This is a genomic window from Streptomyces sp. bgisy100, assembly GCF_057709105.1.
In genome coordinates this window covers 1-57,671 of sequence record NZ_JBYITE010000044.1, presented here as the reverse complement: position 1 = coordinate 57,671, position 57,671 = coordinate 1, and the positions used below count along the sequence as shown (strand labels likewise).

Here is a 57,671-nt window from a genome sequence, read left to right as displayed (position 1 = left end):
CGTACGCCGGACGGTACATCCGGGCCGTCGGCACCTTCGGCGCGCTCGACGTGATGGGCATGGCCACCGTCGTCGCCCACGGCGTGGTGCTCGCCCTCGCTCTGGGGCTGGCCCCGCCCGCCGGGAGTCCCCGCTGGGTGCGGCCCGCCGCGCTCGGCACCTCGGCACTCCTGCTGGTCCCGCTCGCCTTCTCGTTCAGCCGCGGGGCCTGGATCGCCACCGCGCTGGCCTGCACCGCCGTCCTCCTCCTCGCCGGACTGCGCACCGCCCTGGGCTCCATGGCCGTCCTGGTCGCCGCCGCCGTCGTCCTGGTCGGCGGGGCCGGCGTCGGTTCCGCACTCATCGGCGAACGGCTCACCAGCATCACCGAGGTCGCCGAGACCCCCGACCGGTCGGTCACCGACCGGTACGCGATGTGGTCCGCCGCCGTCTCCATGTGGCGCGACGCGCCCGTGACCGGTGTGGGGCTCAAGGGGTACCCGGCGCACCGCGACGCCCACGCGTCCATCGGCCTCTCCTCCAGCAGCGACACCGCGTCCGCCGGCGCGAAGTTCCAGCGGGAGCCGCTGCTCACCCCGCACAACATGTATCTGCTCGTCCTCAGCGAGCAGGGCCTCGTCGGGCTGACGGCCGTCGTCGGCAGCTGGACCGCCGTCCTCGTCCTCGGCGTACGGCGGCTGCGCCGCGGCCGGGGCGCCCTGCGCACCGGAAAGCCCGCCGACTGCGGTCTGGCCGCCGCCGGTCTGCTCGTATACCAGCTCGCCGACTTCCTGTACGCGGACATCGGCGGCCCGGAGACCGTCATCACCGCCCTGATGTACGGACTGGCCGCCTGGTGGGCCCTGGGCAGCGAGGCCCGGGTGGAGGGCCCGCCGGTCGGCAGCGTGCCGGCACCGGCCTCGGCGGCGGTCGCTATGGTCCCGGGCGGGACGGGCCACCCATGAGCGACGCGGTGACGGTGCCGCAGCACACGGCCGGCACACCGGCCGGGACCGGGGCGCCCGCCGGTGCCCCGGCGCCCCGGCCGGGCGAGCGGTTCGTCGCCCGGGCCGCGGCCGTCACCGCCGTCCTCACCGCCGCCGGGGCGCTGTTCGGGCTGGTCCGGGACCAGTTGATCGCCCATCTCTTCGGCGCGAACGGCGAGACCGACGCGTTCCTCGTCGCCTGGACCGTGCCCGAGATCGCCGCGACCCTGCTCATCGAGGACGCCATGGCGCTGGTGATGATCCCGGCCTTCAGCCTGGCGCTCTCCCGGCGCGCCGCGGGCTCCGCGGACGCGGGCCCGGATCCCGTCGGCGGGCTCGTCGCCGCGACCGCCCCCCGGCTGTTCCTGACGCTCGCCGGATCCTCCGTGGCGCTCGCCGCCGCGGCACCCTGGCTGGTCCGGCTGCTCGCGCCCGGACTCGCCGACCCCGGCACCGCCGTGGACTGCACCCGGTTCACCGCCGTCACCGTCCTCTGCTTCGGCATCGCCGGATACTTCAGCGCCGCCCTCCGCGCCCACCGGCGGTTCGTGCCCCCGGCAGCCATCTACGTGGCCTACAACGCCGGGATCATCGCCACCGTGCTGGCCCTGCACCGCACGGGCGGGGTCCGGGCCGCCGCCGCGGGGGTCGCCCTCGGCGGCGTTCTGATGGTCCTGGTGCAACTGCCGTCGATTCTGCGGCAGTTGCCCGCCCGGACCGGCCGGCATCTCCGCCGCGCCCCGGAGCGCCCGGGAGACCGCTCTCCGGTACCGGCGGCCGTGCCCGGCGCCCTGGCACGCGTCCGCACCGTCGTCCTGCCCGGCCTGCGGCGTCCGGCCGGCCCGCTCGCCGCGCCGGCCGGACCGTCCGGGGGCACCCCTGCGCCGTCCGGTGGCCCGCACCGGACGCCGCGGGTCCGTACGCCACGGGTCCGCACGGCGCCCCTGTGCGGCCCCGTCCTCGCGCCGGTCGCCCTCTTCGCCCTCACCCGGCAGGCGCAGGTCCTGGTGGAACGCCATCTCGCCTCCTCGCTGCCGGCCGGAGCCATCTCGCACCTGAACTACGCGCAGAAGGTGGCGCAGGTCCCCATGGTCCTCTCGCTGATGGTCTGCACGGTGACGTTCCCGCTCGTCGCCCGGGCCATGGCCGACGGCCAGGCCGACCGCGCCCGCCGCCGCGTCGAGCGGGACCTGACCCTCGCCGGTCTGGTGGTGCTGCTCGGCGCCGCGTACGTCGCCGCCTGCGCCCCCCAGCTGATCCAGCTCCTCTTCCAGCGGGGCGCCTTCGACAGCCACGACACCGCGGCGACGGCCTCCGTGATGCGCGTCTACGCCCTCGGGCTGCTCGGCCACAGCCTCACCGGCGCGCTGATCCGGCCTTATTTCTCCGCCGCCCGGCCCACCTGGCACCCGGCCGCGTCGATGGCCGCGGGACTGCTGATCACCATCACCGGTGCCCGGGCCGCCGTCCCGTACTGCGGAGTGCGGGGCATCGCCGCCGCCAACGCGCTGGGCATCCTCGTCACCGCGCTGCTGCTGCTCCGCGGCCTCGGCCGGCAGGGCATCGCCGTCGACGTCCGCCGGGTGACGACGGGACTGGGCCGGCTCGCGCTCGCCGCCGCCGTCGCCACGGCCGCCGGCTGGGCCGCGGCATCCGCGTGCGGCACCGCCCCGGTCGCCGCGGCGGCCGGCGGCCTCGTCGTCCCCACCGCGTTCGCCGCCACGGCCCTCTGCCTCCGCGCACCGGAAATCCGGCTGCTGCTCTCCTCCGTCGACCGAAGGCGCCGCCATGCCCGCTGAACCCTGGCTGCTGATGTACCACTCCGTCACCCGCTGCACGGAGGACCCCTACCGGGTCACCGTCGCCCCCGACCGGCTGCGCCGCCAGCTGCGGTGGCTGAAGAACCGCGGGCTGCGCGGCGTGGGCATCGCCGAACTGCTCCGGGAGCGCGCCGCGGGCCGCGGATCCCGGCTGGTCGGCCTCACCTTCGACGACGGCTACGCCGACTTCACCGAGAACGCCGTCCCGCTGCTCCGCGAACACGGCTTCACCGCCACGGTCTTCGTGCTCCCCGGCCGCCTCGGCGGCGACAACGCCTGGGACCCGCTCGGCCCCCGCAAGCCGCTGCTCACCGAGGAGGGCGTCCGGAACGCCGCGATCGCCGGCATGGAGATCGGCTCCCACGGCTTGCGCCACGTGAGCCTCCCCGACGCCGATGAGGCCACCCTCCTCGCGGAGACCGCCCACAGCCGCAAACTGCTCCGCGAGATCACCGACCGCCCCGTCGAGGGCTACTGCTACGCCTACGGCGACGTCGACGCCCGGGCCGTCGGCGCCGTGCGCGGCGCGGGCTACAGCTACGCCTGCGCCATCGACCCCGGCCCGCTCACCGGCCCGTACGCCCTGCCGCGCATCCACATCGGCAACGACGACACCGCGCTGCGGCTCACCGTCAAGCGGCTGCTGCACCCCTTCCGCCGCCGGGCGATGCCCGACGCGCCGCGCGCCGGAGTCGCGCGATGAGAGTGCTGCACATCATCACCGGTCTCGGCGCGGGCGGCGCGGAACAGCAACTCCGGCTGCTCCTGCGCCACCTGCCGGTCCGGTGCGATGTGCTCACCCTCACCAACCCCGGCGCCGTGGCCCGCGGCATCCGGGCCGACGGCACCCGCGTCACCGATCTGGGCATGCGCGGCAACCGCGACCTGTCCGCGCTGCCCCGGCTCGTCCGCACGGTCCGGGCAGGCCGCTACGACCTGGTCCACACCCACCTCTACCGGGCCTGCGTCTTCGGCCGCACCGCCGCCCGGACCGCCGGGGTACGGGCCGTGGTCGCCACCGAGCACTCCCTCGGCGCGGCCGGCATCGAGGGCCGGCCGCTCACCGCCGCGAACCGCGCCCTCTACCTCGCCACCGAGCGCCTGGGATCGGCCACCGTCGCCGTCTCCGCCACCGTCGCGGCCCGGCTGCGCGCCTGGGGCGTTCCCGGCCACCGCATCCGGGTGGTGCCCAACGGCATCGACGCCGGCCACTTCCGCTTCGACCCCGCGGCCCGCGCCGCCGCCCGCGCCCGGCTCGGCATCCCCGACGACGCCTTCGTGGCCGGGGGAGTGGGCCGGCTCGTCCCCGGAAAGCGGTACGACGTCCTGCTCGACGCCGCCGCGCGCGTGCCCGGCGTCCGGCTGCTGCTGGCGGGCGACGGACCCGAGCGCACCGCCCTGCGGGAACAGGCGCTCCGGCTCGGCATCTCCGCCCGCGTCCGGCTGACCGGCGAGTGCGGCGGCGCGGTGGCCTCCGACGCGGGCCGCGGCACGGACGTTCCCGGACTCCTCGCCGCCATGGACCTGTTCGTCTCCCCCTCCACCGAGGAGACCTTCGGCCTCGCCGTGCTGGAGGCCCTCGCCGCCGGACTGCCCGTCCTCCACGTCACCAGCCCCGCCATCGACGAACTCCCGGCCGACGAGGCTCCCGGCGCCCTCCGGATCGCCCCCGGCGCCGGGCCGCTGGCCGACGCCCTGGCCGCCGCGGCCCGCCGGCATCCGGCCGCCACCCCGCTCCGCCTGCCCGCTCCCGCCGTCCGGCGCTACGACATCGCGCACAGCGCCGAACAACTGGTGGCCGTCTACGACCGCGCCCTGGCCACCGCCGGAGCCGCCCGCCGCCCGCCCGCCGTACCGCACCGCTCCGTTCCCACCCTGTCCCATCCGAAGAGGTGACCGCCGCCATGACCGAAACCGTCCTGACGAAGCCGTCCGAGCCCCGGACCGCCCGCCGCCTGTCCTCCCCGTCCTTCCTGCCCAGGCCGCTGCCCATCTGGGCGCCCGTGCTGCTGCTGGCCCTGCTCGGCGGGCTCCTCGGCGGGGTCTACGGCCTGGTGAAGGCGCCCCGGTTCACCGCCTCCAGCTATGTGGTGGTGGCACCCGGCAAGGCCGCGGACCCGGCGACCGCCCTCGGCTTCGCCCACGCCTACGGCCGGGTCGTCACCGGCGGGGCCGTCCTCGACAACGCCCAGACGGCCGCCGGTGTCCCCGCGGAGACCCTCCGGAAGCGCGTCCGGGCCCTCACCTCGCCCGAAGCCCCGATGATCGAGATCCAGGGCAGTGACTCCCGCGCCGAACAGGCCGCCGTCAACGCCAACGAGGTCGCCCGCGCTCTCACCAGCTACGCGAACGCCTCCGCGTCCAACACCGGAGTGCGGCTCGCGGTCCTCTCCAAAGCGCTCACCCCTGCCGCCCCGACCTCCCCGTCGGCGAAGATCGGCGTCGGCGTCGGCGCCTGCGCCGGTGGCCTGCTGGGCTGCCTGGTGATGCTGGTCCAGCCCGGCACCCGCCGACGGGCCGTGGACCGGCCCGCCGCGGACGGTGCCAGGTGACGGCGCCGACGACCGCCCGCGCCCGGCCCGGTCCGCAGCTTCCCACCGGCCTGTCCGTGACCCTGTGCGGCGACCCCGACCGCTTCGCCCGGCTCGCCCCCGCCTGGGACGGCCTGCACCGGCGCTGCCGCAGCGCCACCCCGTTCCAGACCCACGCCTGGCTGCACTCGTGGTGGCAGTCCTACGGGACGCCGGGACGGCTGCGGCTGCTGCTGGTGCACCGGGACGGCCGGCTGGTCGGCGCCGCCCCGCTGATACTGACCTACCGTCCGATGCCCGCCCTCACCCCCCTGGGCGGCACCCTCTCGGACTTCCTCGATGTGCTGATCGACGACTCCTGCGCGGACGCCGCGGCGCACGCACTGGTCAACGGGCTGAGCCAGGCGGCCCGGGCCGCCGTCGTCGACCTGCGGGAGGCCCGCCCGGGCGCCGCCGCCGAGCGGCTCTTCGAGCTCTGGCCCGGCCCCCGGCGCCGCCGGGAGGACTCGCTGTGCCTGGAGCTCCCGGGCGTTCCCGTCGAGGAACTGCTCCGGCGGATGCCCGCGTCCAGCGCCCGCCGCTCCCGCGCCAAGCTGCGCAAGCTCGCCGGCCTGGACCTCGAGGACCGCCCCGTGCCCGAACACGAGGTGCCCCGCGCGGTCGAGACCATGCTCCGGCTGCACAGCCTGCAGTGGCAGGGGCGCGGGGTGACCCCCGAGCACCTCCGCCCCCGGTTCGCCGCCCATCTGCTGCGAGCGGTCCCCCTGATGGTCGGGGCGGGGCACGCCGTCGTCACCGAGTACCGGCTCGACGGCCACGTGGCCGCGGTGGACGTGACCCTGACGTCGTCCGGCCTCGCCGGCGGCTACCTGTACGGGGCCCACCCCGATCTCCGGGCCGCCAAGGCCGACATCAACACCATGCTGCTGCGCCACGACGCGGACTGCGCCGCCCGGACCGGCCGGGCCCTCAGCCTGCTGCGGGGCGACGAGGCCTACAAGCACCACTGGCGGCCGGAGCGCGTGGTCAACCAGCGCTATCTGCTGGCCCGCCGGGAGCTGGAGCCGATGCTGCGGCTCTACGCGGCACAGGTGGCGGGCCGGACCCGGCTCGCCGAGGAGGTACGGACCAGGGCCCCGGCCCTGCGCGCCTGGCGCACCCGGCTCAACAACTGGCGGGCGGGCGGCGCCGGACCGCGGTGACAGCGGCCCGGCGGCCGGCTCAGGAGCCCCGGCTCAGGAGTCCTGCCAGAACCGGACGCACAGCCGCCGCCGGCCGACGAACGGCGACAGCCACGGCACCGGACCCAGCTGCAGACAGTCCGCCCGTGCCCCCTGCTCCGGGCCGAGAACTCCGGTGAACTGCACCGAACGGAAGACCCGGGAGGCCCGCGGATTCTTCCCGCACCGCCACACCCCGTGCGGACAGTAATCGGTGATCGTGTGGTACTCCGGCGGATGATCCGCGATCCACTTCAGCATTCTGCGCATGTATTCCGGGTTGTCGCCGTTCCGGAAGAGCCCCCACTCCGGATACGAGACCGGTTTGCCGTGCGCCTCCGCGAATTCCACATGGGCACGCAGTCCGAAAGGCTGGTCGACGTGCTCGTCGAAATCGTTCCCGGGCGGCTGGTCGTAGGAATCCATGCCGATGATGTCGACCACGTCGTCGCCCGGATAACAGTGCGTCCAGCCGATGGCGTCCTCCCCCCGGCTCGGCGCGAAATCGAACCGGAACCGCTGCCCCGGCACCGAGCGCATAACCATCACGATGCCCATCCAGTACGCCTTCCAGGCCTCCGGGTTCGGGGCGCAGCGTCCCGTGTAGGTGGTGCCGTTCATCTCCCAGCCCGGCACGATCACCGTGTCCGCCAGGCCCAGTTCGACCAGCCGCGCGGCCAGCGTCCGGTAGTGCTCGTCGAACTCGCCCTGGGCCCCGCGCTCCAGGAGTCCGGCCACCTCGCGGTCCGGCACCCGGGCCTCGTTGCGGTCCAGCATCGGCACGTTCAGCACGAACAGCCGGTCCGGGTCCGCGTTCCGCCAGCGCGCCCACGCCCCCAGCAGCCCCCGGTCACCCTCGATGTCGGTCCAGTGGTTCCCCGGCAGATAGGTGTGCCCGACGCGCAACTCGGTTCCGCCGAGCCACTGCTGCATTCTCGTCATGTCCCGTACGCCCTCGGCTCCGGAGCCGAGGAACGCTCCCCACGGAACCCCCGCCGGCTCCGGCCGCCAGGAGCGCGACCCGCCCCGCAGCGGCCCGGCCGTCGCCATGGCCGCACCCGTGAGGATCACGACCACGGCGAGCACGCCGAGGCACATGGACAAAAGCCGCCGGGACGGGTGGGACATGGCTACTCCTTCCGGCGTGCAACTCGGACGGGCTGCATACCCCCTGACAGTAAATGGGACGTATTTCGCACAGTCTCATTGAATGGATTCTGATAGCCCGTTCGAGAATTCATCGCCCGCACGGCCCATCGACCCGAAGGGGAGCAGTGCACCACGACTCCGCGGCTCACCCGGCTCCGCGCCCGACGTTCGACACCGGTGTGCCGGCACTGCTGCTCCGCCTCGACGACAACCCCTTTCACCACGGAACACTGGGTGCCGTCAGATCGCTCGGCCGGGCGGGAATCGAGGTGCACACCCTCGTCGAGTCGCCCGGCAGCCCGGTCAACCGGTCCCGCTTTCTGCACCGGGCCCACCACTGGCCCGGCGGCGGCCCCTCCCTCGAGCGGCTCTACCCCGCGCTCCGCCGCATCGCCCGGCACATCGGCCGTCCCGCGGTGCTGATCCCCATGGACGACATCAGCGCGATCGCCGCCGACCGGATCGCCCCCCACCTCGACGGCAGCTATCTGATGGTTCATCAATCGACCGGACTCTCCGAGCGGGTGGCCGACAAGGCGCAACTCGCCGAACTGTGCCGGACCGCCGGTATCTGCCACCCGCTCACCGTCGTCCCCGGAAGCGGCCGGGAGGCGGCCGGCTTCGCCCGGGACCTCGGCCTGCCCGTGGTGGCGAAGTGGAGCCGGCCCTGGCTGCTGTCCCGGACGACGGGGCTGCGCAGCACCACGCTCGTCCACACCCCCGACCAGGCCCGCGCGCTCTACGAGCACAGCGCACACGCCGGCAGCCCGCTGCTGCTCCAGCAGCACATTCCCGGCGGCCGCGGCACCGACTGGTTCTTCCACGGCTGTTTCGGCGCGGAGTCCGTCTGCCTGGTCGGCGGCACCGGCCGCAAGGAACTCGCCTGGCCGGTGCGCACCGGACTGACCGCCGTCGGCACCTGGTTCCCCAACCTCGAAGTGGAACGCGCCGCGCTCGGACTCGCCCAGCGGCTGGGCTACCGCGGGATTCTCGACCTCGACTTCCGGCGCGACACCACCACCGGCCGGTACCACCTGCTCGACTTCAACCCCCGCCCCGGCGCGCAGTTCCGGCTCTTCACCGACCGGGCCGGACAGGACGTCGTCCGCGCCCTGCACCTCGATCTCACCGGCCGGCCCGTCACCGCCGCGGAACCCCTCCCCGGCCGGGTCTTCGTGGCGGAGAACTACGCCCTGCTGTCCGGCCTCACGACCGCCGCCACCGCACGGCTGCGGCGCGACACCGTCCGCCGCCCCGGCAGGGGCACCCGGCGCCGGACCGGGGAGACCGCCTGGTTCGCCGCCGACGACCCCGCGCCGTTCGCCGCGATGGCCGCCGGCTGGCTGGGCCGCGGCGGCCGGAAGGGCCTGCGGCGGCTGCGCCCCCGCCCCCGGGCGGCCCTGGCCCCCTGACCCACCGTCCGGCCGAGAGCCCGGCCCCCGTGCCCCCACCGCCCCTGACTCCCCCCGACCCACCGCACGTTCCTCACGACGAGAGAGTGGAAAGCACCCATGTACGACCTGGTAGTCGTCGGCGCGGGCCCCTACGGACTGTCCATCGCCGCCCACGCGGCCGCGGCCGGACTGCGGCTGCGCGTGCTCGGCCGTCCGATGGCCTCGTGGCGGGACCACATGCCGACGGGCATGTTCCTGAAGTCGGAGCCCTGGTCCTCGAACCTGTCCGACCCCACCGGCGACCGCACCCTGTCCGCGTACTGCGCCTCCCGCGGACTGCCCGCCGAGCACGGCAGCCCGATGTCCATCGGCACCTTCACCGACTACGGGATGTGGTTCGCCGAGCAGGCCGTGCCGGAGGTCGAGGAACGGACCGTCACCGCCGTACGGCCGCGCGGGGCGGGCTTCCTCGTCGGCACCCGGGAAGGGGAGACGATCCCGGCCCGCACGGTGGCCATGGCGGTCGGGGTGATGCCGCTGGTCCACGTCCCGCGGACGCTCATGGGACTCCCGCCGGACCTGGCCTCGCACAGCAGCCACCACAACGACCTGTCCCGTTTCAAGGGCAGGCACGTCACCGTGATCGGCGCCGGGCAGGCGGCCCTGGAGACCGCGGCGCTGCTGTCGGAGGAAGGGGCCACCGCGCAGGTCGTCGCCCGCGCCGGCCGGATCGCCTGGAACAGCACACCGCAGCCCCTCCACCGCAGCCTCGCCCGCTCGCTGCGCGACCCGCACTGCGGCCTGGGCACCGGATGGCCCAGCTGGGTCTTCTCCGAAACCCCGTGGGCGGTACGGCGGCTGCCGGCGGCCGCCCGGGTGCGCATCGCGTCCACCGCGCTGGGCCCCGCCGGAGCGTGGTGGCTGCGGGAACGCGTCGAGAGCGGCGTCCCGGTCACCCTCGGGCACCGGCTGCGGACCGCGGCCGCCCGGGGCGACGGCGTCCGGCTCGAATTCACCACCGCGGACGGCTCGCGGCGCACCGTCGAGACCGAGCATGTGATCGCCGCAACCGGCTTCACGACGGATCTCGCCCGGCTGCAGATGCTGGACCCGGGGCTGCGCGCCGGGCTGCGCCGGGTCGCCGGCGGCCGGGGGCCGCAGCTGAACGGCCGCTTCGAGTCCTCGCACCGCGGCCTCTTCTTCGCCGGACTGCTGGCCGCCCCGTCGTTCGGCCCCGCCATGCGCTTCGTCTACGGCGCCGGCTTCACCGCGCCGCACCTGGTCGGCGGCGTGCGACGACGTGTGGGAGGCCCCCAGCGGAGAAGCTGAGCCGCCCCGCTTTGACGGCGCTCCCGGCCCGGACCAACCGTTCCGCCGTCGACCGACCGTCGGCCACGCGGTGACGAACGGCCGACGGCGACAAAAAACCGATGGTGCCGGTCGCAGTGACCGGCACCATCGGTGCGATTCCTCTGGTGTCCGAGGGGGGACTTGAACCCCCACGCCCGATAAAGGGCACTAGCACCTCAAGCTAGCGCGTCTGCCATTCCGCCACCCGGACAAGGTGTCCGCCGGAGGCCCGCGGCCGTTCCGACGTGGAAAACCATAGCAAACATCCGGAGCTGCTCGATCACCCGCCCGAGGGCCTCCGCACCCCGGGCGGCCGACTGTGACGGGCGGATGACGGCGGCCCGGTGGCCTTGGGCTGGGGCGCCCGGCGCGGGAGGATGGCCGTGGACCGAAGCCGCGGAGCGGCGCCCCGCCTGGGGCGCTTCCGTGGCGCGAACACGAGGAGGCAGCGTGAGCGAGTCGAATTCGGCCGCGGCGAGCAGCACCGTCACCGGCGAGGACGAGGTCGTCGACCTCTGCCGGGATCTGATCCGGATCGACACGAGCAACTACGGCGACCACTCGGGTCCCGGTGAGCGCGCCGCCGCCGAGTACGTCGCCGAGAAGCTCGCCGAGGTGGGGCTCGAGCCGAAGATCTTCGAGTCGCACCCGGGCCGGGCCTCGACGGTCGTGCGGATCGAGGGGGAGGACCCGTCCCGGCCCGCTCTGCTGATCCACGGCCACACCGACGTCGTCCCGGCCAACGCCGACGACTGGACCCACCACCCCTTCTCCGGCGAGATCGCCGACGGCTGCGTCTGGGGCCGCGGCGCGGTCGACATGAAGGACATGGACGCCATGACCCTCGCCGTGGTGCGGGAGCGGATGCGCAGCGGCCGCAAACCCCCGCGCGACGTCGTGCTCGCCTTCCTGGCAGACGAGGAGGCCGGCGGCATCTACGGCGCCCGGTACCTGGTCGACCGGCACCCGGAGCTCTTCGAGGGGGTGAGCGAGGCGATCGGCGAGGTCGGCGGCTTCTCCTTCACGGTCAACGAGAACCTCCGCCTCTACCTGGTGGAGACCGCGCAGAAGGGTATGCACTGGATGCGCCTCACCGTGGACGGCACCGCCGGCCACGGTTCGATGGTCAACCGGGACAACGCCATCACGGAGCTGTGCGAGGCCGTCGGACGGCTGGGCCGCCACAAGTTCCCCGTCCGCGTCACCAAGACCGTGCGGTCCTTCCTCGACGAACTGTCCGACGCGCTCGGCACTCCGCTGGACCCGGAGGACATGGAGGCCACCCTGGCCAAGCTCGGCGGGATCGCCAAGCTCATCGGCGCGACGCTGAACAACACCGCCGCGCCCACCATGCTCGGTGCCGGCTACAAGGTCAATGTGATCCCGGGCCAGGCGACCGCCCACGTGGACGGCCGCTTCCTGCCGGGCTTCGAGGACGAGTTCCTCGCGGACCTGGACCGGATCCTCGGCCCGCGGGTGCGGCGCGAGGACGTGCACGCCGACCGGGCGCTGGAGACGACCTTCGACGGAGCGCTGGTCGACGCCATGCAGTCGGCGCTCAAGGCCGAGGACCCGATCGCCCGCGCCGTGCCGTACATGCTGTCCGGCGGGACCGACGCCAAGTCCTTCGACGACCTGGGCATCCGCTGCTTCGGGTTCGCGCCGCTGAAGCTGCCGCCCGAGCTGGACTTCGCGGGCATGTTCCACGGCATCGACGAGCGAGTCCCGGTGGACGGGCTGAAGTTCGGCGTCCGGGTGCTCGACCGCTTCCTGGACCAGAGCTGACCCCCGTTCCGGACCGGAGCTGACGCACGTTCCGGACCGGAGCTGATGCACGTTCCGGACCGGAGCTGATTCCCGGCACGGGCCGGTCCGGCCACCGGCGGAGCCCGCACGCTCCCCGGAGCGTGCGGGGGAGCGCCTCCACGGCTCCGTAATCCGGTGCCCTTGGTCAGAAAGAGTGAACGCACGGAAGGTCCCGTAGCTCGGTTCCCCCCTTCTCGTTACAGGCTGTGCGGTCTCGCTGAGGCCGCATTGCCAACAGGAGGACGAATGATCCAGAAGGTTGCCGCTGCCGCGGCTGCCACTGGCGGTCTGGACCCGTCTTCGGCAACACCTGCATCCGACACTGAGGTTGTTCGCAACCCATGAGGGTGTGACCCCCGTGGGCCCGGAGCGCACGCCATGCACTCCGGGGCGCAGGGGCCTGGCGAGCGGGAATTCGCCCGCAAGCCTTCCGAAGGCAACAGGTAAAGGCAGTAGGGGAGCGAACTCATGCGACAGGTCGCGAGAAAGAGCCTGATCACGGTTGCGGCTGCGAGCGGTGTCCTGGCCGTGACCGGTGGCTACGCCCACGCGGACGCCAACGCGGAGGCCGTGGCGCGTAACTCTCCGGGCATCGTGTCCGGCAACTCGATTCAGGCGCCGGTGCACGCCCCGGTCAACATCTGCGGCAACACCGTCACCGCGATCGGGCTGCTCAACACGGCGACGGGCAACAAGTGCGGCAACGGCTCGGGCAGCAGCGCGAGCGGCACCAACGGTTCGGGCTCCGGTTCCGAGGCCCGCGGCGGTGCCGCCAACTCGCCGGGCCTCGGCTCGGGCAACAACGTCCAGGCGCCGATCAACCTGCCGGTGAACGCCTGCGGCAACACCGCTTCGGTGGGCGGCGCGCTGAACCCGGCCCTCGGCAACGGCTGTGCCAACCAGTCCGGCGGGAACCAGAACACCCCCGACACCCCGGACACGCCGGACACCCCCGACACCCCGGACGCGCCGGACACCCCCGACACCCCGGACACCCCCGGTAACGACGGGGAGTCGGAGGAGCCGAACGAGGTCCAGGGCACGTCGGGCCACCGCAACAAGCCCGCCGCGCAGCACGAGGGGCAGGCGCAGCTCGCCCAGACCGGTGCCGCCGAGACCCTGGGCATCATGCTGCCGGCCAGCGCCGCGATGCTGCTCGGTGGAGCGGTGCTCTACCGGCGCGCCAAGGCGGCGTCGAGGTAAGCAGACGCCGCACGGTGCAGACCGTGCGTCAGGGAGCGGGTTCCGCGGTTGCGGGGCCCGCTCCTCGCGTTGTTCCCGATGCCGGTCGCAGTGCCGGCGTCACTCCGCCTGACCGGGATGGTCCACCGGCCCGGGAAGGGTGGGCAGGGTCCGCCCGGGTGCGGGCCGGTCCTCGGGCGGGGACGTGCCCTCTCCGACGCCCGCTCTGATTCCGGCGGGGAGCCGTGGCGCGCCTTACACCATGGCGCGGCACCGTGGCGCGGTCCCGCAGTGCTTCCGGGATTCCCCTTCCACAGCAATGGCCGTCGTGTGGCATACGGGGCGGCGACGTGCTCCGGGTGAGTGGGGCGAGAGCGGACGGTGGGGCCGGTGAGGCGGGGCCGAGGAGGTGTGCGGGGCAGGTGTGACTCATGGGGCGGCCGAGGGCAGCGCTCGTCGGCGCCGGGCCCGGTCGGCGGGGCCCGGCGCCCGGTGTCACCAGGTTGCGTGGAGCTGGCGAATGATCCGGCGGCGCAGCCGCACCCTGCGGCTGCCGTCGGGGTTCAGCCGCAGGCGGTCCAACTCCCAGTGTCCGTACTCGGCGTGTTCGGTGAGGAGACGTGTGGTGGCTTTACGGGAGACACCCCGCGGCACATACACATCGCGAAATTCATATTCCGGCATCGCATCTATTGTGCGGGCAGTGCCCTGGTACGGATAGCGTCTGCACTATGTCTGATGCTGCCCAGCCCACCGCTGCCGAGGTACGCGCCGCCGCCGAGGCGGTCAAAGCCGCGCTGGACCGCCACCTCGACGCGGTCGAGCGGCGGTCCGGGGAGGACGATCCGGCCGTCTACGCCGCGTTCAACGCGCTGGCGGCGGCGGCTGAGGACTACGACGAGCTGCTGTACGACGCGTACGACGAGGTCACCCCGTTCGAGATCCCCGGGGACGGCACGCTGCCCGTCTACACCGGGCCCGACGAGCCCAGCGCCATCAGCGTGCTGATCCGCCGGGACTACACGGTCGACGAGCCGCACCGGCTGCTCTCCCAGGCACAGCGGGTCGCCGATCTCGACCCGGACGCCGATCCGGCGGCCGACGGGCAGAACGGCGCCGCGGGGCACGCCGGCAGCAGCGTGCACGCGGCCCTGGGCGTGCTCTTCGGCGAGTTCGAACCGGACGAGATCGCTTCCCGGCACAAGGAGTTCGGGCTGGAGGAGGGCGACTCCACCCTCTGGGTCGCCGCCGCGGACGAGGCGGCCGAGCCGGGGGAGTGGCTGAACAGCCCGTTCGACGAGGCGGACCCGGAGCGGGTGGTGTGCCGGTTCGACGTCAGCGCGGTGTTCGACGAGGAGCTGGACGACGAGGAGAGCCGGGAGACGCTCGACTCGGAGCGCTGAACCGGAGCCCCCGCCCGTTCGGCGCCGCTCGGCCCACACCGACGGCGCGTCGCCGATGTCCGCTCGGCGACGCCGATACCGGCTGCGACCTCGGCGGCGGCTGTGCCGCGTCCATGCCCGCCGCGCGGCTCGCCCGCCCGCGCAGGCCGGGGCGGTGCCGTGGCACACCGGGGGACGGGTGCCCGCTCCCGCGACGGAAGGCGGGAGCAGGCGGCCGGAACGGCGCCTCCTACCCGGCGGGCGGTTCCTGGGCGTTCAGCAGGGCCCGCAGCCGGGTCGTGCGCTCCTTCACCGGCACCTCCGACACCGCGCGCGGCAGCGCCTGTTCCGCGCCGTGCACCACCGACAGCTGCTGCTCCGCCCGGCTGAAGGCGGTGTAGACCCAGGACCGGGTCAGCGCCGCGGTGGCGTCACCGGGCAGCACCACGACGACGGCGGGCCAGCGCGTCCCGGCCGCCTGGTGGGCGGTGAGCGCCCAGCCGTGCCGGACGGTGTCGCCGACCAGCTCCCGCGGCACCACGACGGGCTCGCCCGCGCAGTCCAGATGCAGTCCCTCGGCGTCCGCCGACACCACCGTTCCCGGCAGGGTCCGGCCCGGCGCCGGGACGTGGGCGACCCGGTCCCCGGGGTCGAAGCCGCCGAAGCGGCCGGGGCCCGGGTTGAGCCGCTCCTTCAGTGCCGCGTTGAGCGCGCGCGTGCCGGCGGCGCCGCCGTGCCCGGGGGTGATGACCTGGACGTGGTCGGAGGGGATACCGATCGCCCGGGGCACCGAGTCCGCCACCAGCTGGACCGTGCGGTGCACCGCCTCACCGGCATCCCGCACCGGGACGATCACGACCTCCTTGCCGGGCGCCGCCACCTCGCCCAGCTCGCCCACGCCGATGCCCGACACGAGTTCGCCGATGGGCCCCGGGTCGGGCGTACGGGACGCCACCTGGGGACAGGTGCGGGCGGCGAGGAGATCGGCGAAGACCCGTCCGGGGCCGGCCGACCACAGCACGCCCGGGTCGCCGCTCAGCACGAGCCTGGCGCCGTCCGGCAGCGACTCCACCAGCATCGCGGCCGACTCCACGTCCAACTGGGGGGCGTCCAGCACCACGAGCACATCGAGGGCGAAGGCGCCGTCCCGGTCCCGGCCGGGCCCCTCGGCACCCGACAGGAGGCCCGCCACGGTGACGGCCGCCTCCGCGCCGTCGTGGGCGCGCTCCGGCCGGTGGGCCTCCTGACCCGTCCCGCTCCGCTCCGGGGCAGCGGTACCGGCGTCGAGGTCCGCGCGGTCGCCAACGGCGCGATCGAGGAGTGCGGCCAGCCTGCGGCGGCCGTCCTCGCTGTGCGAGGCGGCGAAGGCCCGCAGACCGAGCGCGCGGGCCGCGGTCACCACGGCCGCGGGCTCGGCACGGGCCGCCTCACCGCCGGTGTGGACCGCCAGGCCGCTGCCGGCCACGGCCCGGATGAGCTCGGCGGCGGACGGGGACGCCGCCGCGTCCGCGGCGGCCTGCCAGGCGGCTGCGGAGTCCTCAAGGCCCGCGGAGGGTTCGGCCTCCGGTGATCCGCCGGGAGGCGTGTCCCCGGCGCCGGGTGCGGGCGCCTCCGGCGTCGCGGCCGGATCGTCGACGGGAGCCGGGCCGCCGCGCGGGGCGAAGGTGTTGACCAGCCGGGCGAGACCGTCGGCCAGGCTCTCCTCGGCCAGCGCGTACCGGTCCAGGCCGAGCAGGACCCGCACCGGCGTCTCCTCGCCCTCGCCGTCCCCGCCGTCGCCCCCGGCCGCCGCGTGCGGCCCCGCGGAGCCCGACCGCGGGGCGCCGGGGGAGTCGAGGGCGTCCTGGAAGACCAGCACACCGCCGTCCGCGATCGCGGTGTGCAGGGCTTCCTCCGGGTCCGGAACGGACCGCTGGGCGAGCGCGGAGCTCAGCGCCGAGGGCTCCAGCGCGGTGTGGCCCTCGAGCGCGGCGCGCTCCAGCAGCCAGCCGATGAGCGCCTGGGCCCGGCGCTCGTCGTCCGGCCCGCACTCCCCGCCGAGGAGGGCCCGGGCGAACGCGTCGGCCTGCTCCGGGCGCACCCCCGGTACGGCGAGCAGTTGCCAGGGGTCCGCCCGCAGGGTCTCGGCGGCCCGTTCGCCGAGCGCGCCCGATACCGCCTCGGAGAGCTCCTCGGGCGCTCCGCCGGCCACCAGCACCTCCCGCACTGACGCCGCCCGGGCCATGCGCTCGGCGGGCGGCGGTCCGGTGCGCACCGGACGGGGCGGAGGAGCGGCCCGGCCGCTCTGCGGGGCCTGAGCCCGTGCCGGGGTCGCAGTCGGGGCAGGCGCCGGTGCCGGGTGGGGCTCGCTCCGAGCGGGGCGGGGCGGAGCCGGGCGGTTCTGCTCGGTGAAGAACGAGGCGGCGGACCGCTCGCCGCTCTCCACCGCCCGCACCGCCGCGGCGAGTGCCTCGGCGGCCGGGGTACGCGCGCTGCCGTCCCCGGCGGCCGGGGCGGCGTCCGTTCCGGCGGCGGGCCGGTCCCCGGCGGTGCCCGACGGCGGGGAGGCCGCGGCGGCCGCACGCTTCGACGGCCCGTCGCCCGTGGCCCGTTCGCCTCCCGCGGCGGGCTCCCCGGACGCGCCGTCGGCCGGGGAATCGCCGACGGGGGAATCACCGGCCGCGGAAGCACCCGCTGCGGAGTCACCGGCCGCGGAGTCGCCCACCGCGGAATCGCCCACAGCGGAGTCGCCGTCCGCGTAATCGCCGTCCGGGGCCCCGTCGTCCGGACCGGCCTCCCGCGCACCGCTGTCCGGACGGGGCGCCCGCGCGGTCCCGTCCGGCGCTCCCGAAGTGGCCGGGCCGCCGGGGTCCGGTGCGTCGTCGGGTGTCCGCGCGGCAGCGGTCTCGCCGGCGGGGCGGTCCGTGGTCACAGGGTGCTCCAGTCCTGGTCGGGGTAGTGATGCACGGGAGCGGAGACGTCGTCCAGCGCCCGGCAGATCTCGTCCGGAAGACTAAGCTCCTCCACTGACAGCGCCGCCGTGAGCTGCTGCGCGGTGCGGGCGCCGACGATCGGCGCCGCCACTCCGGGCCTGTCGCGTACCCAGGCGAGAGCCACCTGAAGCGGTGTGGCGGCCAGCCCCTCCGCGGCCGTGGAGACGGCGTCCACGATCCGGCCCGCGGTCTCGTCCAGATACGGGGCCACGAAGGCCGACAGCTGCGGTGAGGCTCCCCGGGAGTCGCTCGGTGTCGCGTTGTTCCGGTACTTCCCGGTGAGGACGCCCCGGCCCAGCGGGGACGACGGCAGCAGCCCCACCCCGAGGTCCAGGGCGGCCGGCAGCACCTCCCGCTCCACACCGCGCTGCAACAGCGAGTACTCCATCTGGGTACTCGCCAGCCGGGTGCGCGTCCCAGGGGCGGCGAGCTGCCAGGTGGCGGCCTTGGCGAGCTGCCAGCCGCAGAAGTTGGAGACCCCCACATAGCGCGCCCGGCCGCTGCTCACCGCGATGTCGAGGGCCTGCAGCGTCTCCTCCAGCGGCGTCCCCGCGTCGAAGGCGTGCACCTGCCACAGGTCGACATGGTCCGTGCCGAGCCGCTCCAGCGAGGCGTCGAGCGCCGCGAGCAGATGGCCGCGCGAGCCGTCGAACCGGCGGTCACGGTCCGGGACGCTGCCCGCCTTGGTCGCGACGACCAGATCGGACCGCGGCACCAGATCCTCCATGAGCCGGCCCAGGAGGTACTCCGCACCGCCGTCCGCGTAGACGTCCGCGGTGTCGACCAGCGTGCCGCCCGCCTCCCAGAAGGCCTTGAGCTGGTCGGCCGCGTCGTACTCGTCGGTGTCCCGCGCCCAGGTGAGGGTGCCGAGCCCGAGCCGCGAGACCCGGAGGCCCGTCCTGCCGAGGTGCCTTAGCTCCATGGGCGTCGAGATTACTGTCCGCGCGCGACCGCACGCGGCTGCCTGTGGACAACCCGGCCCTGACGGATCCGGCCACCGCACGCTAGAGTCCCCCGAACAGCGACGTTACTGATGGGTAAGGAGAGCGGCATGCGGCTCGGGATCAACCTCGGTTACTGGGGTGCCGGAATGGACGCGGACAACCTCGCGGTCGCCCGTGAGGCCGACAAGCTGGGCTATTCCGTCTGCTGGGCGGCGGAGGCCTACGGCTCCGACGCCCCCACCGTGCTCTCCTGGGTCGCGGCCCAGACCGAGCGCATCGACGTCGGCTCGGCCATCTTCCAGATCCCGGCCCGGACCCCCGCCATGACGGCGATGACGGCCGCCACGCTCGACTCCCTCTCCGGCGGCCGCTTCCGCCTCGGCCTGGGCGTGTCCGGCCCGCAGGTGTCCGAGGGCTGGTACGGCGTCAAGTTCGACAAGCCCCTCGCGCGCACCCGGGAGTACGTCGAGATCGTCCGCAAGGCGATGTCCCGCGAGCGGCTGACCCACGAGGGCGAGCACTGGACCCTGCCGCTCCCCGGCGGCCCCGGCAAGCCCATCAAGCTGACGGTGCACCCGGTCCGCGACGAGATCCCGCTCTACATCGCCGCCATCGGCCCGAAGAACCTGGAGCAGACCGGCGAGATCGCCGACGGCGCGCTGGTCATCTTCTTCGCCCCCGAGCACGCCGAGGAGACCACGCTCGGCTCGCTGCGGGCCGGCCGCGAGAAGGCCGGGAAGACCATGGACGGCTTCGACGTGGTGCCCACCGTCCCGCTGGCCCTCGGGGACGACGTCCAGGCCCTCGCCGACCAGTTCCGCCCGTACACCGCGCTGTACGTCGGCGGCATGGGCAGTGCCAAGCAGAACTTCTACAACAAGCTCGCCGGGCGCATGGGCTACGAGAAGGAAGCCGCCGAGATCCAGGAGAAGTACCTCTCCGGCGACAAGCAGGGCGCGGCGGCGGCCGTTCCGCACCAGCTGATCGACTCCACCACGCTGCTCGGCTCGGTGGACCGCATCGCCGAGCGGATGCAGGCGTACGCCGCCGCGGGGGTCACCACGCTCTCCCTCGCCCCGGCGGGCTTCACCCTCGACGAGCGCCTCACCTCGCTGCGCGCCGGCGTCGAGGCCCTGGAGCGCGCGGGTCTCGCCTGACCCCGCGCGCCGGACAGCCGGCGCCGGTGCACGGCACGGGGCGGCGGGGGCCGGGGCGTCAGCCCGGAACCAGCCGCCCCAGCAGCCGCCCGAAGGCGATCAGCCGCGCGATCTGCCCGGGCCCGCCGTCGTCCAGGGACTTGCTGAACCGGAACGCCTCCGGACGGATCCGGGCGGCCGTCACCGGTGCCTCCGGGTCGCTCCCCGGCAGCTGGTTCAGCTCGTGCGGCATGCCCGTCGCCAGGACGAGATGCACGCCCCGGTCGATCCGGCGGCCCGCCGCGTCCCGTCCCACCAGCGTGCGCATCCCCACATGGCGGATCGAGGCGAGCGGCAGCACCTGCACGGACGAGTCCAGCACGGTGCCGCCCGGGTCGGTGCCGTCCGCCAGCTCCTCGCTGTGCCACAGCACGAGCCGCCGTCCGTCGCAGACCGCGGCCTCCTGCCACACCGACGCGCCCGCCTCGGTCAGGTCCACCACCCGCTCCAGGGTGAATCCCCGCACCCGGTGCCGCCCGAGCACCCCGGTGATGGCGTCCAGCGCAACCTCCGCGTGCAGGAAATAGGCGCGCGCGGCGTCGTCCAGACGCTCGTGGGGAGACCAGTCGGAACCCGCCGGCCCCAGCCGACGGGGCGTCGGACGGCTCCGTGCTGCCCTGCTGAACTTGCCCACCCGTCTCACAACCCCCTCCAGGCACAGGCTCGGAAATAACCCTACCCAGGGGCACCGACGGGATCGGCCGAAAGGTTCCGCGGCCGTGGTGGGGGCTCGGGGGTCGACCCCGCCACGGCCGTCCCCCAGCACAACGCGTCCGCCTCCCGCGGGTTACGCCCGTCACGGCCCCGAATGCCCCCGGAATTCCGACGTCGGAGCCCCGGGTGCCCGGACGAACGGGCCCCCGGGAGCGGGACGGACGCCGTCGGCCCGCTCCTCCGTTCGGCGGTGTTTCCCCGTGCCCCTGTTGCCGACCCACTGCGACCGCATTTGACTCTTCCTGGGCGGACGCGCGTACGGAGGTGGCAGTGATGCTCTCGGCCAGAGGTCTGTTCCAGGAGATCTTCGACAACGACGCGTCGTTCCGGCTGTTCTGTTCCATCGCGGCCAGCGGCGAGGCGCAGGGAGGCTGGGAGAACGGCCGGATCGCCGCCCTCGTCCCGGAGTCCCAGCGCGGGCTGAGCCTCAAGATCGTCCGGCACGGCGCCGACGAGGACAAGCACGGCCGGATCTTCAACGCCCTGCTCCGCAAGCGGGGCCTGGACCCGGTCGACGTCCCCGGCGACACCGACTACACCATGCTCCTGGAGGCGCGGGGCATCGGGCTGGCCCACGAGAAGCTGCGCGCCGACCAGCCGCTCTCCGAGCGGGACATCGTCGCCTACCTCGCCCACAGCAGGGTCACCGAACAGCGCGCCTCCGAGCAGATGCAGCTGCTGCGCAAGCACTTCGCCGACCACCCGGACATCGGCAAGGCGGTCCGGATGATCTCCAACGACGAGGACAACCACCTCGCCTACTGCCACGAGGAGCTGCTGCGCCTCGCGGCCGCGGGACACGGCCGGACGATCCAGCGGATCCTCCGGGAGAGCGCGCTTGCCGAGATCAAGGTGTACCGCGACGTCAGCCTCGCCGTGATGGACCACATGGGACGGATCCTGGGCTGGTCCCGGGCCCGGTCCGCCGCGCTCGCGGCCGGCATCCACGCCCTCTACGTCTACGAGCGGCTGGGCGGCTGGCACCGGATGGTCAGCCTTCGGATGCCCGAGCGGCGGGACGCCCTCGGCGGACCGGCGTCGGCCGCCCCCGAATTCGCCTGACCGGCCGCCGCCGGCTGCGCGGCCCCGCCGGAGAGCGGCCCGCGGTGGAGAACGGCCCGCAGCGCTGCCCGCCCGGTCCGGACGCGGTCACCGGCCGGCGGTCACAGCCAGCCCCGCCGCTTGAACGTGCGGTACAGCCACACCACCGCGCCCGCCATCACGGCCAGCACCGCCGGGTAGCCCCAGACCGACTTCAGCTCCGGCATGTACTCGAAGTTCATGCCGTACACCCCGGCGATCATCGTCGGCACCGCGGCCATCGCCGCCCACGCCGAGATCTTCCGCATGTCGTTGTTCTGCCGGACGCCCATCTGCGCCAGATGCGCGCCCAGGATGTCGGAGAGCAGCCGGTCGAACCCCTCCACGTACTCGTTCGCCCGGGTCAGGTGGTCGCTCACATCGCGGAAGAACGGCTGGGAGTGCTCGTGCACGAACGGCACGCCCGCCCCCGCCAGCCGGCTCATGGGCTCGGCGAGCGGCCCGGTGGCCCGGCGGAACTCGACGACCTGCCGCTTGAACGAGTAGATCCGCGCCGCGGTGGGCCTGGTGTCCCGGCCGACCGGGGCGAACACCTCCGACTCCAGCTCCTCCAGGTCCACCTGGAGCTCCGTCGCCACATCCAGATAGTGGTCCACCACGGCGTCGCTCACCGCGTACATCACCGCCGTCGGGCCGTGCTTGAGCAGCTCCGGAGTCTCCTCCAGACGCCGCCGCACCTCGGCGAGCGGGGCGCCCTCCCCGTGCCTGACCGTCACCACGAACGAGTCGCCGACGAAGACCATCAGCTCGCCCGTGGTGACCGTGTCGACCGAGTCGTCGTACAGCACCGGCTTGAGGACCAGGAAGAGGGAGTCGTCGTAGACCTCCAGCTTCGGCCGCTGGTGGGCGGAGAGGGCGTCCTCCACGGCCAGCGGGTGCAGCCCGAACTCGCTGGTCACGAGGTCGAACTCCTTCTCCGTCGGCTCGTGCAGCCCGATCCACAGGAAGGCGTTCCCGGTGGCGCGGGCCTCGTCGAGCGCGTCGGAGAAGTCGGCGGGGCCCTCGGTGCGGCGCCCGTCGCGGTAGATGGCACAGTCCACGATCACGTCGGCCATTCTCCCCTCTGCGGCTGCGGGCATTCCCCCGTGGCCACCGTACGCACCCCGGGGGAAGCCGGGCCGCGGCTTGCGCGGACCCGTAGGGTGGCGTACATGCCCACGCTGATCCTTGTCCGGCACGGCCGCTCGACCGCCAACACCGCCAAGGTGCTCGCGGGGTGGACCCCCGGCGTCGCCCTCGACGAGCTCGGTGCCGCGCAGGCCGCCGCGCTGCCCGAGCGGCTGGCCGGGCTGCCGCTCGCCGCCGCCGTCACCAGCCCGCTCCAGCGCTGCCGCGAGACGCTGGCCCCGCTGCTCGCCGCCCGGCCCGGCCTGCCGCTGCACACCGACGACCGGATCGGCGAGTGCCACTACGGCGACTGGACCGGCCGCAAGCTCGCGGAGCTGGCGGACGAGCCGCTGTGGACCACCGTCCAGCGGCACCCCTCCGCCGCCGAGTTCCCGGGGCCGGAGGGCGAGTCCGTCCGGGCCATGCAGGCCCGCGCGGTCGACGCCGTCCGGGACTGGAACGCCCGGATCGAGGCGGCCCACGGCGCCGACGCGGTGTACGCGATGTGCTCGCACGGCGACATCATCAAGTCCCTGGTGGCCGACGCCCTGGGCCTGCACCTGGACCAGTTCCAGCGTGTCTCCGTCGAGCCCTGCTCGGTCACCGCGATCCGCTACACCCCGCTGCGCCCGTTCGTGCTGCGGCTCGGGGACACCGGGAACTTCCGCGGACTGGTCCCCGAGGAGGGCGGCGCCGCGGGCAACGACGGCGACGCAGCCGTGGGCGGTGCCGCGGGAGCAGCGTGATCGCTGTGCGCAGTAGGGTGGACGGGCCGCGGCCCGGGCACCCGACCAGGCGGGCTTTCCCCTTCCGACCCCCGATTCCAAGGAGCAGGACGTGTCCCGTCAGGTGTTCCTCTACGACCCTCCGGACCGCTTTGTCGCCGGTACGGTCGGGCTGCCTGGCCGCCGGACCTTCTTCCTCCAGGCGACCGCGGCCGGGCGGACGACCAGCGTCGCTCTCGAGAAGACACAGGTGGCGGCGCTCGCCGAGCGGATCGACGAGCTGCTGGACGAGGTGGTGCGCCGCACCGGAGGCAACGCGCCGGTGCCGGCCATGGCACCGACCGACCTCTCCGACACCGCGCCGCTCGACGCCCCCATCGAGGAGGAGTTCCGGGTCGGCACCATGGCGCTGGCCTGGGACGGCGAGGAACAGCGCATGATCGTCGAGGCTCAGGCCCTGGTCGAGCTCGAGGCGGAGACCGACGAGGACCTGGCCGAGGCCGAGGAGCGGCTCCTCCAGGACGAGGAGAACGGCCCGCCGATGCTGCGGGTGCGGATCACCGGGGAGATGGCCCGGGCGTTCGCCAAGCGGGCGCTCGAGGTGGTCAACGCGGGCCGCCCGCCGTGCCCGCTGTGCAGCCTGCCACTCGACCCGGAAGGACACGTATGTCCGCGCCAGAACGGATACCGCCGCGGGGAGGAGTGACCCGGAACGGCTCCTGCGCCGAGGCCGACGGCAGCGGTGCGGAGCGGGCCGGGGCGGACGCCGCGGCGGTGCACGACCTGCTGGCGCACGGGGAGCTCACGGTCCGCGGCCGGGTCCGGGAGGCGTCGAACGCGGTGCTCCTGTGCACCGTGGAACACGACGGCCGGCGGGCGGACTGCGTCTACAAGCCGGTCGCCGGCGAGCGTCCGCTGTGGGACTTCCCCGACGGCAACCTCGCCCGGCGCGAGGTGGCGGCCTACGAGCTCTCCCGGGCCACCGGATGGGACCTGGTGCCGCCCACCGTGCTGCGGGACGGCCCGTACGGCGAGGGGATGTGCCAGCTCTGGGTCGAGTCCGACCCCGAGGCCGAGCTGCTGGCCCTCGTCGAGGACGAGGAGCCGGGACCCGGCTGGAAGGGCGTCTGCTTCGCCGAGGTCGGGGAGGGCCGCACGGCGCTGCTGGTGCACGCCGACGACCCGCGGCTGCGCCGGCTGGCCGTCCTCGACGCGGTCATCAACAACGGCGACCGCAAGGGCGGCCATCTGCTGAGCACCCCCGACGGCGAGCTCTACGCGATCGATCACGGCGTGACCTTCAACGCCGAGGACAAGCTGCGCACGCTGCTCTGGGGCTGGGCCGGTGAGCCGCTCACCGGTGAGGCGCTGACGGTGCTGCGCCGGCTCGGAGCGGATCTGGCCGAGGGCGGCGGCCTGGCCGGCCGCCTCGCGGAGCTGGTGACCGCGGCCGAGACCGCTGCCGTACGGGACCGGGTCGAGGCGCTGCTGCGGTCCGGACGCCATCCCGAGCCGGGCGGGCAGTGGCCGGCCATCCCCTGGCCGCCGGTCTGACCTCGCGCTTCCCCGGGCGGAGCGGTCCCGGGCCCGGTGCCCCGGACGGCCCCGGGGCGGGCCGCCGGGCGGTGCGGCGGATCGGAGCAGGTGGGAGGCGGTTGCGCAAGAGGGCCGATCCGGCCAACCCTGCGGTCCGGTTCGTTGGGGGAACGTACATCCGGTTAGGCTCAAGGCATGTATGCCTGGCCCGCTTCTGAGGTTCCCGCCCTGCCCGGCAGTGGCCGCGACCTCCGGATTCACGACACAGCGACCGGGGGCCCGATCACCCTCGATCCCGGTCCCGTCGCCCGCATCTACGTTTGCGGCATCACTCCGTACGACGCCACTCACCTGGGGCACGCGGCGACCTACAACGCGTTCGACCTCGTCCAGCGCGTCTGGCTGGACACGAAGCGGCAGGTTCACTACGTCCAGAACGTCACCGATGTGGACGACCCTCTCCTGAAGCGGGCCGAGGACACCGGAACGGACTGGGCCGAGCTGGCCGAGCGCGAAACCGCGCTGTTCCGCGAGGACATGACGGCCCTGCGGATGCTGCCGCCGCGCGAGTACATCGGCGCCGTCGAGGCCATACCCGGCATCGTGCCGCTCGTGGAACGGCTCCGCGACATCGGTGCGGCCTACGAGCTCGACGGGGACGTCTACTTCTCCGTGGAGTCCGACCCCGCCTTCGGCTCGGTCTCCGGTCTGGACGCCGAGGCGATGCGGCTGCTGTCCGCCGAGCGCGGTGGCGACCCGGATCGGCCGGGCAAGAAGAACCCGCTCGACCCGATGCTGTGGATGGCCGCCCGGGAGGGCGAGCCCAGCTGGGACGGCGCCAGCCTCGGCCGGGGCCGCCCCGGCTGGCACATCGAGTGCGTCGCCATCGCGCTGGACCACCTCGGTATGGGCTTCGATGTCCAGGGCGGCGGCTCCGACCTGGCCTTCCCGCACCACGAGATGGGCGCCTCGCACGCCCAGGCGCTCACCGGGGAGCACCCCTTCGCGAAGACCTATGTGCACGCCGGGATGGTCGCGCTGCACGGCGAGAAGATGTCCAAGTCCAAGGGCAACCTGGTCTTCGTGTCCGCGCTCCGGCGGGACGGGGTGGATCCGGCGGCGATCCGGCTGGCACTGCTGGCGCACCACTACCGGTCGGACTGGGAGTGGACGGACGCCGTGCTCGACGAGGCGGTCGAGCGCCTCGGCCGCTGGCGGGCCGCGGTCTCCAGGCCGGACGGGCCGTCGGCCGACGCCCTGGTCGAAGAGATCCGCGCGGCGCTCGCGGACGACCTCGACGCACCCGCGGCGCTCGCCGCCGTGGACCGCTGGGCAGCCGTTCAGCGCGCCGAGGGCGGTACCGACGAGGGGGCGCCCGGCTTGGTGTCGCGCGCCGTCGACGCCCTGCTCGGCGTCGCACTCTGACCCACCGTCCCACGGTGATCGGGCTGTTGGGGGCGCTTCCCGTTGCGGGAGGCGCCCCCGTCGCGTTGATCGGGGAAGTGTCGATCGGGACAGTGTCGATCGGGACAGTGTCGATCGGGACAGTGGGGCACGGGGGAGCACCGGTCGGGTGACCGGACGCGGTGTGCGGGAGCCGGGCGTGGGCTCGGTCTTCGGCTCCGCAGGGGTCCGAGGGGTGCTGCCTCGCCGCGCTCGCCCCGGCCCGGTGGTGGCCGGGGGCCGAAGCGGGCAACCGGGCAGCGGAAGAGCAAGGGTGTTAGGCAGGTAGGGGGCGGCGGTGAGCGGTGTGCCGCCCCCGCTCTACTCGTCTCCGGCGCCGGTCCCCGTACCCGACTCCGGGCCCGGGTCGGAGGCGGATTCGGAACCGGAGTCCGTCCCGGCCCCCGCGTCGGTACCGGAGTCGGACTCCGTGCCGGTGCCGGACCCGGTGTCGTCCGCGTCGGACCGGGCCGGCTTCGACGGACGGCTCCGTCCGCCCGAGCCGTCCCGCAGGAACGGGCCGCTCTCCCGGCCGTCGGCCGTGGACCCGCCCTCGGTCGCGTGCCCGCCGGGCTGTCCCGGCCCCGGCTGGCCGTCCCGCCGCCGCAGATAGCGCTCGAACTCCCGGGCGATGGCTTCCCCGGACGCCTCCGGGAGCTCGGCGGTGTCCCGGGCCTCCTCCAGCGACTGGACGTACTCGGCGACCTCGCTGTCCTCGGCGGCCAGCTGGTCCACCCCCACCTGCCACGCCCGTGCGTCCTCGGGCAGCTCACCCAGCGGGATGCGCAGTCCGAGCAGGTCCTCCAGCCGGTTGAGCAGGGCCAGGGTCGCCTTGGGGTTCGGCGGCTGGGAGACGTAGTGCGGCACCGCGGCCCAGAGGCTGACGGCCGGTACGCCCGCGTGGGTGCAGGCCTCCTGCAGAATGCCGACGATGCCGGTGGGCCCCTCGTACCGGGTCTCCTCCAGGTCCATCGTGCGGGCCAGGTCGGGGTCGGAGGTGACCCCGCTGACCGGGACCGGCCGGGTGTGTGGGGTGTCGCCGAGCAGCGCGCCCAGGATCACCACCATCTCCACGCCCAACTCATGGGCGAAGCCCAGGATTTCATTGCAGAACGAGCGCCAGCGCATGCTCGGTTCCATGCCGCGCACCAGGACCAGGTCGCGGGGCTTGGGGCCGGTGATCCGGACCACCGAGAGCCGGGTGGTGGGCCACGTGATCTTCCTGACCCCGCCCTCCACGAAGACGTTCGGCCGGTTGACCTGGAAGTCGTAGTAGTCCTCGGCGTCCAGCGCCGCGAAGACCTCGCCCTTCCATTCCCGGTCCAGATGCGCGACCGCGGTGGAGGCGGCGTCGCCGGCGTCGTTCCAGCCTTCGAACGCGGCCACCATGACCGGGTCGATCAGCTCGGGAACCCCCTCGAGCTCGATCACCCAGCGCCTCCTTCCGACCGGGAGCGTGGTGTGGGACCGCCCCGGCTGTCATTCCTCTGCGTACCGAATACGTGCGCCCCCAGCCTACGGCTTCGGGCCGGTGGGTCCGCAGCCCCCGGCCGGAGTCGGCTGAAGATTCATCCGAGCTGTCCTGGGCGAATGCCCCGGGACCGCCCCGGGAGGCCCTTCCCGGGGGCCGATACATCGGATCTCCGAACAAGATCGGATGCACTTACGCCGAGAGCGTGCAGATCCAGCCATTGATGCGGGTGGATGACAGGGCGCCAGGCGGTCAGTCGGCCGAGCGCAGCCACTGCTCCACGCCCGCGATGTGAACCGTCGCCCAGGACCGGGCCGCCTCCGCGTCGCGGTCGCGCAGAGCGGTCAGGATCGCCCGGTGCTCGTGCAGCATGCGGCTCACGGCGTCCTCCGTCAGGGCGTACCCGGCCAGCGCCCGGGCGGCCGGGCCGGCCAGTCCGTCCAGCAGGGAGCACAGCACCGCGTTGCCGCCGGACCGCACGACGGTCCGGTGGAACTCCCCATCCGCGGCGAGCAGTTCCTCCACCGACGGGTGCGGCCCGAGCGCGTCCAGCCGGTCGCCGAGCGCCTCGATCGTCGCGGTGTCGATCCGTGCCGCGGCCAGGGCCGTCGCCGCGGGCTCCAGCAGCCGGCGGACGGCCAGGAAGTCCGCCACGGTGTCGTCGCGGTGGAAGTCCACCACGAACGCCAGGGCCTCCAGCAGCAGTTGCGGAGCGAGGCCCGTCACATAGGTGCCGTCGCCCTGCCGTACGTCGAGGACCCGCATCAGGGCGAGGGCGCGCACCGCCTCGCGCAGGGAGTTCCGGGACAGGCCCAGTTCCGCGGCGAGTTCGCTCTCCCGGGGCAGCCGGTCACCGGGGCGCAGCGCGCCCGAGACGATCATTGCCTTGATCTTCTCGATCGCCTCGTCCGTGACGGCCATCAGCGCTCCTCGTCCGGGGCCGGGCTCCTCCGGGGCAGACCTCCGATGTCTGCCGGGCACCTTATGCCCTGCGGGGGACGCCTTGTCCGAAGCATGACGTCATCCGGCGGGAACCGGGCTCCGTGCGGTACGGGGGCCGGTGCGGTGAGCGTACGCCGAAGGGGGAGAGGCCCGGTGGCCTCTCCCCCTTTCCGCCGTGCGGCGCGGGCGTGCTCAGGCCTTGTCGGCCAGCATCTCCTCGACCCGGGCGCGGACGTCGTCGGTGTCCAGGCCGCGGATGGTCAGCGTCGTCCGGCGGCGCAGCACGTCGTCGACGGTCTCCGCCCACTCGTGGTCCCGGGCGTAGGCGACCTGCGCCCAGATCTCCGGACCGTCCGGGTGGATGCGCTCGCCGAGCGACGGGTCCTCGTTGACGAGGCGGGCGATGTCGAAGGAGAGCGAGCCGTAGTGGGTGGCGAGCTGACGGGCGGTCAGCGGGTCCATCCGCACGCCGGGCTCACGGTCGACCAGCAGCCGGTGCGCCACCGCGTTCGGGTTGGCGATGCCGGGCAGCGGCACCCGGCGGACGAGGCTGGAGACCGGCTCCATGTCCTCGTTCAGCGGGCTGCCGGGCAGCTGCGCCAGCTTGTTCATCACGGTGCGGCCGATGTGCCGGTACGTGGTCCACTTGCCGCCCGCGACCGACAGCATCCCGCCGCGGCCCTCGGAGACCACGGTCTCCCGCTTCGCGGACTCCACGCCGCCGGGGCCGCCGGGCAGCACCCGCAGACCGGCGAACGCGTAGGTCATCAGGTCCCGGTCGAGGTGCTCGTCCCGGACCGAGAACGCCGCCTCATCCAGGATCTGCTGGATGTCGGACTCGGTGGCGCGGACATCCGCCGGGTCGCCCTCGTAGGCCTCGTCGGTGGTGCCCAGCAGCAGCTGGTCCTCCCACGGCAGGGCGAAGGTGATGCGGTACTTGTCGATCGGGGTGGCCATCGCGGCCTTCCACGGCGCCTTGCGCTTGAGCACGATGTGCGCGCCCTTCGACAGGCGGATGCTGGGCGCGGCGCCCTTGTCCTCCATCGTGCGCAGGTGGTCCACCCAGGGGCCGGTGGCGTTGAGCACCACGCGGGCGTTCACACCGAACTCGGTGCCGTCGCGGCGGTCCTTGAGCTCGGCGCCGCTGACCCGGCCGTGGGTGAAGCGGAGGCCGGTGACCTCGGCGTGGTTGAGCACCACGGCACCGGACTCGGCGGCGGCGCGGACCGTCATGACGGCCACCCGCGAGTCGTTCATCTGGTGGTCGTAGTAGACCGCGACGGCCTTCAGGTTGTCCGTGCGCAGGCCCGGGTTCCCGGCGACGGCCTTGGCCGGGGATATGACCTTGCCGACGCCGTCGCCGAAGGCGGACAGCGCGGAGTAGGCGAAGACACCGGCGCCCAGCTTGGCGGCGCCGACCGGGCCGCCCTTGTAGACCGGCAGGTAGAAGGTGAGCGGGTTGACCAGGTGCGGGGCCACGTCCTTGGCCAGCACCCGCCGCTCGTGGTGGTTCTCCGCCACCAGCTTGACCGCGCCGGTCTGCAGGTAGCGCAGGCCGCCGTGGACGAGCTTGGAGGAGGCGGAGGAGGTGGCGCCGGCGAAGTCGCCGGCGTCCACCATTGCCACCCGCAGCCCGGACTGCGCGGCGTGCCAGGCCACCGAGGTGCCCAGAATGCCGCCGCCGATCACCAGGAGGTCGTATGTGGCCTTCGAGAGCCGTTCCCGGGTCTCGGCGCGGCTCGGGGTCGAACCGGCAGCCGGGTGCGTCCCGAGAGTCGGGACGCTCTGCAGGGTGCTCATGATTACTCCTCGTCTTCGATCCAGCCCATGGTCCGCTCGACGGCCTTGAGCCAGCTCTTGTACTCGCGGTCGCGAACGGCCGCGTCCATCCGGGGGGTCCATTCCGCCGCCCGCCGCCAGTTGGCGCGCAGGGCGTCGGTGTCGGGCCAGAAGCCGACGGCCAGACCGGCGGCGTAGGCCGCGCCGAGGCAGGTGGTCTCGGCGACCATCGGGCGCACCACGGGCGCGTCCAGGAAGTCCGAGAGCGTCTGCATCAGCAGGTTGTTGGAGGTCATGCCGCCGTCGACCTTGAGCGCGCTGAGCTCGACCTCGGAGTCCTTGCTCATCGCGTCGACGATCTCGCGGGTCTGCCAGGCGGTGGCCTCGAGCACGGCGCGCGCGATGTGCGCCTTGGTGACGTACCGGGTGAGGCCCGCGATGACACCGCGGGCGTCGGAGCGCCAGTACGGGGCGAACAGGCCGGAGAAGGCCGGCACGAAGTACGCGCCGCCGTTGTCCTCGACCGAGCTCGCCAGGGTCTCGATCTCCGCGGCGCTGTTGATCAGGCCCATCTGGTCGCGCATCCACTGCACCAGGGAGCCGGTGACGGCGATGGAGCCCTCGAGCGCGTACACCACGGGCTCGTCGCCGATCCGGTATCCGACGGTGGTCAGCAGACCGCTGTAGGAGTTGATGGCCTTGTCGCCGGTGTTCATCAGCAGGAAGGTGCCGGTGCCGTAGGTCGACTTCGCCTCGCCCTCGGCGAAACAGGTCTGGCCGAACAGTGCGGCCTGCTGGTCACCGAGTGCGGAGGCGACCGGCACACCCTCCAGGACGCCCTTGGCGGTGCCGTACACCTCGGCGGAGGAGCGGATCTCCGGCAGCACCGCGGCCGGGACCTCCATCGAGGTCAGGATCTTCTCGTCCCACTGCATGGTGTGCAGGTTCATCAGCATGGTGCGGGAGGCGTTGGTGACGTCCGTCACGTGCACGCCGCCCTCGGTGCCACCGGTGAGGTTCCAGATGACCCAGGAGTCCATGGTGCCGAAGAGGATGTCGCCGGCCTCGGCGCGCTCGCGCAGTCCCTCGACGTTGTCGAGCAGCCAGCGGATCTTCGGACCGGCGAAGTACGAGGCCAGCGGGAGGCCGGTCTCACGGCGGAAGCGGTCCTGGCCGACGTTGCGGCCGAGCTCCTTGCACAGGCCGTCGGTGCGGGTGTCCTGCCAGACGATGGCGTTGTGCACCGGCTCGCCGGTGTTCTTGTCCCAGAGCAGCGTGGTCTCACGCTGGTTGGTGATGCCGATCGCCTTGATGTCCTCGCGGGTGATGCCCGCCTTGTCGAGGGCACCGGCGACGACCTCCTGGACGTTGGTCCAGATCTCGGCGGCGTTGTGCTCGACCCAGCCCGGCTTCGGGAAGATCTGCTCGTGCTCCTTCTGGTCGACGGAGACGATCCGGCCGTCCTTGTCGAACACGATGCAGCGGCTGGAGGTCGTCCCCTGGTCGATCGCCGCGATGAAGGGGCCGGCGGTGTGTGCGTCGGTCACGGTTGCTCCTGTGGTCTGAAGAGTCGGGGAGGGGCTCAGAAGGCGAGCTGGAAGATGACGGCGCCGAGGGCGCCACCGATCAGCGGGCCGACGACCGGGACCCATGCGTAGCCCCAGTCCGAGCCGCCCTTGTTCGGCAGGGGCAGCAGAGCGTGCACGATACGCGGTCCGAGGTCACGGGCCGGGTTGATGGCGTACCCCGTCGGGCCACCGAGCGAGAGGCCGATGCCCACGACGACCAGGGCGACCATCAGGGTCCCCGTACCACCGTCGCCGAGACCCTTGTTCAGGCCCAGGGCGAGGATCGCCAGCACCAGCACCGCGGTGCCGATGATCTCCGTCATGAGGTTCTGTGCCGGGTTCCGGACTTCCGGGCCGGTGGAGAAGATGCCGAGCACCGGGCCGGCCGCGGGAGCGGAGTCCTGGTCGACCATGCCCTCCTCGCCGGAGGTCTTCGAGACGATCTCCGGGTCGGTGAGGTGGGCCTGGAACTGGCCGTAGTACGCCAACCAGACCAATGTGGCACCGATCATCGCGCCGAGCATCTGACCGGCGAGGTAGAACGGCACATCGCCCCACTGGCCGCTGTCGACGGCCAGGCCGACGGTGACCGCCGGGTTGAGATGGGCCTTCGAGAGGCTGGTGGAGATATAGGCACCGGCGAGCACGGCGAAACCCCACCCGAAGGTGATGGCCAGCCAGCCGGCGTTCTGGGCCTTCGAGCGCTTCAGCGTGACGGCGGCGCAGACACCGCCGCCGAGCAGGATGAGTACGGCGGTACCTATGGTCTCGCCGATGAAGATGTCGGAGCTGGACACCCGCGACTCCTTGTCCTTCGTCCAGGGGAAGGCGGGCCACGGGGTCCCTCCCGTTGGCCCGCGCCCTCGGTGAGGGCGGTGGCCGGTCCGCAGCGAGCCCCACCATAGCGAATATTGTCGTCAGGTGTTCGACAATGCCGACCGGCGAACGGCAGTTTTCTCCACGGGTCGGACCGCGTCAATAGGGCCGGGACCTCGAACTCGTTCCGTTGTCCAAGCGTGACGCGGAGAGTGCGGCCGGCCCGTGGGGCGTGCGCCGCGGCGCTGTCAAAAGCGCCCGGCCCCCAGGTCCCGGGAGACCGCGCGGGCACAGTCCCGCACCGCCGCCACCACCTGCGAGCGGAGCTCGCCGTCCTGGCACACCCGCTCCACGGCGCCGGTGATCCCCACCGCACCCACCGGCATCCGGCGCCGGTTGTGGATGGGGGCGGCCACCGAGGCGACGCCGTCCCAGGTCTCCTCCACATCGGCGGCCCAGCCACGTGCCCGGGTCAGGTCGAGCACTCCCTCGAAGGCGGTCAGGTCGGTCACGGTCCGGCCGGTGAACGCCTTCCGGTCGCCCTCCGCCGCCTCGCTGTGCGCCACCGGGTCGTACGCCGCCAGCACCTTGCCCAGGGCCGTGCTGTGCAGCGGATGCATCGCACCCACCTCGAGGACCTGCCGGCTGTCGTCCGGCCGGAAGACGTGGTGGACGATGAGGACGCCCTGCTGGTGCAGGACGCCGAGATAGACGCTCTCGCCGCTGGACCGCGCCAGGTCGTCCGTCCACACCAGGGCCCGGGCCCGCAGCTCGTGCACGTCCAGATAGCTGTTGCCCAGCCGGAGCAGCTCCGCGCCCAGCTGGTAGCGCCCGGACGCGGGGTCCTGCTCGACGAAGCCCTCCTGCTGGAGGGTGCGCAGAATTCCGTGCGCCGTGCCCTTGGCGAGCCCCAGCGCCTCGGACACCTCCGACAGGCCGAGCCGCCGTTCGCCACCGGCCAGCAGCCGCAGCATCGCAGCCGCTCGCTCGAGCGACTGGATCGTCCGCGCCATCGGGCAACCTCCTCCAACTACGGATTCGACAATGCCGAACACTATCGGCTGATGTCGACCCCGTGGTAGCGACACAGAGTCTGCCTCCGAAACCGGTCCCGCGCCCACCCCTCGGTACGTCCCGGCTGTCCGCCCGCTGATACGCCCGAGTCGCCGACGGCCCCGAAGGTTAGGCTTGCCGCGTGCGCCGTCCCCGGACGGGCGCAAAGCCGACAGCCGTCGCATCCCAGGGAGCTGATCCATGGCCTCGAAAGCGCCATCGTCCGCCGCAGCCGACCGAGCCTCCGCACTGCGCGAGGCACTCGCCACCCGAGTGGTGGTGGCCGACGGGGCCATGGGCACCATGCTCCAGGCTCAGGAACCGACGATGGAGGACTTCGAGCAGCTCGAGGGCTGCAACGAGATCCTCAACGTCACCCGGCCGGACATCGTCCGCTCCGTTCACCAGGAGTACTTCGCGGTCGGCGTGGACTGCGTGGAGACCAATACCTTCGGTGCGAACTTCGCCGCACTGGGGGAGTACGACATCGCCGACCGGATCTTCGAGCTGTCCGAGGCCGGTGCCCGGATCGCCCGTGAGGTCGCGGACGAGTTCTCCGCCGACGGCCGGCACCGCTGGGTGCTCGGCTCGATCGGCCCGGGGACCAAGCTCCCCACGCTGGGCCACGCCCCGTACCCCGCACTGCGCGACGCCTACCAGCAGAACGCCGAGGGCCTGATCGCGGGCGGCGCGGACGCGCTGCTGGTGGAGACCACCCAGGACCTGCTGCAGACCAAGTCCTCGGTGATCGGCGCCCGGCGGGCACTGGCGGCGACCGGAGCCGACCTGCCGCTGCTGGTCCAGGTGACCGTCGAGACCACCGGCACGATGCTGCTGGGCTCCGAGATCGGCGCCGCGCTCACCGCGCTGGAGCCGCTCGGCATCGACATGATCGGCCTGAACTGCGCCACCGGCCCGGCCGAGATGAGCGAGCACCTGCGCTACCTGGCCCGGCACGCCCGGACCCGGGTCTCCGCCATGCCCAACGCCGGTCTGCCGGTCCTGGGCAAGAACGGCGCCCACTACCCGCTCACCCCGGAGGAGCTGGCCGACGCGCACGAGGTCTTCGTCCGCGAGTACGGCCTCTCCCTCGTCGGCGGCTGCTGCGGCACCACCCCGGAGCACCTGCGCCAGGTCGTGGAGCGGGTGCGCGACATGACGCCCACCGAGCGCCGGCCGCGGCCCGAGCCCGGCGCCGCCTCGCTCTACCAGACCGTCCCGTTCCGGCAGGACACCTCCTACCTCGCCATCGGTGAGCGGACCAACGCCAACGGCTCGAAGAAGTTCCGCGAGGCCATGCTGGAGGCCCGCTGGGACGACTGCGTGGAGATGGCCCGCGACCAGATCCGCGAGGGCGCCCACCTGCTCGACCTGTGTGTCGACTACGTGGGCCGGGACGGCGTCGCCGACATGTCCGAGATCGCCGGACGGTTCGCCACCGCCTCCACCCTGCCGATCGTGCTGGACTCCACCGAGCCCGCCGTCATCCAGGCCGGTCTGGAGAAGCTCGGCGGCCGCGCCGTGATCAACTCCGTCAACTACGAGGACGGGGCCGGCCCGGACTCCCGGTTCGCCAGGATCACCCGGCTGGCCGTGGAGCACGGCGCCGCGCTGATCGCGCTGACCATCGACGAGGAAGGCCAGGCCCGTACCCCCGAGCACAAGGTGGCCGTCGCCGAGCGCCTCATCGAGGACCTCACCACCAACTGGGGCGTCCTCGAGTCGGACATCATCGTCGACTGTCTGACCTTCACCATCGCCACCGGCCAGGAGGAGTCCCGCAAGGACGGCATCGCCACCATCGAGGCGATCCGCGAACTCAAGCGGCGCCACCCGGACGTGCAGACCACGCTCGGCCTGTCGAACATCTCCTTCGGCCTCAACCCAGCCGCCCGGATGGTGCTGAACTCCGTCTTCCTCAACGAGTGCGTCGAGGCCGGGCTGGACTCGGCCATCGTCCACGCCTCGAAGATCCTCCCCATCGCCCGGATCGAGGAGGAGCAGCGACAGGTCGCGCTGGACCTGGTGTACGACCGGCGCCGCGAGGGCTACGACCCGCTGCAGCGCTTCCTCGAACTCTTCGAGGGCGTCGACACCAAGTCGATGAAGGCGGGCAAGGCCGAGGAACTGCTCGCCCTGCCGCTGGAGGAGCGGCTGCGCCGCCGCATCATCGACGGGGAGCGCAACGGCCTGGAGGCCGACCTCGACGAGGCGCTCGGCGAGCGGCCCGCCCTGGACATCGTCAACGACACGCTGCTGGAGGGCATGAAGGTCGTCGGCGAGCTCTTCGGCTCCGGCCAGATGCAGCTGCCGTTCGTCCTGCAGTCCGCCGAGGTGATGAAGACCGCGGTGGCCCACCTCGAGCCGCACATGGAGAAGTCGGACTCGGAGGGCAAGGGCACCATCGTCCTCGCCACCGTCCGCGGCGACGTCCACGACATCGGCAAGAACCTCGTGGACATCATCCTGTCCAACAACGGCTACAACGTCGTGAACCTCGGCATCAAGCAGCCGGTCTCCGCGATCCTGGAGGCGGCCGAGGAGCACAAGGCCGATGTGATCGGCATGTCCGGCCTGCTGGTGAAGTCCACCGTGATCATGAAGGAGAACCTGGAGGAGCTCAACCAGCGCAAGCTGGCCGCCGACTTCCCGGTCATCCTGGGCGGCGCGGCCCTGACCAGGGCGTACGTCGAGCAGGACCTCCATGAGATCTACGAGGGCGAGGTCCGGTACGCCCGGGACGCCTTCGAGGGGCTGCGCCTGATGGACGCCCTCATCGCGGTCAAGCGGGGCGTGCCTGGTGCGACCCTGCCCGAGCTCAAGCAGCGCCGCGTCCCGGCCCGCCCCGCGGCGGTCGCGGAGCTGCCCGAGGACGAGGGCACGGTGCGCTCCGACGTCGCCACCGACAACCCGGTGCCCACCCCGCCCTTCCGGGGCACCCGGGTGGTCAAGGGCATCCAGCTCGGCGACTACGCCTCGTGGCTGGACGAGGGCGCGCTGTTCAAGGGCCAGTGGGGCCTCAAGGAGGCCCGGAAGGGCGACGGCCCCAGCTACCAGGAGCTCGTGGAGAGCGAGGGGCGCCCGCGGCTGCGCGGCTGGCTGGACAAGCTGCACACCGAGAACCTGCTGGAGGCCGCGGTGGTCTACGGCTACTTCCCGTGTGTGTCCAAGGGCGACGACCTGATCCTGCTCAACGACGACGGCAGCGAGCGCACCCGCTTCTCCTTCCCGCGCCAGCGCCGCGGCCGCCGGCTCTGCCTGGCGGACTTCTTCCGCCCCGAGGAATCCGGCGAGACCGATGTCGTGGGCCTGCAGGTGGTGACGGTGGGCTCCCGGATCGGCGAGGCCACCGCCGAGCTGTTCGCCGACAACGCCTACCGCGACTACCTGGAGCTGCACGGGCTGTCCGTGCAGCTCGCCGAGGCCCTCGCCGAGTACTGGCACGCACGGGTCCGCGCCGAGCTGGGCTTCGCCGGCGAGGACCCGGCGGACGTGGAGGACATGTTCGCCCTGAAGTACCGGGGCGCGCGCTTCTCGCTGGGGTACGGGGCCTGCCCCGACCTGGAGGACCGGGCGAAGATCGCCGACCTGCTCCAGCCGGAGCGGATCGGCGTCCAGCTCTCCGAGGAGTTCCAGCTCCACCCGGAGCAGTCCACCGACGCCATCGTGATCCACCACCCGGAGGCGAAGTACTTCAACGCCCGCTGAGCAGGGCCGACGCTCCGCACCGCACCTCCGGGCCGGCCGCTCCGGCCGGTCCGGATCGTGCGGAACAACGCTCGGTAACCGGGATCGTCGTACAATGGTCGGTCCGGTGAAGGCCGGTCGCCGCCCCCGCCCGGGGCAGCGGCCGGCCCCTTTGTCCCTCTGGGACAGCCAGACGAGAGGAGCACGGATGACCAGCATCGTCCCCGCACTCGACACCCGTACGGCCGAGGGCTCCGCCCTGCAAGCCGTGCTCCTCGACATGGACGGCACGCTCGTGGACACCGAGGGCTTCTGGTGGCAGGCGGAGGTCGGGGTCTTCGCCGACCTGGGGCATGCGCTCGGCGAGGAGCACCGCGAAGTGGTGATCGGCGGGCCCATGACCCGCAGCGCCTCCTATCTGATCCAGGCCACCGGGGCCGACATCACGCTCCCCGAGCTGTCCCTGCGGCTGAACAACCGGTTCGAGGAGCTGGTGGACGGCCATGTCCCGCTGATGCCCGGCGCCTCCCGGCTGCTTCTGGAGCTCGCCGCCCACCGGGTCCCCACCGCCCTGGTCTCCGCCTCGCACCGGCGCATCATCGACCGGGTGCTGAGGTCGATCGGCCAGGAGCACTTCGCCCTGACGGTCGCCGGGGACGAGGTGGAGCGCACCAAGCCGCACCCCGACCCGTACCTGCTGGCCGCCGCCGGACTGGGCGCCGACCCGGCCCGCTGCGCGGTCGTGGAGGACACCGCGACCGGAGTGGCCGCGGCCGAGGCCGCGGGCTGCCGGGTGGTGGCGGTCCCCTCGGTGGTGCCCATCGAACCCGCCGCGGGCCGCACGGTCGTCCGCTCGCTGGAGGAAGTGGACCTTCCGTTCCTGCGGAGCATCGTCACCGGGACACCGTGAGGCGGGCCCGGCGGGTGCTCCCGCCTTCTCCGGCGAGGCGCCGGATCGTGTCCCGTGCGTCAGTCTCCGGTGCACCGGGGTCCGGCACCTCCGGCCCGCGCCCCGGCCGAATTCACTTGCCCTCCGGGGACAGTTGAAGCAGTGACGTTTCTCACCCACCGGGGTCTCGACAGGTTCACGAGGGCCTGCCGGCAGGGGGGTTCGCGGGGGTGGAGCGGCACCTTTCTGTCCGTATTGATGCTCCGTCGTGGCTATCGTTCCAACGTCCGGATGCTGGACAGTAGTCAGGTGCTGCCGGGGCGTGATATTGCCTCAACTCCGGCCCGTTCCGGCCCGCCTGGCCGCGGCTACTAATCTCGACGCGAGACGTTTTTGCCGCAACCCCGCGACCTGTTCACCCGTCCTCGGTATGGTCCCCGGGTTCGACCGCCCAGCAGGAGACCGCCGACGATGAATCGCAAGACCTTGGTGCTACCGGCCGTAGTGGGTCTGCTGGCTCCTGTCCTCGCCGGCTGCGGCGCTTCGGACGAGGCGGGCGACGGAGGTGAGCCGATCGTCGTCGGCACCACCGACACCTTCGTCACCACCAAGGCCTTCCCGGCCCCGTTCGACCCCGCGCTGGCGTACGAGGCCGCGTCCTGGAACATCCTGCGGAACACCTTCCAGACGCTGATGGCGCTGCCCCGCTCCGGTGGCGAGCCGGTGCCGGAGGCGGCCTCCCGGTGCGGCTTCTCGGACCAGAACAACGAGCAGTACCGCTGCACGCTGCGCAGCGGGATGAAGTTCGCCAACGGTCACGCGCTCACCGCCGACGACGTGAAGTTCTCCGTCGACCGGACGCTGAAGATCAAGGACCCCAACGGTCCCGTGTCGCTGCTCTCAGGCGTCGACGCGGTCGAGGCGCCGAACGACCGGCAGATCGTCTTCCACCTCAAGTCCCCCGACGCGACCTTCCCGTACAAGCTCGCGACCCCGGCCGCGGCCATCGTCGACGCGCAGGTGTACCACGGCTCGAAGCTCCGGAACGGCTTCGCGGTCGACGGCTCCGGCCCGTACACCCTGCGGACCGAGGAGCGGGGCGGCCAGGTCGTCTCCGCCGTCTTCAGCCGGAACCCGCACTACAAGGGCGGGCTCAAGCTGAAGAACGACCAGGTCGAGATGCGCTTCCTGAAGAGCGCGGACGCCATGGAAGACGCCCTGAAGAAGGGCGACATCGACCTGATGACCCGCTCCATGTCGCCCGACCAGATCGGCCGGCTGGAGCGCGGCGACACCGAGGGCATCGACGTCGTCGAGGCCCCGGGTCAGGAGATCCGCTACCTCGGCTTCGACACCGACGACGGCACCGCGGGCCGCAAGGCCGTGCGGCAGGCCATGGCCGAGGTCGTGGACCGGCAGGCGCTGGTGCGCGACGTCTACGACCGCACCGCCCAGCCGCTGTACTCGATCGTCCCGTCCAGCGTCGGCTCCCACGTCAACTCGTTCTTCAACAAGTACGGCGACCCGAGCCCGGAGAAGGCCCGCGGCACCCTGCGCGCGGCCGGCATCGACACTCCGGTGAAGCTCCGGCTCACGTACACCACCGACCACTACGGCGCGGCCACCGCCAAGGAGTTCCGCACGCTCCGCCGGCAGCTCGAGGCGAGCGGCCTGTTCGACGTGTCGGTCAAGGGCGTGCCGTGGAAGACCTTCCGCCCGGCCCAGTCCGACGGCGAGTACCAGGTCTACGGCATGGGCTGGTTCCCGGACTTCCCGGACGCCGACAACTTCATGGACCCGTTCTTCGCCAAGAACAACTTCCTCAACACGCCGTACCGCAACGACACCATCCGCGACCGGCTCATCCCGCAGACCCGGCGGCAGACCGAGCGCAGCGCCGCCGCCGCGGGGTTCGGGCAGGCCCAGGACATCGTTGCGGACGAGGTACCGGTGCTGCCGCTGTGGCAGGGCAAGCAGTACGTCGCGACCCGCGACGACGTGACCGGTGCGGAGTGGGCGCTCAGCTCCTCCTCCGTACTGCAGCTCTGGGAGCTGGGCCGGGAAACCTCCGGCTGACCTCCGTCGGCCCCGGCGGAATCCGCACAACGACATCAGAGAAAAGTGTGAGGAACGTGCGCGTGAGGAAACGTCATCAGTGGCTCGCCGCCCCGCTCGGGGCTGGGCTCGCCGCCGGTCTGCTCTCCGGATGCGGATCGGATGACGCGGAGACGGCCGGTACGGGGGAACCGATCGTCATGGGAATGACGGACGAGGTCGTGTCCACCGACCCCGCCTCCGGCTACGACCCGGCGTCCTGGGTCATGTTCAACAACGTCTTCCAGTCGTTGATGAGCTTCCCCCGGGGCGGCACCGAGCCGGAGCCCGAGGCGGCCGAGCGCTGCGGCTTCGACGACAGCAACAGCAAGGTCTACCGGTGCGTCCTCAAGGACGGCCTGAAGTTCAGCAACGGCAACAGCCTCACCTCCGAGGACGTGGCGTTCTCCTTCCGCCGCACCCTACGGATCAAGGACAAGGACGGCCCCGCCGTCATGCTGTCCTCGATCAAGAACATCAAGACGCCGGACGACAAGACGGTGGTGTTCGACCTCAAGCGCTCCGACGCGACCTTCCCCATGAAGATCGCCTCGGGCGCGGGCTCGATCGTGGACCACCGCGAGTACAAGCCGGACGCGCTGCGCACCGACGGCCGGGCCGTGGGCTCCGGCGTCTACCGGATGGACTCCTTCGACCGGAAGAAGGAGGCGAAGTTCTCGGTCAACCCCGGCTACAAGGGCCCGGCCGAGGTCAAGAACTCCGGCATGACGATGAAGTTCTTCCAGGACGACCAGAAGGCCCTGAAGAACGCCGTCCAGAAGGGGGACGTCGACCTCGCCTACCGCGGCCTCGCCATGAAGGACATCGCCGGACTGGCCACCTCCACGAACGGCGGCTCCGGCGGCGTCGAGGTCGTCGAGGGCACCAGCGCCGAGGTCCAGCACCTGGTCTTCAACGTCGACGACCCGGTGCTCGGCAAGCCCCAGGTGCGCAAGGCCATCGCGTACCTGGTGGACCGCGGCGCGCTCGTGCGGGACGTCTACATGCGCACCGCCAAGCCGCTGTACTCGATCGTCCCGGCCGGGATCACCGGGCACAACACCGCGTTCTTCGACAGCTACGGGGACCGGCCGCAGACCGCCAAGGCCGCCGCCGCGCTCCGCTCCGCCGGCATCGACGGCAAGGTGAAGCTGACGCTCTGGGCCACTCCGTCCCGGTACGGCCCCGGCACGGTGCCCGGGTTCCAGCAGCTCGCCCGGCAGCTGAACGCCAGCGGGCTCTTCGAGGCCCGGGTCAAGAGCGTCCCGATCGACACGTTCGAGAAGGGCGTGGAGAGCGGGAAGTACGGCGCCTACGTCAAGGGCTGGGTGCCGGACTACCCGGACCCGGACAACTTCACCGCCCCGTTCTTCGGCGAGGGCAACGTGCTGGCGAACAACTACAACTCCGAGCGCATCGCCGACCAGCTGATACCGACGACCGCGGCCGAGGCCAACCGGGCGGCGACCGAGAGCAGCTTCAAGGAGATGCAGGACATCGTGGCCGACGAGCTGCCGGTGCTGCCGCTGTGGCAGGGCAAGCAGTACGCGGTGGCCCGGAACAACGTCTCCGGCCTGGAGTGGACCCTCGACCCCTCGACGGTGTTCCGCTTCTGGGAGATCAGCAAGGGCACCGACGAGTAGTCCGCCCCCGGGTCCCCGGCCGCGCCGGGGACCCGCACGGGACACCGGCACCGGCCGGAATCCCACCGGCACCGCCCGGGAACCCCACCGGCACCGGCCCGGCGCGCTCTCACTGCGCGCCGGGCCGCACCAGTCCGCTCTCGTAGGCGTAGACCGCGGCCTGCACCCGGTCCCGCAGCCCCAGCTTGGTCAGCACATGCCCGACGTGCGTCTTGACCGTCGTCTCGCTCACGAACAGGTCCGCGGCGATCTCCGCGTTCGACAGCCCGCGAGCGACCAGCTTGAGCACCTCGACCTCGCGGTCGGTCAGCGTGTGCAGGGTGTCCGGAACCGGGTCCTCCCCGGACGGCAGCTTCCCCGCGTACTTGTCGAGCAGCCGCCGGGTGATGCTCGGAGCCAGCATCGCCTCACCCGCCGCGACCACCCGGATCGCCTGGACGAGCTCGTGCGCGGGCGCGTCCTTCAGCAGGAAGCCGCTGGCCCCCGCCCGCAGCGCCTCCACCACGTACTCGTCCAGATCGAACGTGGTCAGCACCAGCACCTTGGCGGGCCCGTCCCGTCCCGGACCGGTGATCTGCCGGGTCGCCTCGACGCCGTCCATCCTGGGCATCCGGATGTCCATCAGCACCACGTCGGGCTGGAGCGCGCGCACCTGGTCGAGCGCCTGCAGCCCGTCGCCCGCTTCGCCCACCACGGCCAGATCCTGCTCGGCCTCGAGGATCATCCGGAAACCGGTGCGCAGCAGCGGCTGGTCGTCGACCAGTAGGACGCGGATCGCCACAGGAACTCCTTCGCTAGACCGGCCCCATTCTGCCCTGACCGCCGTCCGCGGACTCCTCCGGGACCGCGTCCACCGGACGGGCGGGCGCGGGGATCAGCGGCAGCGGGTAGGGCGGGGGAGTGCCCCCGAACTCCGGGCAGAACGCCTGGTGGTCGCACCAGCCGCACAGCTTGCTGCGGCGCGGGCGCCAGTCGCCGGTCTCGGTCGCCCGCCCGATCGCCTCCCACAGCGCCAGCAGCTTGCGCTCCACCGCCCGCAGATCCGCCTCGGTCGGGTCGTGGCTGAGGACCTCGCCGCTGCCCAGGTAGACCAGCTGGAGCCGGCGGGGCAGGACTCCGCGCAGCCGCCAGAGCACCAGCCCGTAGAACTTCATCTGGAACAGCGCGCCGGCCGCGTACTCGGGCCGGGGCGCCTTCCCGGTCTTGTAGTCGACGATCCGCACCTCACCCGTCGGCGCCACGTCCACGCGGTCGATGATGCCGCGCAGGGTCAGCCCCGAGTCGAGCTGCGTCTCCACGAACAGCTCGCGCTCCGAGGGCTCCAGTCGCGTCGGGTCCTCCAGCGTGAACCACCGCTCCACCAGCCGCTCCGCGTCCGCCAGCCAGCGCGCCAGCCGCTCCGGGTCCGGCGCCGCGGCCGTCCCCTCGGCGGCCTGAGGGCCGTCCGCGCCCTCCTCGGCGAACAGCTCCACCAGCTCCGGCCGGGCGGCCAGCAGCCGCTCCCATTCACCCGCGACCATGGACCGGGCCCGCCCGGCGGTGCGCTCCGCCGCAGGGTCGTCGAAGAGCCGCTCCAGCACCGCATGCACCAGCGTGCCCCGGGTAGCCGCCTCGCTGGGCCGCTCCGGCAACCGGTCGATCACCCGGAAGCGGTACAGCAGCGGGCAGGTCATGAAGTCCCCGGCGCGCGACGGCGACAGCGTCCGCGGTCGCTCGCCGGCGGGGTGGTCGGTGCTGGTTCCCATGGCGCACGACCCTACGGCCCGTCACCGACATCCGGACGCATACCATCGACGTCAGACCCCCTCGCACCCCGGACCGCGTGACGCACCGGACGGGAGCGGGGGCCGACAGGGACGAGAGGACATCGTGGACGAGAGCGGCGAGAGCGGGAAGCCGCAGAGGCCCCGCGAGACGGGCGGCGGGCTCCTCATGGGCCGGCTCTTCGGGGTCCCTGTCTATGTCGCTCCCAGCTGGTTCCTGGTCGCGGCGCTCATCACCTGGGTCTTCGGCGGCCAGCTGGAGCGGGTCCTGCCGGAGCTGGGGAACCTGCGCTATCTGGTGTCCCTGTTCTTCGCCGTCGCCTTCTACGCCTCGGTGCTGGTCCACGAACTCGCGCACACGGTGGCGGCCCTGCGCTTCAAGCTGCCGGTCCGCCGCATCCAGCTGCAGTTCTTCGGCGGCGTCTCGGAGATCGAGAAGGAGTCCGAGTCACCGGGCCGGGAATTCGTGCTCGCCGCCGTCGGCCCGCTGCTCTCGCTGGTGCTCGCGGGCGTCTTCTACCTCGGCATGGCCGCCGTCGAACCCGGCACCGTCCCGGGCGTGCTGCTGGCGGGCCTGATGATCTCCAACCTGATCGTCGCGGCCTTCAACCTGCTCCCCGGCCTGCCGCTGGACGGCGGCCGGATGCTGCGGGCCGTCGTCTGGAAGCTCAGCGGCAAGCCGATGACCGGCACCGTGGCGGCCGCCTGGACGGGCCGGGCGCTGGCCGTCGCGGTCCTGGTGGGCCTGCCGCTGCTCACCCACACCGGGGCGCTCGGCACCTCCACCCAGGACCTCGGCGGCGTCGACACCATCACCGACGCCCTGCTGGCCGCCATCCTCGCCGCGATCATCTGGACCGGCGCCGGGAACAGCCTGCGGATGGCCCGGCTGCGCGAACACCTCCCGGAGCTCCGGGCCCGCAACCTCACCCGGCGCGCCGTCCCCGTCGCGTCCGACACCCCGCTCTCCGAGGCGCTGCGCCGGGCCAACGAGGCCGGGGCCCGCGCCCTGGTCGTGGTCGACGGCGACGGCACCCCGGTGGCGGTGGTCCGGGAGGCGGCCATCGTCGGCGTTCCCGAGCACCGGCGCCCCTGGGTCGCGGTCAGCGGCCTGGCCCAGGAACTCAAGCCGGGCATGCGGGTCTCCGCCGAGCTGTCAGGCGAGGAGCTGCTGGACGCCCTGCGCGCCACACCGGCCACTGAGTACCTGGTCGTCGAGGAGACCGGGGAGATCTACGGCGTGCTGTCCACCGCCGACGTCGAACGGGCCTTCGTCGCCGCCATGGCCCGCCCGAGCGCCTGAGGCCCGAGTGCCTGAGGCCCGAGTGCTTGAGGCCCGAGCGCCTGAGACCCTCCAAGGGTCCGAGGCACCCGAGCACCTGAGGCAGGGCCCCACTCGGCCCGAGGTCCCGTGGCCGTTCGGGCCGAGCGGCCCAGGTAGGCTGTTCACATGTCCGAACCGACCGGTGCCGCCCGCCGTCGCGGGCCCTTCCAGGTCGGGGACCAGGTCCAGCTCACCGACCCCAAGGGACGCCACTACACCTTCACGCTCGAGGCCGGGAAGAGCTTCCACACCCACAAGGGTGCCTTCCCGCACGACGAGCTGATCGGTGCTCCCGAGGGCAGTGTTGTCCGTACCACGGGGAACGTCGCCTACCTCGCGCTGCGCCCCCTGCTCCCCGACTATGTCCTGTCCATGCCGCGCGGCGCAGCCGTGGTGTACCCGAAGGATGCGGGCCAGATCCTGGCGATGGCCGACATCTTCCCCGGGGCGCGGGTCGTCGAGGCGGGTGTGGGCTCCGGCTCGCTGAGCACCTTCCTGCTGCGGGCCGTCGGCGACCAGGGCATGCTGCACTCCTACGAGCGCCGCGCCGACTTCGCCGAGATCGCCGCGCAGAACGTCCGCCGCTACTTCGGTGACGACCACCCGGCGTGGCAGCTCACCGTCGGCGACCTCCAGGACAACCTCTCCGACACCGAGGTCGACCGGGTCATCCTGGACATGCTGGCGCCCTGGGAGTGCCTGGACGCCGTGTCCAAGGCCCTCGTCCCCGGCGGCATCCTCTGCGCGTACGTCGCCACCACCACGCAGATGGCGCGCACCGTGGAGGCCATCCGAGAGCACGGCACCTTCAACGAGCCGTCGGCCTGGGAGACCATGGTCCGCACCTGGCACGTCGAGGGCCTGGCCGTCCGCCCGGACCACCGGATGATCGGCCACACCGGCTTCCTGCTCACCGCCCGCCGCCTCGCGGACGGCGTCGAGCCGCCGCTGCGCCGCCGCCGCCCGGCCAAGGGCGCCTACGGCGAGGACTACTCCGGTCCCGGCAAGGGCACCGGAGGCTCCGCCGAGCGCGGCTGAGCCCCCGCCCGGCCCGTCCGGACAACCTCCCGGCGCCGCCGCCGACTTCCCCATGGGGAGTCCGGCGGCGGCGCCGTTCCGGATCCGCGGCAGGAAGCACGGCCCCGGCCGTTCCTCACCCGGTGTGACATGTGGCACGATGCTGGCCACCCCATCGGCTCCGCTTCCACAGGAGACACCCCGCGTGCAGCCCTCGGCCGGCCCCGAGTCCTTCCCGCCGCCCCGCCCGGATCTCCCGCACACCCGCTCCCGGCCGCTCCACTGGATCGTCACCGGGACCGCGCTCGCCGCTCTGCTGGGCGCCTCGTCGCTGCTCCAGCCCTCCACCGCCACCGCCCGGCCGCCGGTCGCGGTCGCCGACGCCCCGGCGTCCCCGCGGGCCCCGCTCCCGGCCGCCGGCGGACCGGACGCGGCGAAGGCCCGGTACCCGGTCGACTGCGGACCGGAGAAGATCCAGGTGGTCCGGAAGGGGGCGGCGGACCTCGACGGCGACGGCCGGGCCGAGACCGTGGCCGTGGTGCGCTGCAGCGCCGGTATGGGCACCCGGCCGAGCGGCATCTACGTGCTCGCCCACGGCGCCGGGCGGCCGAGGATCGTGGAGACCTTCCTCGACCCCCGGGAGGGGATGAGCGTCACCGATTTCGCGGTGCGCGGACACACCGTCTCCGCGACCCTGGCCGGCTACTCCTCGAAGGACGTGCCGCGCTGCTGCCCGGACCGGCAGCGAAAGGTCGAATGGCACTGGAACGACGGCAAGTTCGAGCTCGTCGCCCTGCCCGTCGCGGGGAGTGTCTGAGCCGTCACTCGGCGTCGGGGCCGTACACCTCGACCTTGTCCGAAACCCGACGCACGTGGATGCAGTCGCCCGGGCACTCCTTGGCCGAGTCGACCACCTCGTTGAGCAGGGGGAGGGGCACCGGCGTTGTGGCGCCCGGGTCGGCGAGCAGCTCCTCGTCGGTGCCCTTGACATAGGCCAGACCGTCGATGTCCAGCTCGAACACCTCGGGGGCGTACTGGGCGCAGATGCCGTCGCCGGTGCAGAGGTCCTGGTCGATCCAGACCTCGAGGGCGTCGTTCTGTGCGCTCATATCGCCTGCCGTTCTCTGGATACACGAACCAATTGGAGCCAGCCCTGACGGGTGTTGACCGTCCCGACGATACAACCGGTCGCTTTCCGATGTTTGTGGGTGGGTATCCCCCTGGCGTGAGGACGTACGCAAGGGTGAAGATCGGACACACCCCGACCGTCTTTGTGATCTAGGGGTTTCAACCCGCACCTGCCCAGGTAGGGTCAGGAAGCGTCCAGCTCCCCTTGGAGGAGGTGAGGACCGTGGCAGCCCACGACGACGACATCAACCGCGGCATCCGGCCGGGGCGGGGGTCTGAAGACCCTGCCGGCCAGGTTGCCTATCTCGAGCAGGAAATCGCCGTCCTGCGCCGCAAGCTCGCCGACTCTCCGCGACACACGAGGATTCTCGAAGAGCGGATCGTCGAGTTGCAGACCAACCTGGCCGGCGTCTCGGCGCAGAACGAACGGCTCGCGAACACGCTGCGTGAAGCCCGGGACCAGATCGTGGCCCTCAAGGAAGAGGTCGACCGGCTCGCTCAGCCGCCGGCCGGCTTCGGGGTCTTCCTGCAGGCGAACGAGGACGGCACGGCGGACATCTTCACCGGGGGCCGCAAGCTCCGGGTGAACGTCAGCCCCAGCGTCGAGCTCGAGGACCTCCGGCGCGGCCAGGAGGTCATGCTCAACGAGGCGCTCAACGTGGTCGAGGCCATGGAGTTCGAGCGGGCCGGGGAGATCGTCACCCTCAAGGAGATCCTCGAGGACGGCGAGCGGGCCCTGGTGGTCGGGCACACCGACGAGGAGAAGGTGGTGCGGCTCGCCGAGCCGCTGCTGGACGCCACCATCCGCTCCGGTGACGCCCTGCTGCTCGAGCCCCGCTCCGGCTACGTCTACGAGGTCGTGCCGAAGAGCGAGGTCGAGGAGCTCGTCCTCGAAGAGGTCCCGGACATCGACTACGACCGGATCGGCGGCCTGGGCAACCAGATCGAACTGATCCGGGACGCCGTCGAGCTCCCCTACCTCTACCCCGACCTCTTCAAGGAGCACGAACTGCGGCCGCCCAAGGGTGTGCTGCTGTACGGCCCGCCCGGCTGCGGCAAGACGCTCATCGCCAAGGCCGTGGCCAACTCCCTTGCCAAGAAGGTCGCCGAGGTGACCGGGCAGCCCGCGGGGAAGAGCTACTTCCTCAATATCAAGGGCCCGGAGCTGCTCAACAAGTACGTCGGCGAGACCGAGCGGCACATCCGTCTGGTCTTCCAGCGGGCGCGGGAGAAGGCCAGCGAGGGCACCCCCGTCATCGTCTTCTTCGACGAGATGGAGTCCCTCTTCCGGACCCGTGGGTCCGGTGTCAGCTCGGACGTGGAGAACACCATCGTCCCGCAGCTGCTCGCCGAGATCGACGGTGTGGAGGGCCTGGAGAACGTCATCGTCATCGGTGCCTCCAACCGTGAGGACATGATCGACCCGGCGATCCTCCGTCCCGGCCGGCTCGATGTGAAGATCAAGATCGAGCGCCCGGACGCCGAGGCGGCCAAGGACATCTTCGCGAAGTACCTGAAGGCGTCGCTGCCGCTGCACTCGGACGACCTCGCCGAGCACCGGGGCTCGCCGGAGGCCGCGGTCGACGGCATGATCCAGTCGGTCGTCGAGCAGATGTACGCGGAATCCGAGGAGAACCGTTTCCTGGAGGTCACGTACGCCAACGGCGACAAGGAGGTCCTGTACTTCAAGGACTTCAACTCGGGCGCGATGATCCAGAACATCGTGGACCGGGCCAAGAAGATGGCGATCAAGGCCTTCCTCGACCACGACCAGAAGGGTCTGCGCGTCTCCCACCTGCTCGCCGCCTGCGTGGACGAGTTCAAGGAGAACGAGGACCTGCCGAACACGACCAACCCGGACGACTGGGCCCGGATCTCCGGCAAGAAGGGCGAGCGGATCGTCTTCATCCGCACCCTCGTCACCGGAAAGCAGGGCGCGGACACCGGCCGGTCCATCGACACGGTGGCGAACACCGGTCAGTACCTGTAAGCGGCGGTCCGGCTGCGGATGCCCTGCCCCCGCTCCGGCGGGGGACCCGCGGGGCGTCCGCAGCCGGTTGCGTTCCCGCACACCCGGGGGTCGTCACCCAGGAGGACCCGGTCGGTTACGCACCGGATCCGAGCAATGACGAAAATGATCTCCCCACCACCGCCGAGGCGTTCTAGGCTCAGGGGTACCGCCGAGTCGCACAGCGCGGGGACGGGCACCGCATACGCATCGGAGAAGCAGCGGTACTTGAGCGCCCACCCCATCCCGGGGCGGCGCCGGGCAAGGAGGGCCGCATGACCGTACGGCGAGTAATGGGCATCGAGACGGAGTACGGGATCTCCGTCCCCGGTCACCCGAACGCCAATGCCATGCTCACCTCGTCCCAGATCGTCAATGCCTACGCGGCGGCGATGCACCGGGCGCGCCGCGCCCGCTGGGACTTCGAGGAGGAGAACCCGCTGCGGGACGCCCGCGGCTTCGACCTCGCTCGCGAGACCGCGGACTCCAGCCAGCTCACCGACGAGGACATCGGTCTGGCCAACGTCATCCTGACCAACGGCGCCCGGCTCTACGTGGACCACGCCCACCCGGAGTACAGCGCCCCGGAGGTCACCAACCCGCGCGACGCGGTGCTCTGGGACAAGGCCGGCGAGCGGATCATGGCGGAGGCCGCCGAGCGCGCCGCCCAGGTCCCGGGCTCGCAGCCGATCCATCTGTACAAGAACAACACCGACAACAAGGGCGCGTCCTACGGCACGCACGAGAACTACCTGATGAAGCGGGAGACCCCGTTCTCCGACATCGTGCGCCATCTGACGCCGTTCTTCGTCTCCCGCCAGGTGGTCACGGGCGCCGGCCGCGTCGGCATCGGGCAGGACGGCCACGAGCACGGCTTCCAGCTCAGTCAGCGCGCGGACTACTTCGAGGTCGAGGTGGGGCTGGAGACCACCCTGAAGCGGCCCATCATCAACACCCGGGACGAGCCGCACGCCGACGCCGAGAAGTACCGCCGGCTGCACGTCATCATCGGGGACGCCAACCTCTCGGAGATCTCCACCTTCCTCAAGCTGGGCACCACCTCCCTGGTGCTGTCCATGATCGAGGACGGCTTCATCGCCGTCGACCTGGCCGTCGACCAGCCCGTACGCACGCTGCACCAGGTCTCGCACGACCCTTCCCTGCGCCACCTGATCACACTCCGTAACGGCCGGTCGCTCACCGCGGTCCAGCTCCAGATGGAGTACTTCGAGCTCGCCAGGAAGTACGTCGAGGACCGCTACGGGGCCGACGCGGACGAGCAGACCAAGGACGTCCTGAGCCGCTGGGAGGACGTGCTGAACCGGCTGGAGCGCGACCCCATGAGCCTCTCGGGCGAGCTGGACTGGGTCGCGAAGCGGGAGCTCCTGGAGGGCTACCGGCGCCGCGACGGCCTGGACTGGGACGCCGCCCGGCTGCACCTGGTGGACCTGCAGTACGCCGACGTACGCCCCGACAAGGGCCTCTACAACCGTCTGGTGGCCCGCGGCAAGATGAAGCGCCTGCTGGAGGAGTCCGCGGTCCAGCGGGCCCTGGCGAAGCCGCCGGAGGACACGCGTGCCTACTTCCGGGGGCGCTGCCTGGAACAGTACGCCGACGACGTGGCCGCCGCCTCCTGGGACTCGGTCATCTTCGACCTCCCCGGCCGGGACTCCCTGCAGCGCGTGCCGACGCTGGAGCCGCTGCGCGGCACCCGTAACCACGTCAAGGAGCTCCTGGACCGCTGTCGTACGGCGGAAGAGCTGGTGAGGGTGCTCTCGGGGGGCTGAAAGGGCGCCGATCAGGGAATCATCGAGGTGGCTCCCGGACGTTGAGGTAAGTGCAGAGCCGATGTCGGGCCCTGCGAGTAGGGTCTGATCTTGTACGTCCAACCGAGCGGGGTGAGGGATATGGCGACCAAGGACACCGGCGGCGGACAGCAGAAGTCGACACGCTCCACCGAGGAGGTCGAGGAGACCGCGCAGGACGCGCAGGCCTCCGAGGACCTCAAGGAGCGCCAGGAGAAGTTGTCGGACGACGTGGACTCCGTCCTGGACGAGATCGACGACGTCCTCGAGGAGAACGCAGAGGACTTCGTGCGGTCTTTCGTACAGAAGGGCGGCCAGTAGCACCGGCGCGATCCGTCCCGCGTCCTCTGGCGAGGGGGCGCGGGACGGGTGATATTCACGGCCCCGGGTAAGGTCCGTGCAGAATTCCAAGATCTGGTGGAAGGAATCGTGTGGAAGCCAACACTCGTAGCACAGGGCGTCTGCCGGCTGCCTTCCTGACGCCCGGCTCGTCGTCCTTCATGGATTTCCTGGCGGAGCACTCGCCGGAACTGCTCCCCGGCAAGCGGTCCTTGCCGCCGGTGCAGGGCGCGGTGGAGATCCCGCACGGCACGACGATCGTCGCGGCGACCTTCCCGGGCGGCGTGGTGCTGGCCGGCGACCGGCGGGCGACGATGGGCAATGTCATCGCGCAGCGCGACATCGAGAAGGTCTTCCCGGCCGACGAGTACTCCGCGGTGGGCATCGCCGGCACGGCCGGTCTCGCCGTGGAGATGGTGAAGCTCTTCCAGCTGGAGCTGGAGCACTTCGAGAAGGTCGAGGGAGCCCAACTCTCCCTCGAGGGCAAGGCGAACCGGCTCTCCACGATGATCCGGAACAACCTCGGCATGGCCCTCCAGGGGCTGGCCGTCGTCCCGCTCTTCGCCGGCTGGGACGTGGACCGCGAGAGGGGCCGCATCTTCTCCTACGACGTCACCGGCGGGCGCTCGGAGGAGCACGGCTTCGCGGCCACCGGCTCCGGATCGGTCTTCGCCCGCGGCGCCCTCAAGAAGCTCTACCGCGAGGACCTGACCGAGGACCAGGCCACCACCCTGGTCGTGCAGGCCCTGTACGACGCCGCCGACGACGACTCGGCCACCGGCGGCCCGGACCTGGCCCGCCGTATCTACCCGATCGTCACCGTCATCACCGACGAGGGCTTCCGGAAGCTCACGGAGGCCGAGTCCTCCGAGATCGCCCGCGCCATTCACGAGCGCCGGCTCCAGGAACCGGACGGCCCGCGGGCCGCGCTGCTCTGAGCGACGGGCCGAGCGGAACACCCCCCGTCACCGCCGGGGGCCCCACGTCACTGACAGAAAGGGACGGATAGCCGGTGTCGACGCCGTTCTATGTCTCACCCCAGCAGGCCATGGCCGACCGGGCCGAGTACGCCCGCAAGGGCATCGCGCGCGGCCGCAGCGTGGTCGTCCTGCAGTACGACGACGGAATCCTCTTCGTCGCCGAGAACCCGTCCCGGGCGCTGCACAAGGTCAGCGAGATCTACGACCGGATCGCCTTCGCGGCGGTCGGCAAGTACAACGAGTTCGAGAACCTGCGCATCGGCGGCGTCCGCTACGCCGACCTGCGCGGCTACACCTACGACCGCAACGATGTGACGGCCCGTGGCCTCGCCAACGTCTACGCGCAGACGCTGGGCACCATCTTCTCCAGCGCCGGCGAGAAGCCGTACGAGGTGGAGCTGATCGTCGCGGAGGTCGGCGACGGCCCCGAGGACGACCAGATCTACCGGCTGCCGCACGACGGCTCGATCGTCGACGAGCACGGCTCGGTCGCGGTCGGTGGCAACTCCGACCAGATCGGCAGCTACCTCGACCAGCGGCACCGCGACGGGATGACCCTCGCCGAGGCGCTCAAGCTGGCCATGGAGTCCCTCGCCCGGGACAACAACGGCGGGGAGCGCAGCCTCACCGCCGAGCAGCTGGAAGTCGCGGTCCTGGACCGCAAGCGCCCGCAGAAGCGGAAGTTCAAGCGGGTCCTGGGGCGTCAGCTCTCCCGGCTGCTGGAGCCGGAGGGGCAGACCTCCTCGGACACACCGGCCGTCGAGGACCTGGAGCTCCCCGACGACACGGACTCCTCGGACGACGACAAGTAGAGCCGGGCCGCGGGCCGCCCCCACCCCGCACCCGTGCCGGAGGAAATGCCGGTGCCCCCGACCGCCACGGCGGTCGGGGGCACCGGCATTTCCGCGGTCCGGACGTCAGCCCGCCGCCCGGGCCGTGGAGTCCCGGACGACCAGTTCCACCGGCAGCGCCACGCTCTCCGGCGGCCGGCTCTCCAGTACCGCCAGCAGAGCCGTCATGCCCCGCGCTCCCACCTCCTCGGCGGGCAGCCGCACCGTGGTCAGCTCCGGCTCCACCGCGGTCGCCAGCGAGAGGTCGTCGAAGCCGGTCACCGACACGTCCTCCGGCACGCGCAGCCCCAGCCGCCGCACCGCCTTGCAGGCGCCGGCGGCCAGGACGTCGTCGTCGCACACCAGGGCCGTGGGCCGCGGCCCCGGTCCGGTCAGCGCCCGCTCGGCCGCCTGCCGCGCCGCGTCGACCGTGAGCGCGGAGGTCTCGGTGCGGACGACCGCGTCCGGCGTTGCCCGGAGCGCGTCCGCCAGAGCGTCCGCCCGTACGTGGAAGGTCCAGGAGTCCACCGCCGGTGCGAGATGGAGGAAGCGCCGGTGGCCCAGGGCCAGCAGATGCTCCGTCACCTGCCGCATCCCGTCGGCCACATCGATGTTCACGGTGGCGGCGGCCTCCGGCCCGGCCGGGTCGCTGTCCAGCATCACCAGGGGCAGCCCGCCGGCCCGCATCGCGGCGAGCGCGTCGGCCGCCATCGAGGAGGCGATGACGCCGTCCAGCGCGGTCCGTGACGAGTCGAACGGGTCGCGCGCCCGGCCCACGCCCTCGGGGGAGGGGTAGATCACCACCCCGAACCCGTGCTCGGCGGCGACCCGGGAGGCGCCGGTGTGCACCCGGGCGAAGAACTCGTTCGTCAGGGCGGGCACCACCAGCAGCGCCGTCCGGGTGCGGCCCATCCGGAGGTCGCGCGCCGCGAGGTTGGGCCGGTAGCCGAGGTCCGCCGCGGCCTCCCGCACCGCCCCGGCCGTCCGCTCCGAGACCCGGCCGCGCCACTTGTCGCCGAGCACCAGCGAGACCGTCGCCTGCGAGACGCCCGCGGCCCGGGCCACATCCCGGCTCGTCACCCGGGCGGCGGCCGGTGCCGCCCCCTGGCCGCGGCGGGCGCCCGAGCGCCGGGGCGCCGCGGTCCCCGGGCGTCCGGAGGCCTCCGGAGCGCCGTTCCCGGCTCCGCCGGTTCCGGGCGCGCCGCCGCTGTCGGCTCTCGTCACGGTGCCTCCGCCGTTCGTTCTCGGTTCGTCACGTCGTCCCGTGGACGGGTTGTTCTCGGGCCGCGGCTTCCGGGTGGACCCGCGGACGGGCCACATGGTACGTATAACGACGGACGTTATACGTAAAACCTGGGTCCGCCCGGGCGACAGAGAGGGCGGACCATGGCGGCGGGCTACGCGCAACTGCTCCGGACACGGCACGCGGCCCGGCTGCTGACGGGCACTCTCGTGGGCCGGCTGCCCAACGCCGTGGCCGCCATCGCCATCGTGCTCTTCGTCCGGGGGGAGGGCGGCAGCTACACCCTGGCCGGGGTCCTGTCGGCCGTCTACGGCCTCGCCACGGCCGTCGGGCAGCCCCTGCTGGGCCGCGCGGTGGACCTCTGGGGCCAGCCCCGGGTGATGCTCCCCGCGGCGGTGCTGTCGGCGCTGGGCATGGCGCTGTTCACCGTGGTGGGCATCGAGCCGCTCCCGGTGGCCTACGCGGCGATGCTGGTGGCCGGTGTCTTCACCCCGCCGCTGGAGGGCGGGCTGCGGGCGCTGTGGCCGGGCGTGCTGGGCCGCGAGGACCAGGTGCACGCCGCGTACGCCCTGGACGCGGTGGCCCAGGAGATCATGTTCACCGTGGGCCCGCTGCTGGTCACGGCCTCCGTGGCGCTCTGGTCCGAGGCGACGGCGCTGTTGGTCATCAACGCCCTGGGGGTCCTGGGCGCACTCTCCGTCGTCGTCTCCGAGCCCTCCCGCACCTGGCGCTCGGCGCCCCGCGAGGCGCACTGGCTCGGCGCCCTCCGGTCGGCGGGCCTGCTCGCGCTGCTGGGCTCGTTCTTCTTCGTCGGTATGGCGCTCGGCTCCATAGCGGTGGCCGCGCTCGCGTACTCGGACACGACCGGCGGGGACACCGTCTACGGCGTGCTGATGGCCGCCGTGGGCGGGGGCGCTCTCGCCGGCGGCGTGGTCTACGGGGCCCGGCAGTGGCCCGGCGAGCCCGAGCGGCGCCTGAAGGTGCTGGTGGGGCTGCTCGCGCTGGGCTATCTGCCGCTCACCCTGACGCCCGCCGTCGTCCCGATGGCCGTGCTGGCCACGCTCGCCGGGGTCTTCCTGGCCCCGGCGCTCGCCTGCGCCTTCGTCGTCGTCGACCGGCACGCTCCGCGCGGCACCGTGACCGAGGCGTTCTCCTGGCTGGTCACCACGTTCACGGTCGGTGCGGCGGTCGGAACGGCTGCCGCGGGACCCGCCGTCGAGCACAGCGGCACCCCCGCGGGTTTCGCGGTCGCGGGAGCCGGTGGAGTCTGTGCGCTGCTCGTCCTGCTGGCCACCCGGCGGGCCCTCGCGGTTCCCTCCGGTGTGACGGAGAGTGAAACCCCTGCGGAAAATGATCGAACCGGTGCCGTCGAACCCGGTTTCAGAGCAGGCCATCAGGCGTAATGTTCAGTCATGGACCGCCGCATTTTCGGGCTGGAGAACGAGTACGGCGTCACGTGCACGTTCAGGGGACAGCGCCGACTGTCGCCTGACGAAGTGGCGCGGTACCTCTTCCGCCGTGTCGTTTCCTGGGGCCGCAGCAGCAATGTCTTCCTGCGCAACGGCGCCCGCCTCTACCTGGACGTGGGCTCGCACCCGGAATACGCAACCCCCGAGTGCGACAACGTGACCGAGCTGGTCACGCACGACAAAGCGGGCGAGCGCATTCTCGAGGGCCTGCTCGTCGACGCAGAACGCCGCCTGCACGAGGAGGGAATCGCAGGCGACGTCTATCTCTTCAAGAACAACACCGATTCGGCGGGAAACTCCTACGGCTGCCACGAGAACTACCTCGTGGCGCGGCACGGGGAGTTCTCCCGGCTCGCGGACATCCTCATCCCCTTCCTCGTCACCCGGCAGCTGCTCTGCGGCGCGGGCAAGGTGCTGCAGACCCCGCGTGGCGCGGTCTACTGCGTCAGCCAGCGCGCGGAGCACATCTGGGAGGGCGTCAGCTCGGCGACGACCCGCTCCCGGCCGATCATCAACACCCGTGACGAACCGCACGCCGACGCCGAGCGCTACCGCAGGCTCCATGTCATCGTCGGCGACTCCAACATGTCCGAGACGACCATGCTGCTCAAGGTCGGGGCCACCGACCTCGTGCTGCGCATGATCGAGGCGGGCACGGTGATGCGTGACCTCACCCTGGAGAACCCGATCCGGGCCATCCGCGAGGTCAGCCACGACATCACCGGACAGCGCAAGGTGCGCCTGGCCAGTGGCCGCGAGGCCTCCGCCCTGGAGGTCCAGCAGGAGTACTACGAGAAGGCCGTCGACTTCTGCGAGCGCCGGGGCATCGTCAGCGGCACGGTCGAGCGGGTCCTGGAGCTCTGGGGCCGCACCCTCGAGGCCGTCCGCGACCAGGAGCTGGACCGGATCGCCACCGAGATCGACTGGGTGATGAAGTACAAGCTCATCGAGCGGTACCGGGCCAAGAACAACATCACCATGTCGCACCCGCGGATCGCGCAGATAGACCTCGCGTACCACGACATCCACCGCCGCCGTGGCCTCTACTACCTGCTGGAGAAGCGCGGCCAAGCGGCCCGGGTCTGCAACGACTTGAAGATTTTCGAGGGCAAGTCGGTGCCGCCGCAGACCACCCGCGCCCGGCTGCGCGGCGACTTCATCCGGCGTGCCCAGGAGCAGCGCCGGGACTTCACCGTCGACTGGGTGCACCTCAAGCTCAACGACCAGGCGCAGCGCACCGTACTGTGCAAGGACCCGTTCCGGTCGGTGGACGACCGGGTGGAGAA

The 57,671-nt window shown here is 72.4% G+C and carries 47 protein-coding genes and 1 tRNA gene (1 of these 48 running past the window's edge); 31 read left to right on the top strand and 17 right to left on the bottom strand.

What is annotated here, in order from left to right:
• The 6 genes in view from AC3EQ1_RS24800 to AC3EQ1_RS24775 are tightly spaced (at most 8 nt apart) and all read left to right on the top strand, a layout consistent with a single transcriptional unit that may run on beyond the window.
• Positions 1-944, top strand: the 3' portion of a protein-coding gene (locus AC3EQ1_RS24800) for an O-antigen ligase family protein (protein WP_432096541.1). Its footprint begins 475 nt before the window's first position; the window shows 944 of its 1,419 coding nt (coding positions 476-1,419); its start codon lies off the left edge, out of view; the stop codon is at positions 942-944.
• The gene (locus AC3EQ1_RS24795) at positions 941-2,764 is read left to right on the top strand and encodes a lipid II flippase MurJ (protein WP_432096540.1); all 1,824 of its coding nucleotides are present in this window, start codon (positions 941-943) and stop codon (positions 2,762-2,764) included. Before AC3EQ1_RS24800 ends, AC3EQ1_RS24795 begins: the two co-directional genes overlap by 4 nt.
• Positions 2,754-3,488, top strand: a complete 735-nt coding sequence (locus tag AC3EQ1_RS24790) for a polysaccharide deacetylase family protein (protein ID WP_432096539.1) — start codon at positions 2,754-2,756, stop codon at positions 3,486-3,488. Before AC3EQ1_RS24795 ends, AC3EQ1_RS24790 begins: the two co-directional genes overlap by 11 nt.
• Positions 3,485-4,681 (top strand): glycosyltransferase, encoded by a 1,197-nt coding sequence (locus tag AC3EQ1_RS24785; RefSeq protein WP_432096538.1) that lies wholly within the window; start codon positions 3,485-3,487, stop codon positions 4,679-4,681. Before AC3EQ1_RS24790 ends, AC3EQ1_RS24785 begins: the two co-directional genes overlap by 4 nt.
• Before the next feature lie 8 nt (positions 4,682-4,689).
• Complete coding sequence (locus AC3EQ1_RS24780) at positions 4,690-5,337, top strand: YveK family protein (RefSeq protein WP_432096537.1); 648 nt, start codon at positions 4,690-4,692, stop codon at positions 5,335-5,337.
• A complete protein-coding gene (locus AC3EQ1_RS24775; protein WP_432096536.1) occupies positions 5,334-6,518 on the top strand; it encodes a GNAT family N-acetyltransferase in 1,185 nt (394 codons plus the stop codon). Before AC3EQ1_RS24780 ends, AC3EQ1_RS24775 begins: the two co-directional genes overlap by 4 nt.
• A 33-nt stretch (positions 6,519-6,551) precedes the next feature.
• Here the strand turns inward: AC3EQ1_RS24775 and AC3EQ1_RS24770 are convergent, their stop codons facing one another.
• Positions 6,552-7,664: a glycoside hydrolase family 26 protein gene (locus tag AC3EQ1_RS24770; RefSeq protein ID WP_432096535.1), complete on the bottom strand. Its 1,113-nt coding sequence runs from the start codon at positions 7,662-7,664 to the stop codon at positions 6,552-6,554.
• A gap of 146 nt (positions 7,665-7,810) precedes the next feature.
• On the opposite strand from AC3EQ1_RS24770, the gene AC3EQ1_RS24765 reads away from it, so the two are divergent.
• Positions 7,811-9,097, top strand: a complete 1,287-nt coding sequence (locus tag AC3EQ1_RS24765) for a carboxylate--amine ligase (RefSeq protein WP_432096534.1) — start codon at positions 7,811-7,813, stop codon at positions 9,095-9,097.
• Positions 9,098-9,196: 99 nt separating this feature from the next.
• Entirely contained in the window at positions 9,197-10,408 is a 1,212-nt protein-coding gene (locus AC3EQ1_RS24760) for an NAD(P)-binding domain-containing protein (protein ID WP_432096533.1), read from the top strand.
• A gap of 144 nt (positions 10,409-10,552) precedes the next feature.
• Here the strand turns inward: AC3EQ1_RS24760 and AC3EQ1_RS24755 are convergent.
• Positions 10,553-10,640 (bottom strand) — tRNA-Leu (locus AC3EQ1_RS24755).
• A gap of 239 nt (positions 10,641-10,879) precedes the next feature.
• Here AC3EQ1_RS24755 and AC3EQ1_RS24750 point away from each other — a divergent pair.
• Both AC3EQ1_RS24750 and AC3EQ1_RS24745 read left to right on the top strand, forming a co-directional pair.
• Complete coding sequence (locus tag AC3EQ1_RS24750) at positions 10,880-12,214, top strand: M20/M25/M40 family metallo-hydrolase (protein ID WP_432096532.1); 1,335 nt, start codon at positions 10,880-10,882, stop codon at positions 12,212-12,214.
• A gap of 489 nt (positions 12,215-12,703) precedes the next feature.
• Complete coding sequence (locus tag AC3EQ1_RS24745; protein ID WP_432096531.1) at positions 12,704-13,438, top strand: chaplin; 735 nt, start codon at positions 12,704-12,706, stop codon at positions 13,436-13,438.
• Positions 13,439-13,912: 474 nt separating this feature from the next.
• On the opposite strand, the gene AC3EQ1_RS24740 is transcribed toward AC3EQ1_RS24745, so the two are convergent.
• Positions 13,913-14,101 carry a DUF5703 family protein gene (locus tag AC3EQ1_RS24740; RefSeq protein WP_351513459.1) on the bottom strand — a complete coding sequence of 63 codons (189 nt, stop codon included), beginning with the start codon at positions 14,099-14,101 and terminating at the stop codon, positions 13,913-13,915.
• Positions 14,102-14,148: 47 nt separating this feature from the next.
• Here AC3EQ1_RS24740 and AC3EQ1_RS24735 point away from each other — a divergent pair, with 47 nt between their 5' ends.
• Entirely contained in the window at positions 14,149-14,820 is a 672-nt protein-coding gene (locus AC3EQ1_RS24735) for a hypothetical protein (protein ID WP_388848715.1), read from the top strand.
• A 229-nt stretch (positions 14,821-15,049) separates the two neighbouring features.
• On the opposite strand, the gene AC3EQ1_RS24730 is transcribed toward AC3EQ1_RS24735, so the two are convergent.
• Together AC3EQ1_RS24730 and AC3EQ1_RS24725 are read right to left on the bottom strand one after the other, a co-directional pair.
• On the bottom strand, positions 15,050-17,710 hold the full coding sequence (locus AC3EQ1_RS24730) for a helix-hairpin-helix domain-containing protein (protein WP_432096530.1): 2,661 nt from the start codon (positions 17,708-17,710) through the stop codon (positions 15,050-15,052).
• Entirely contained in the window at positions 17,707-18,693 is a 987-nt protein-coding gene (locus AC3EQ1_RS24725) for an aldo/keto reductase (protein ID WP_432096529.1), read from the bottom strand. Before AC3EQ1_RS24725 ends, AC3EQ1_RS24730 begins: the two co-directional genes overlap by 4 nt.
• 129 nt (positions 18,694-18,822) lie before the next feature.
• On the opposite strand from AC3EQ1_RS24725, the gene AC3EQ1_RS24720 reads away from it, so the two are divergent.
• Positions 18,823-19,872, top strand: a complete 1,050-nt coding sequence (locus AC3EQ1_RS24720; RefSeq protein ID WP_351513467.1) for an LLM class F420-dependent oxidoreductase — start codon at positions 18,823-18,825, stop codon at positions 19,870-19,872.
• 58 nt (positions 19,873-19,930) lie between these two features.
• On the opposite strand, the gene AC3EQ1_RS24715 is transcribed toward AC3EQ1_RS24720, so the two are convergent.
• Positions 19,931-20,554: a hypothetical protein gene (locus AC3EQ1_RS24715; RefSeq protein ID WP_432096528.1), complete on the bottom strand. Its 624-nt coding sequence runs from the start codon at positions 20,552-20,554 to the stop codon at positions 19,931-19,933.
• A 344-nt stretch (positions 20,555-20,898) separates the two neighbouring features.
• On the opposite strand from AC3EQ1_RS24715, the gene AC3EQ1_RS24710 reads away from it, so the two are divergent.
• Complete coding sequence (locus AC3EQ1_RS24710; protein WP_432096527.1) at positions 20,899-21,687, top strand: ferritin-like domain-containing protein; 789 nt, start codon at positions 20,899-20,901, stop codon at positions 21,685-21,687.
• A gap of 101 nt (positions 21,688-21,788) precedes the next feature.
• Here the strand turns inward: AC3EQ1_RS24710 and corA are convergent, their stop codons facing one another.
• Complete coding sequence (gene corA / locus AC3EQ1_RS24705) at positions 21,789-22,781, bottom strand: magnesium/cobalt transporter CorA (protein ID WP_432096526.1); 993 nt, start codon at positions 22,779-22,781, stop codon at positions 21,789-21,791.
• A 96-nt stretch (positions 22,782-22,877) separates the two neighbouring features.
• Between corA and AC3EQ1_RS24700 the strand changes: the two genes are divergently transcribed.
• From AC3EQ1_RS24700 to mshC, 4 genes are all read left to right on the top strand, one after another.
• Positions 22,878-23,579: a histidine phosphatase family protein gene (locus AC3EQ1_RS24700; protein WP_432096525.1), complete on the top strand. Its 702-nt coding sequence runs from the start codon at positions 22,878-22,880 to the stop codon at positions 23,577-23,579.
• 91 nt (positions 23,580-23,670) lie between these two features.
• A complete protein-coding gene (locus AC3EQ1_RS24695) occupies positions 23,671-24,264 on the top strand; it encodes a DUF3090 domain-containing protein (protein ID WP_351513475.1) in 594 nt (197 codons plus the stop codon).
• On the top strand, positions 24,225-25,112 hold the full coding sequence (locus tag AC3EQ1_RS24690; protein WP_432096524.1) for an SCO1664 family protein: 888 nt from the start codon (positions 24,225-24,227) through the stop codon (positions 25,110-25,112). Before AC3EQ1_RS24695 ends, AC3EQ1_RS24690 begins: the two co-directional genes overlap by 40 nt.
• Before the next feature lie 177 nt (positions 25,113-25,289).
• On the top strand, positions 25,290-26,519 hold the full coding sequence (gene mshC, locus AC3EQ1_RS24685) for a cysteine--1-D-myo-inosityl 2-amino-2-deoxy-alpha-D-glucopyranoside ligase (RefSeq protein WP_432096523.1): 1,230 nt from the start codon (positions 25,290-25,292) through the stop codon (positions 26,517-26,519).
• 339 nt (positions 26,520-26,858) lie between these two features.
• Here the strand turns inward: mshC and AC3EQ1_RS24680 are convergent, their stop codons facing one another.
• The 6 genes from AC3EQ1_RS24680 to AC3EQ1_RS24655 all read right to left on the bottom strand — a co-directional run bounded on the left by AC3EQ1_RS24680 (position 26,859) and on the right by AC3EQ1_RS24655 (position 34,126).
• Entirely contained in the window at positions 26,859-27,968 is a 1,110-nt protein-coding gene (locus tag AC3EQ1_RS24680) for a PAC2 family protein (RefSeq protein WP_432096522.1), read from the bottom strand.
• Between the two features lie 292 nt (positions 27,969-28,260).
• Positions 28,261-28,929: a FadR/GntR family transcriptional regulator gene (locus AC3EQ1_RS24675; RefSeq protein WP_432096521.1), complete on the bottom strand. Its 669-nt coding sequence runs from the start codon at positions 28,927-28,929 to the stop codon at positions 28,261-28,263.
• Positions 28,930-29,142: 213 nt separating this feature from the next.
• Positions 29,143-30,750: a glycerol-3-phosphate dehydrogenase/oxidase gene (locus AC3EQ1_RS24670; protein WP_432096520.1), complete on the bottom strand. Its 1,608-nt coding sequence runs from the start codon at positions 30,748-30,750 to the stop codon at positions 29,143-29,145.
• A 2-nt stretch (positions 30,751-30,752) separates the two neighbouring features.
• A complete protein-coding gene (gene glpK, locus AC3EQ1_RS24665; RefSeq protein ID WP_432096519.1) occupies positions 30,753-32,276 on the bottom strand; it encodes a glycerol kinase GlpK in 1,524 nt (507 codons plus the stop codon).
• 35 nt (positions 32,277-32,311) lie between these two features.
• The gene (locus AC3EQ1_RS24660) at positions 32,312-33,094 is read right to left on the bottom strand and encodes an MIP/aquaporin family protein (RefSeq protein ID WP_432096518.1); all 783 of its coding nucleotides are present in this window, start codon (positions 33,092-33,094) and stop codon (positions 32,312-32,314) included.
• A 267-nt stretch (positions 33,095-33,361) separates the two neighbouring features.
• On the bottom strand, positions 33,362-34,126 hold the full coding sequence (locus tag AC3EQ1_RS24655; RefSeq protein ID WP_388848672.1) for an IclR family transcriptional regulator: 765 nt from the start codon (positions 34,124-34,126) through the stop codon (positions 33,362-33,364).
• 241 nt (positions 34,127-34,367) lie between these two features.
• On the opposite strand from AC3EQ1_RS24655, the gene metH reads away from it, so the two are divergent.
• From metH to AC3EQ1_RS24635, 4 genes are all read left to right on the top strand, one after another.
• Complete coding sequence (gene metH, locus AC3EQ1_RS24650) at positions 34,368-37,874, top strand: methionine synthase (protein WP_432096517.1); 3,507 nt, start codon at positions 34,368-34,370, stop codon at positions 37,872-37,874.
• A gap of 187 nt (positions 37,875-38,061) precedes the next feature.
• Positions 38,062-38,763 (top strand): HAD family hydrolase, encoded by a 702-nt coding sequence (locus tag AC3EQ1_RS24645; RefSeq protein WP_432096516.1) that lies wholly within the window; start codon positions 38,062-38,064, stop codon positions 38,761-38,763.
• Positions 38,764-39,213: 450 nt separating this feature from the next.
• Positions 39,214-40,818, top strand: coding sequence for an ABC transporter substrate-binding protein (locus AC3EQ1_RS24640; RefSeq protein WP_432096515.1), 1,605 nt, complete (start codon positions 39,214-39,216; stop codon positions 40,816-40,818).
• Positions 40,819-40,880: 62 nt separating this feature from the next.
• Entirely contained in the window at positions 40,881-42,479 is a 1,599-nt protein-coding gene (locus AC3EQ1_RS24635) for an ABC transporter substrate-binding protein (RefSeq protein ID WP_432096514.1), read from the top strand.
• 109 nt (positions 42,480-42,588) lie between these two features.
• On the opposite strand, the gene AC3EQ1_RS24630 is transcribed toward AC3EQ1_RS24635, so the two are convergent.
• Both AC3EQ1_RS24630 and AC3EQ1_RS24625 read right to left on the bottom strand, forming a co-directional pair.
• Entirely contained in the window at positions 42,589-43,260 is a 672-nt protein-coding gene (locus AC3EQ1_RS24630) for a response regulator (protein WP_388848657.1), read from the bottom strand.
• Between the two features lie 13 nt (positions 43,261-43,273).
• The gene (locus AC3EQ1_RS24625) at positions 43,274-44,224 is read right to left on the bottom strand and encodes a RecB family exonuclease (protein WP_432096513.1); all 951 of its coding nucleotides are present in this window, start codon (positions 44,222-44,224) and stop codon (positions 43,274-43,276) included.
• On the opposite strand from AC3EQ1_RS24625, the gene AC3EQ1_RS24620 reads away from it, so the two are divergent.
• The 3 genes from AC3EQ1_RS24620 (at position 44,223) to AC3EQ1_RS24610 (ending at position 47,400) form a co-directional block, all read left to right on the top strand.
• Entirely contained in the window at positions 44,223-45,545 is a 1,323-nt protein-coding gene (locus AC3EQ1_RS24620) for a site-2 protease family protein (RefSeq protein ID WP_432096512.1), read from the top strand. The genes AC3EQ1_RS24625 and AC3EQ1_RS24620 overlap by 2 nt on opposite strands.
• Before the next feature lie 147 nt (positions 45,546-45,692).
• Positions 45,693-46,604, top strand: a complete 912-nt coding sequence (locus AC3EQ1_RS24615; protein ID WP_351515116.1) for a tRNA (adenine-N1)-methyltransferase — start codon at positions 45,693-45,695, stop codon at positions 46,602-46,604.
• 184 nt (positions 46,605-46,788) lie between these two features.
• Entirely contained in the window at positions 46,789-47,400 is a 612-nt protein-coding gene (locus AC3EQ1_RS24610; RefSeq protein ID WP_432096511.1) for a hypothetical protein, read from the top strand.
• A gap of 4 nt (positions 47,401-47,404) precedes the next feature.
• Here AC3EQ1_RS24610 and AC3EQ1_RS24605 read toward each other — a convergent pair whose 3' ends face one another.
• Entirely contained in the window at positions 47,405-47,692 is a 288-nt protein-coding gene (locus tag AC3EQ1_RS24605; protein WP_351515114.1) for a ferredoxin, read from the bottom strand.
• A 242-nt stretch (positions 47,693-47,934) separates the two neighbouring features.
• Here AC3EQ1_RS24605 and arc point away from each other — a divergent pair, with 242 nt between their 5' ends.
• The 5 genes from arc to prcA all read left to right on the top strand — a co-directional run bounded on the left by arc (position 47,935) and on the right by prcA (position 53,655).
• Positions 47,935-49,701 carry a proteasome ATPase gene (gene arc / locus AC3EQ1_RS24600; RefSeq protein ID WP_432096510.1) on the top strand — a complete coding sequence of 589 codons (1,767 nt, stop codon included), beginning with the start codon at positions 47,935-47,937 and terminating at the stop codon, positions 49,699-49,701.
• Between the two features lie 293 nt (positions 49,702-49,994).
• Positions 49,995-51,506 (top strand): depupylase/deamidase Dop, encoded by a 1,512-nt coding sequence (gene dop / locus AC3EQ1_RS24595; RefSeq protein ID WP_432096509.1) that lies wholly within the window; start codon positions 49,995-49,997, stop codon positions 51,504-51,506.
• Between the two features lie 120 nt (positions 51,507-51,626).
• Entirely contained in the window at positions 51,627-51,845 is a 219-nt protein-coding gene (locus tag AC3EQ1_RS24590) for a ubiquitin-like protein Pup (protein WP_351515111.1), read from the top strand.
• 110 nt (positions 51,846-51,955) lie between these two features.
• Positions 51,956-52,801: a proteasome subunit beta gene (prcB, locus tag AC3EQ1_RS24585; RefSeq protein WP_432096508.1), complete on the top strand. Its 846-nt coding sequence runs from the start codon at positions 51,956-51,958 to the stop codon at positions 52,799-52,801.
• A gap of 74 nt (positions 52,802-52,875) precedes the next feature.
• The gene (gene prcA, locus AC3EQ1_RS24580; RefSeq protein WP_432096507.1) at positions 52,876-53,655 is read left to right on the top strand and encodes a proteasome subunit alpha; all 780 of its coding nucleotides are present in this window, start codon (positions 52,876-52,878) and stop codon (positions 53,653-53,655) included.
• A gap of 105 nt (positions 53,656-53,760) precedes the next feature.
• Here the strand turns inward: prcA and AC3EQ1_RS24575 are convergent, their stop codons facing one another.
• Complete coding sequence (locus tag AC3EQ1_RS24575; RefSeq protein WP_432096545.1) at positions 53,761-54,753, bottom strand: LacI family DNA-binding transcriptional regulator; 993 nt, start codon at positions 54,751-54,753, stop codon at positions 53,761-53,763.
• A gap of 306 nt (positions 54,754-55,059) precedes the next feature.
• On the opposite strand from AC3EQ1_RS24575, the gene AC3EQ1_RS24570 reads away from it, so the two are divergent.
• Positions 55,060-56,319 (top strand): MFS transporter, encoded by a 1,260-nt coding sequence (locus AC3EQ1_RS24570; protein ID WP_432096506.1) that lies wholly within the window; start codon positions 55,060-55,062, stop codon positions 56,317-56,319.
• 9 nt (positions 56,320-56,328) lie between these two features.
• Positions 56,329-57,671 (top strand): Pup--protein ligase (pafA, locus tag AC3EQ1_RS24565; RefSeq protein ID WP_432096505.1); only part of this gene is annotated, 1,343 nt, incomplete at its 3' end.

What these genes read in the sequence shown, in the direction of transcription:
- AC3EQ1_RS24740 (WP_351513459.1), bottom strand. Translation starts at nt 14,101, where the DNA reads ATGCCGGAATATGAATTTCGCGATGTGTATGTGCCGCGGGGTGTCTCC.
- AC3EQ1_RS24655 (WP_388848672.1), bottom strand. Translation starts at nt 34,126, where the DNA reads ATGGCGCGGACGATCCAGTCGCTCGAGCGAGCGGCTGCGATGCTGCGG.
- AC3EQ1_RS24615 (WP_351515116.1), top strand. Translation starts at nt 45,693, where the DNA reads ATGTCCGAACCGACCGGTGCCGCCCGCCGTCGCGGGCCCTTCCAGGTC.
- AC3EQ1_RS24670 (WP_432096520.1), bottom strand. Translation starts at nt 30,750, where the DNA reads ATGAGCACCCTGCAGAGCGTCCCGACTCTCGGGACGCACCCGGCTGCC.
- AC3EQ1_RS24625 (WP_432096513.1), bottom strand. Translation starts at nt 44,224, where the DNA reads ATGGGAACCAGCACCGACCACCCCGCCGGCGAGCGACCGCGGACGCTG.
- AC3EQ1_RS24675 (WP_432096521.1), bottom strand. Translation starts at nt 28,929, where the DNA reads ATGGCCGTCACGGACGAGGCGATCGAGAAGATCAAGGCAATGATCGTC.
- AC3EQ1_RS24720 (WP_351513467.1), top strand. Translation starts at nt 18,823, where the DNA reads ATGCGGCTCGGGATCAACCTCGGTTACTGGGGTGCCGGAATGGACGCG.
- mshC (WP_432096523.1), top strand. Translation starts at nt 25,290, where the DNA reads ATGTATGCCTGGCCCGCTTCTGAGGTTCCCGCCCTGCCCGGCAGTGGC.
- AC3EQ1_RS24620 (WP_432096512.1), top strand. Translation starts at nt 44,223, where the DNA reads ATGGCGCACGACCCTACGGCCCGTCACCGACATCCGGACGCATACCAT.
- AC3EQ1_RS24770 (WP_432096535.1), bottom strand. Translation starts at nt 7,664, where the DNA reads ATGTCCCACCCGTCCCGGCGGCTTTTGTCCATGTGCCTCGGCGTGCTC.
- dop (WP_432096509.1), top strand. Translation starts at nt 49,995, where the DNA reads ATGACCGTACGGCGAGTAATGGGCATCGAGACGGAGTACGGGATCTCC.
- AC3EQ1_RS24785 (WP_432096538.1), top strand. Translation starts at nt 3,485, where the DNA reads ATGAGAGTGCTGCACATCATCACCGGTCTCGGCGCGGGCGGCGCGGAA.
- metH (WP_432096517.1), top strand. Translation starts at nt 34,368, where the DNA reads ATGGCCTCGAAAGCGCCATCGTCCGCCGCAGCCGACCGAGCCTCCGCA.
- AC3EQ1_RS24590 (WP_351515111.1), top strand. Translation starts at nt 51,627, where the DNA reads ATGGCGACCAAGGACACCGGCGGCGGACAGCAGAAGTCGACACGCTCC.
- AC3EQ1_RS24795 (WP_432096540.1), top strand. Translation starts at nt 941, where the DNA reads ATGAGCGACGCGGTGACGGTGCCGCAGCACACGGCCGGCACACCGGCC.
- AC3EQ1_RS24640 (WP_432096515.1), top strand. Translation starts at nt 39,214, where the DNA reads ATGAATCGCAAGACCTTGGTGCTACCGGCCGTAGTGGGTCTGCTGGCT.
- corA (WP_432096526.1), bottom strand. Translation starts at nt 22,781, where the DNA reads ATGGCCGACGTGATCGTGGACTGTGCCATCTACCGCGACGGGCGCCGC.
- AC3EQ1_RS24570 (WP_432096506.1), top strand. Translation starts at nt 55,060, where the DNA reads ATGGCGGCGGGCTACGCGCAACTGCTCCGGACACGGCACGCGGCCCGG.
- AC3EQ1_RS24780 (WP_432096537.1), top strand. Translation starts at nt 4,690, where the DNA reads ATGACCGAAACCGTCCTGACGAAGCCGTCCGAGCCCCGGACCGCCCGC.
- AC3EQ1_RS24690 (WP_432096524.1), top strand. Translation starts at nt 24,225, where the DNA reads ATGTCCGCGCCAGAACGGATACCGCCGCGGGGAGGAGTGACCCGGAAC.
- AC3EQ1_RS24735 (WP_388848715.1), top strand. Translation starts at nt 14,149, where the DNA reads ATGTCTGATGCTGCCCAGCCCACCGCTGCCGAGGTACGCGCCGCCGCC.
- AC3EQ1_RS24645 (WP_432096516.1), top strand. Translation starts at nt 38,062, where the DNA reads ATGACCAGCATCGTCCCCGCACTCGACACCCGTACGGCCGAGGGCTCC.
- AC3EQ1_RS24605 (WP_351515114.1), bottom strand. Translation starts at nt 47,692, where the DNA reads ATGAGCGCACAGAACGACGCCCTCGAGGTCTGGATCGACCAGGACCTC.
- AC3EQ1_RS24725 (WP_432096529.1), bottom strand. Translation starts at nt 18,693, where the DNA reads ATGGAGCTAAGGCACCTCGGCAGGACGGGCCTCCGGGTCTCGCGGCTC.
- AC3EQ1_RS24710 (WP_432096527.1), top strand. Translation starts at nt 20,899, where the DNA reads ATGCTCTCGGCCAGAGGTCTGTTCCAGGAGATCTTCGACAACGACGCG.
- AC3EQ1_RS24760 (WP_432096533.1), top strand. Translation starts at nt 9,197, where the DNA reads ATGTACGACCTGGTAGTCGTCGGCGCGGGCCCCTACGGACTGTCCATC.
- AC3EQ1_RS24745 (WP_432096531.1), top strand. Translation starts at nt 12,704, where the DNA reads ATGCGACAGGTCGCGAGAAAGAGCCTGATCACGGTTGCGGCTGCGAGC.
- AC3EQ1_RS24790 (WP_432096539.1), top strand. Translation starts at nt 2,754, where the DNA reads ATGCCCGCTGAACCCTGGCTGCTGATGTACCACTCCGTCACCCGCTGC.
- AC3EQ1_RS24700 (WP_432096525.1), top strand. Translation starts at nt 22,878, where the DNA reads ATGCCCACGCTGATCCTTGTCCGGCACGGCCGCTCGACCGCCAACACC.